Raw genomic sequence first — 42463 nt, 5'->3', positions numbered from 1 at the left:
AGGAGCACAAACCCGGCGCACAGCAATAGCCCGGCGGCAGCGTAAACATTCGGTTGTTTCAGATGAAGAAGCCGTGCTACGAGGAAGGACACCAGGGAGAGAACAAGCCCGGCGGCTGTGACAACGGTCAGGTCCGGGCCGGAGAACCGATGCCCCAGATACACCCCGGTCCCGGTCAGGAGCGCGAACACCAGCGCCGGGGCCCGCCCCCCGCCGGAACGCAGAGAATCTTTTTCGAGCCTGTCCGCGTACATGAGGCGCTCTCCTGCCGGAACACTATTTAAAGTCTTGCTTTAATTCGTATCTATATCTTCTCCACTTTCAAGCTCATACCTGTACTGCCAACCACTTTCGCCCGGATGATCTGTCCGCGCAGGGAGCTGTCCGCGCTCAGGTAGGCGCTGAAATGACGGCGGGTCCGTGCGAGCCAGGTGGCGCCGCCGCTCTTGGCCGGGCTCTGTACCAAAACCTCCAGCTCCCTGCCGCGCAGGGCGGTCAGGGCGGCCCGGGTGTGCTCGCGTTGGAGCTCGATCACCCGGTTGAGGCGGGCGGTCTTTTCCTCCAGGGGAACGCTGTCGGCCAGTGATGCGGCCCGGGTGCCGGGGCGCACCGAATACTGAAACGTGAACGCGTAGTCGAACCTCACCCGCTCCATAAGCGAGAGCGTGTCTTCGTAATCTGTCTCGCTCTCACCCGGGAACCCGACCAGGATATCCGTGGTCAGGGACAGCCCCGGGATACGCTCGCGCAGGCGCTCCACCCGCTCCAGGTAGTAGTCGCGGCCGTAGCCGCGGTTCATCGCGGCCAGGATACGGTCCGAGCCGGACTGCACGGGAAGGTGCAGGTGCTCTACCACTTTATCGCACTCGGCCATGGCCTCGATTATGCTGTCGCTCAGGTCGCGCGGATGGCTGGTCAGAAAGCGCAGCCAGGTGAGCCCCTCGACCGCGTCCAGACGGCGCAGCAGCCTGTCGAACCCGACCTCCCCCCAGCGGTAGGAGTTGACATTCTGGCCCAGCAGGACCACCTCTTTCGCTCCCGCCTCCACGGCCCGCCGCACCTGGCGCTCCACCACGGCGGGTTCCACCGAGCGCTCCCGCCCGCGCACGTAGGGCACGATACAGTAAGAGCAGAAATTGTCGCAGCCGCGGGTGACCGGCACCCAGGCGCTGGCCGGGTCGCTACGGGTGGGCAGAAGGTCGCTGTAGTTTTCGGACTTGTCGAACTCCGTGGAAACCACCGTGCCCCGGCCGTCGCTCACCCGTTCGAGCAGCTCGGGCAGGGCGCGGTAGCTGTCCGGCCCCAGGACCAGGTCGACCCAGGGGGCTTTCTCCAGCAGGGAGCCGCCCAGGCGCTGTGCCATGCAGCCACAGACCACCAGAAGGCTGTGCGGGTTGTGGCGGCGACGGTGCTTTAGCTTGCCCAGAAGGCCCAGCACCCGCTGCTCGGCATGCTCGCGCACCCCGCAGGTATTGATCAGAAGGATGTCCGCCGAAGCTCCATCCGCGGCCCGCGCAAGGCCCTGTTCAGCCAGAAGGGTCTCGATCAGCTCGGCGTCGCTGAAATTCATCTGACAGCCATATGTTTCTACATAATAAGTTTTAACATGATTCATCTAAAGTCATACCTCAATTGTTTGCTGTCCCGGTTTCACCCCAGAGGCCATCGCGCCAGAGACGGGTGATCCTTAATTCGAACTGTTCCTCCGGCACGGGCGGAGCGCAGTAGACCCGCACGTAGTTGTCGGCGCGGCAGGCGAGCGTTCCCTCGGCCAGTGTGGTCTCGGCCAGCACGGGCAGGTTCGACCCTAACATGGAATTCCGGAACGCGACGTTTTTCTCGCCTGAAAGCTGCCGCAGAGCGCGCACCCGCTCCCGGGCCAGAGCCGGACCCACCTGCCCCTCCAAGTCCGCTGCCACTGTGCTTGGGCGCGGCGAGAACGGGAAGGCGTGAAAATAGGTGAACGGCAGTTCTTTCACGAAAGCGTAGCCGGCCCGGAACTCTGTCTCGCTTTCGCCCGGAAACCCGGCAATGAGGTCGCTGCCCAGGCCCAACCGCGGCACTTTGGCGCACAGGGATTCCACCTGCGCGCGGAACTCGGCCGTATTGTACCAGCGTCCCATGCGCTCCAGCACGCTGTCGCAGCCGTGCTGAAGCGGCAGGTGCAGATGACGGCAAAGGCGGGGCTCCGAGGCCAGCAGATCGATCAGAGCGCTGTCCAGCTCGCCCAGTTCCACGCTGCTCAGGCGGATGCGCACCCGGCTCGTACCGGCCAGAAGAGTTTCCACCAGTCGAGTCAACCCGGACTTCTCGCCCGGCTCGGCGCCGTAGCGCCCGATATGAATTCCGGTCAGCACCAGCTCGCGGTGGCCCGAGGCCTCCAGGGCGCGCGCCTCGGCCAGCACCTCTTCCAGCGGACGGCTGCGCTCGGGGCCCCTGGTGCGCGGCACGATACAGTAGGTGCAGCGGTTGTTGCAACCGTCCTGGATTTTAAGAAAGGCCCTGGTCCGGGCCTGGGTGTCCGAGATAGTCGCACCGGCCGCCTGGCTGTAAGCCCGGCTTTCGCTTACCGAGCCGCTGTACTCCAGGGGTGAGTCCTGAGCAACCCCTTGCCCGGCCAGCCCGGCCAGCACCTCTCCCAGGCGGAATTTCTCCTCCGTGCCCAACAGAAGGCGCATGTTGGGCAGGTCGCGGAACCGCGCCGCGCTCACCTCCACCGAGCAGCCCAGCACCGCGATGGCCGCCTGCGGGCATTCGCGCCCGATCCGCCGCACCCACTGGCAGGCCTTGTCCTCGGCTCGTCGGGTCACGGCGCAGGTGCTCACCACCACCCAGTCAGCATCCGAGGGTTCAGTGACCACCTCGATCCCCTGCCCGGCCAGTGTCTGTTCGATCAGGGCCGTGTCATACTGGTTGGTCTTGCAGCCGAACGTGTTGAAACAGACTTTCATCTCCAGGCTCCCCAAAAGAGTCCGCACGGAAACAACGGCCCAAAGATAAGCCTTATGCCGGTCCAAGTCAAACCGGCAGTCGCCGCGGCTTGACCCTCCGCAGGACGGACTGTATCTTGGAGACTGACAGAAGGTTCGCTTATCAACGGACAAGGAGTGGGTGAATGGGAGCGGATGAGATTTTCGACCTGGTGGACGAGCAGGGCAAGGTGATCGGGCAGGCGCGTCGCGGCCAGGTGCACGGCGACCCGCGGCTGATCCACCAGGCCGCGCACGTGATAGTCGAGGACAGCCGGGGGCGGATATACCTTCAGAAACGCGCTCCGGACAAGGATATCCAGCCGGGCAAGTGGGACACCTCGGTGGGTGGGCACGTGGACACAGGCGAGAGCCCCGAGGCGGCCGCGCACCGCGAGATGGCCGAGGAGCTGGGCCGGGAGCCGGAGAGCCTGGAGTTCCTGTACCGCTACCTGTGGCGCAGCCCGGTGGAGACCGAGCTGGTGAGCACTTTCATGTGTCATCACGACGGTCCGTTCTGCCCGGACCCGGTGGAGATTTCCGAGGGACGGTTCTGGGGCCGTGACGAGATTCAGGCCGAGCTGGGCCGCGGGGTGTTCACCCCCAATTTCGAGGCTGAATTTGCCCGGTTCTGCGCCCTGAAACCGAAGAGTCAAGCCAGTTTCGATTCGGCAGAGTGAGGCCCCCCCCCGAAACGAACGTAGGGGAGGGTTTCAAACCCTCCCCTACCTATTTATTCCTCAACCGACCTCAACCGATTCTGCACTACAATCTAATTCACACTTCCCCTATTTGCTCAGCTCCGCAGCCACGGCGCGGCGCAGTTCTAGCAGCTTCCTCGAATCCAGGTGATGGAAACTGAGCGGCCAGGCCGTGGGATCATCCGCGAACGGGGTGAGGGCGCGGCGCAGCTTGAGGTAGCTCCAGCCCTTTTTCGTGGCCAGCAGGTTCAGGTACTCGATGTCCTGCTGCGCCCGGCGGATCGCCTTGAGCCGCATACCCGGCAGCGCGCCGTCGTAATTCTTCCCGCTGCGCGCGTAGTTCTTCCCGCTGTAGTAAACCGACAGGTCATTCGGATTGAACCAGTCGCCGCCGCCCATGACATCCCAGTAAGGCAGCGCGCCGGTGGCCCCGATGGCCCAGAGGGTGAGGAAATTCTCCTGCAGCTCGATCAGGCGTCCCGATACCTTCGGTGAGCCGCCGTAGCGCCAGTGGTTCTCACCCGGCAGACGGCGCATGCGGAACATGGCCGTGGAGGCGCAGCCCAGCAGGCCGGAGTTGTCCCACAGGTTGCACAGGCCGTCCCACAGGCCGCGGGCCAGCTCGGGCTGCGAGACATCCGTGCGGTAATGCAGCGCGATATCGTTCTTGCCCGAGGCCAGGTAGCCCTGGCGCACCAGGTCCATGTAAAAGCGGTTGGCCTCGTAGTCATCGTAGTCCACCGGCTCATCCAGCAGCCAGAACGAGCTGCCGTGGAGCTTGTAGGGCATGCGGAAAAACGGCACCTTGTAGTAGTACTTATTGTTGAAGTAAACCTGGAAAGCGGTGCCCTTGAAGCCTTGCTTGTCAAAGTGTTCGAAATACTGGCGCACCACAGAGGAGAAACCCTGGCAGTACTGCCTGTCACAGGCCTCGGCCGGAGAACGCGAGGTCTTGGCCCACTCGGCGAAATCCACGCGGCTGGCCAGCTCTTTGTAGTCGCTGTAATACTCCTTGAGCGACATCGGCCAGTCCTCGTTGAACGGCAGGTAGATGTGGGTCAGGGGCTGGCCCTGGCCCGGGCCGCGGTAGCCCATGGCCGGGGTGAACGCCTTGCCGCTCAGATAGGGACCGTAGCGGCTGTCCCACTTGCTCCAGTCGCTCACCTTGACCGCGGCGCCCTTGCCGGCCAGATCGGGTGCGGCCAGCATCTGCACGGTCCCGTCCTGCTCGTAGGGCAACACGTTCAGCGTGGAGCGGTGGGCATGCCCCACCTGGTAGAAACTGCGCTCCACATCCAGGAAACGCTTGGTCTCGGTCTGGATGTCCACTCCTGAAACACGGGTCATCCCGTAGGCGTAGCAGTTAAGATCGATGGGCCAGGTGGGCTGGGCCGGGATGGTGAACGGCAGCACCTTGAGCATCAGGATCAGGAACGCCGGCTGTTTCAGCTCATCCGCGGTGACTGTGATTTTCCCCTGGTACAGGCCCGGCTTGGTCCCGGCCGGGACGTACAGGTCGGTCCAGACCGACTGCCAGCGCTGGAAATCACCCATGTTGTCGCGGGTGGGCAGGTTGAACGACGGGTCGAACGGGGCCTCCAACGGCAGACAGGCATCGCCGTGCCAGGCGGCCTTGTGGTCCTTCTGTTCCACCAGTTCCCAGGGGCCGGTCAGTTCCTCCGGCCGGGGCTCGACATCCAGGTACCAGACCCGGAACAGGCTGACATTGCCCGGAGATTTTATCTCGCCCGGGTCGCCCGAGAGGTCGCTCAGGCTCACTTTCACGTTGGTCAGCTTCGTCTGGCCCAACCGTCCCAGCAACAACTGGAAAGCCGCCACCTCGCCGCGTCCGGCCTCCAGAAACACGGTGCGTTTCCCGCTCGACCAGGCCGGGTTCTCGCGCTGGAAAGCCTCGTCCTGTGCATAGTTTTCCTCATCCAGCAGCACACCACCGCCCACCGGGTCCACCTTGGCCAGGTCGGGGCAGGCCCACAGCTCGAGCTTGTCCTCGAATGCGACCGCTTTCCCGGCTCCAGCGCCGGACTCCAACGGCGCAGCGGCCAGGGCGGCGCTCTGCAATTCGGGCAGGGTCAGCTCGACCTGGGCGAGCGGCCCCAGGTTGCCCGCCTCATCCATAGCCCGCAGCGCCACGAAATAGTGGCCGGCTGGGATGTCGAATATCCTCATTTTCTGGAGCGTGCCGGGCGCCTCCGGCTTGGGGACCAGCCAGAGCGGAACCCGCGCGGCGCTGTCCCAGGCGCTCTGATCTATCTTCGAGGCGGCGTAGCGCACGTCGTAGCCCAGGGCGGCCCCCCTGGCGGCCCCGTCATCCCCGGCGGCCTTGAACGAGAGCGTGACCGAGGGGTCGTAGGGCTCCACCTCGGCCACGGCCAGGGCCTCGACCGCGCCCGGGGCGGTATGGTCGGCCGGGCCGCCCTCGACCTCCAGGTAGGGCCGCAGGGCCGGGTCCTGGATGTCGCCGGTGTACATGAACGTGTCGTGGGAGTCATCCGTGACATAGGGCACGGCATCGCCCTTGAGGGTGAGGCCCTCGGCCACCTGGCCCTTGTCATCGGTCAGGACCAGGCCGTAGGACAGCCCGCAGGCCAGGGATTCGACCAGCTTCGGGTCCACCGGGACGCGGATATGCACCGCGCGGCCGCTGTCCGCCTCGCTGCGCTCGATCATGCCGGGATCGACATGCCAGTAGCGGGCATCCGGATGGAACCAGCTCACGCTGTAGACTCCGCTGCCCGGCCAGCACCACAGGTCGCCGGGAGCGGGATGCGCCGGGTCGGACGGCTCGCTGGCCCAGTTCCAGCTCGCCCCGCCCCGGCCGGTGGCGCCGTTGACACCCCAGCCCTCTTTCCAGGGCGCCAGCACCGTGCACAGCCCCAGGCCGTAAAGGTCGCCACGGGCCAGGAACAGGTTCAGCCAGGCACGCTCCACGCTCCAGCCGCGGATCGCCTTGCTGTCGAAATCGCCCAGCCAGGCCTTGGTCTCGAACCCGCTCCAGTTCTGGTTCTGACGCAGCGGCACCGTGACCGAGGCCCCGCTGTTGTCATCGTAATGGCCGCGCGTGGAGGAAAGTCCGGTGTCCATTGTCACCGGCAGCGTGGCTTTCTCGGCCGGAAGAGCTTGCGGGACAAGCAGCAGAAGAATAAGTGCAAGACGTCGCAGGTCCATCTCGTTGTACCTCCCGGCTGGTGACTGTGAAGAACATCAGGATCGAGGTGAATGTATCGCTTGCCGTCGTTCTATCAACGAACCCAGCCCGCAGGTCCGGCCTCGCGGACAGGATCGAGCGCTCAAAATACAACGCCCCCCCTCTTAGTTCAAGGGCTTGAACAAACTCGGGGTCCGCTGCCCAGCTCAAGTGCTGACAGAGTTCCAGGCTTATTCCCACGGAAAGATTTTATTCTTGTTCAGCCGTGGGCGTGACGATAAATTAGGCCTCTGTTTCCTCCGACCACATTCGCCGACAACAACCGTTTTCAGCCTTAATAACCTGACCCCGGAGCTGCGGCATGGAACTGGGCACCATGAATTTCATTTTCATCGACTGGCTGGTGATAGTCATTTATTTCATCCTGATCCTGGGAATAGGACTCTACTTTTCGAAACGCGCCAGCAAGAGCATGGAGGATTTCTTCCTCAGCGGCCGCGCCCTGCCCTGGTGGGTGGCCGGCACCGCCATTGCGGCCACCGGGTTCGCCGCGGACACGCCATTCATGGTGACCGAGCTCGTGCGGCGCGATGGCATCTCCGGCAACTGGTTCCTCTGGTGTTTCGCTCTGACCAACCTGTGCGCCACGTTCGTGTTCTTCCGCTTCTGGCGCCGGGCCAGAATCCTCACTGAGCTCGAGATCATCGAGGAGCGCTACGAGGGCCGCTCGGCCAGTGTGCTGCGCGGGTTCCAGAGCATTTTCTACGGCATTGCCTACAGCTCGCTGAACATCGGTTTTATTATGCTCGCAATGCAGTCGTTCATAACCGTACTACTGGGGTGGAACGAGTATTTATCGCTGGCCGTCCTGCTGTTCGTGACCATGTTCTACGCACTGGCCGCCGGTTTGTGGGGCGTAGTGGCCAACGAGGTGGTGCAGTTCAGCATCGCGTTCCTGGGCTCGGTGTTCATGACCGTGATGGCGGTGAGCGCGATCGGCGGCCTGGGCGGGATCGAGACCAAGCTGGTCTCGGTGTTCGGTGGCGAGACCACGCAGAGCCTGCTCAGTTTCCTGCCCACCGCGGGCGCGCACAAGCCGTTCTCCAAGCCGGGCAGCGAGCTGACCTGGCCGCTGTTTTTCACCTACATTTTCTTCCTCTGGTGGTCGAGCGAGAAAGCCGACGGCAACGGGATGTTCATCCAGCGTATCATGGCCACCAAGAGCGACCGTCACGCGTTCCTGGCCGGCATCTGGTTCAACATCGTCTACTACGGCTTCCTGATGTGGCCCTGGATCCTGGTGGCCCTGATCTCGCTGGCCGACTTCCCCACCCTGACCGACCACAAGCTGGCCTACCCGCTGATGATCAAGAAATACCTGCCCGCCGGGATGCGGGGGATCATGTTCGCCGCGTTCCTGAGCGCGTTCATGTCCTCGGTCACCGGTCTGATCAACTGGGGCTCCAGCTACATGATCAACGATTTTTACAAGCGCTTCATCCGTCCGGACGCCTCGCAGAAACACTACATCTGGGTCGGACGGCTGGCGATGCTGGTGGTGCTGGCTTTCGGCATCCTGGTCTGGACCATGACCGATTCACTGGCGGATGCCTGGAAGTTCATGGCCGAGTTGTTCAGCGGGCTGGGCGCGGTCTGGATCATGCGCTGGTTCTGGTGGCGGATCAACGCCTGGAGCGAGATCACCGCCTATGTTCTGTCCATTGTGGGCTGCGTGGTGATCAACGTGCTCGAACTGAACGGGATCGCATTCTCCGAGGGCTACCGCTACATGTTCATCTGCCTGTTCAGCGTGACCGGCTGGATCAGCGTGACTCTTCTCACCAAGCCGGTGTCGGATGAGAAGCTCAAGAATTTCGTGCGGAAAGTCAACCCCGGCGGGCTGCTCTGGCGTCGCATCACCCGTCAGGTGCCCGAGCACGAGCTCCCGGCCGGGCCGCCCCTGGCGTTCAACATCATTTCGTTCGCCCTGGGCGCGGTGGCCTTGTTCTCCTTCATCTTCGGGACCGGCTCGATCCTGTTCGGCTCGTATTTCAAGGGCGCCGGGATGATGTGCCTGTCAGTGGTCCTGGGCGCGGTGATCTGGCGGCTGGAGATGTTCCGCCACGACACCGAGCAGACACACCTGGCCGCCCGGCAGTAGGGCCGGGAGAGCCTCACACGGGACAGCGCCCTCAGGCCACGCCGACCAGCTCCTCGGCGAACCGGCGGGCGCTGTCCTGCTGCATCGGGCCCAGGTCCAGGGGCGTGCGCAGGAAAGGCACCACCAGCTCGGCCGCCACGCTGGCCTTGCAGAACTCGGCCATGCGGCGGAACATCTCGCTTATAAGGTCGCTGTTGCCCTCGCCGGCGTGGTCGTAGGCCGTGACCAGAAGGCCCAGGCGCTTGCCCGCCAGATGTGAGCGGTGGGTCGCCGGGTCATCCGTGCCGCGCACCAGGCAGAGGTGACGGTCGATCAGGGGCTTGATCTGGGCCGTGAAATCCCACCAGTAGAGCGGCGTGGCGTAGATCACCGCATCCGCGGCGATCATCTTGCCGAACACCTCCAGCCCGCGGTCGTGACGGGAGCAGACCAAATCCTCCGCCGGGCTGTTCTGGCAAAGATGGCAGCCCGAGCAGCCCTCCAGGCCCAGCGCCGGAATATCCAGGCGCTCCACCGTGTGCCCCGCCTTCTGCAGGCTCTCCTCGACCCATTTGAGCACCCGCGCCGTATTCCCGTTTTTCCTGGGGCTGCCAAGCAGCGACACAACCCGCAGCGTCCGCATTTCGATCCCCTCTCTGCAGTCGGATAAATTTCAGCTTGCCATTGCTTAAGGAATCAGCACCGTCTCCACACCCAGCGGGGGCGGTCCGCCCGCCTCAGCGGCCGAGCATTTCCAGCAGCTTCGCCCGCGCCGTGTCGTAGTCATCCCCACGCTGCGACCAGGGCACTTTCGCGTTCATGTTCACCTCGCTCATCGCCTTGGGCACCACCGAGTGGATGATCTCCAGCACGGCGTCCCGCCCGGCTTTCTGCTCGGCCAGGCGCAGAAGCTCGAAATCCTGCTGGCCGCGGCGGATGTTTTTCAGCCGGATCGAGCCGAACAGATGGTCCACCCCGCGGTCCTGGTCGGTGAAGAACGGCTCGCGGCCCGGGTAGAACACGACCCCATCCCCGTTGCCGAACGTGGTCGGGTTGCCGATAAAAGTGACCGGGTCCACGAACACGTTCTGGGGTTGGCCTGCGCGCGGACCCGAGCCGTTGTGTATCCAGTGCGTGCCGTGCCAGAGGAACCAGGTGTTGATTCCGTACATGTACTTGATCCAGGCGTTTACCCGGAGGTCCACCGCCTCGTCCTCAAGGATATGAGAGCCGTAGCGCGGTCGGCTGCCGTTGTAGAACCAGTGGTCCTTGCCCTGGCTCTGCAAAGCGGCCAGTTTATCCAGCGGCACCCCGTCACCGCCGGCCCAGAGGTCGATATCCTTGTCCAGCTCGGCGGTGTAGGGGCGAGTGATGAAAATCGGCAAGCGTTTGCCCGGACCGGGATTGTAGTGTATCCAGCCGGCGCGCTGCTCGATCCAGCTGAACATGTCCTCGCCCGGCTCATCGATCAGGTACCAGAAATACCTGACCTGCGGGGCGTGGGCCTCGAACCAGTTCACCCAGAGGTCGGAGTTGCGGTAGGTTTCGCTCCAGGTGTCGCCCATCACACTCGAACCATACATCCCGATTGGGAAAAGCTTTTCCCCCTGTCCCTGGCCGGGCCCCTGATAGCCGGCGGCCACGGTGAACGCGCTACCGTCAAGATACGGCGCGTAGGCTTCCATCATAGTGCTGTCGAAAGCCGAGTAATGCACGCTAAACCCGCCCACCAGATCAATCCGGTGACGGTGGGCGGTGTATTTGAGCATTCGCTCGATCTCCTGGCTCGACATGTAATCGCTGTAATAGCGCTCCACGATGTCGTGGTAAAGCCAGACATTCGAATGGGTGGAATCGGGCAGGAAATGCGGCAGAAGGGTAATCTTGACCGGGAGCGTTTCCACCTCCCAGCCCTGGGTGCGCACCCGCACGGTGCTGTAGTAAACCCCGGCCGGGTGGGTGACACTGTCGCGTGGCAGGTAGAGGTCGAACCAGAACCCCTGGTTCTGACGGGGTTCGATGTCGAGGGGGAAACCGCCCAGGCCGGGCTTCGAGTCCGGGGTGATCAGGGCATCCGGGATCCAGCCGGTCATGTGCGCCGGGGCCGAGGCGGATGAGCCGTAGGACCAGTAGAGAACGGTAGGGTTCACCACGTGGAGGTAATGCTCGCTGAACACCTCCACGTAACCGCCGGGTCCGTACTCCGGCCCGCCCGCGCCCCCAATCACCGGCCCGCCCTCCATCCTCGCGGGTGGGTCCATCCGGATATCCACCTGCGAGGACCCGAGACTGTCGGACTCGCAGATCACCTGAAAAGCCAGCACCTCGTTGTACAGGCCGCTCAAGCGGATCGTGTCGCCGTCCCAGACCCCGTTGCCGTGGCTGGAGAGATGGTCCAGGTTCTCGCGGAACACCTTTTCGCCATCGCCCAGCGCCCAAACCCGTCGGAACGGGCTGGAGAACAGCAGCGTATCCGGCTTGACCGCGCCCGAGAGGACACGCAGCATGGCCAGCAGGTCGAACACCGTCACCTTGCCGTCGCCCGAGCGGTCCAGGTCGGCGATCCGCCTTATACGTGCATCCGCGGGACTGCCGCCGCCTACATAGCGCAGCAGGCCCAGAAGGTCGAAAATGTCCACCCGCTGGTTTTCATCCAGGTCGCCGCGCAGGACCGCCGCAGCGCCGCCTGCAACCTGAGTCTGTGGATAAGCGGCGATGGGCAGGAAAGCGAGCCACAGGCCCGTGAGCCAAAGCCAACCAATACGTCCGCGCATGGAGTCCATTGCCGGTTTTACTTTTCTGTGCTGGATTGTCCCGGAGCATAAAACGGCGAAACCGTGCTCACGCTTTTAGTTCAGATTTTCCTGAGAACCGCGGCGATAAGACGGGTCATCCCGGGTTCGGCCTTGCCAGCCGCGGCGATGATCTCGTCGATCCCTGTCGGTGTCAGGGCATCCGGCAGGCACAGGTCGGTGATGATCGACAGGCCCAGCACGCGCATGCCGGCGTGCACGGCCACGATCACCTCGGGCACGGTGCTCATGCCCACCACATCCGCCCCGATGCCGCGCAGGAAACGGTACTCGGCGCGGGTCTCCAGGTTGGGGCCCGGCACGGACACATATACGCCGCGGCGCACCGGGATGCGTTCCTCGATCGCGGTCTCCTCGGCCAGGCGGAGCAGTTTCTTGCAATAGGGTTGAGACATGTCGGGGAAGCGGGACCCCAGGCGGTCGTCATTCGGCCCGATCAGGGGGTTCGAGCCGAGAAGGTTGATATGGTCCTCGATCAGCATCAGCTCACCCTTGTTCCACTGCGGGTTCATCCCGCCGCAGGCGTTGGAGACCACCAGGGTTTTCACTCCCAGGGCGCGCATCACCCGCACCGGAAACGTGATCTGGCGCATCGAGTAGCCCTCGTAGAAATGGAAACGCCCCTGCATGGCCACCACGGCCTTGCCGCTAAGCCGGCCGAACAGCAGCTTGCCGGAGTGCGACTCCACCGTGCTGGAGACGAAATGCGGGATTTTGGGATAGGCGATCTCGTGCTCCACCTGTATCTCGGCGGCCAGTTGTCCCAGGCCAGTGCCCAGGATAATCGCCACCTCGGGCTGCATGCCGGTCTGACCGCGCACGGCCCCAACCGCCTCCTGAATCTCCTCGTAAAGTCTGTCCGCCACTGGATGCCCCTTGTCTTAACGGTTCTGTCTCTCTGTCCGCAGGAAACCCTATTTCTTGCGGCCGCCTTTTTTCCCGGTCTGTTCCGGCTCCTCCGGGGTGTCACCCCAGAACACGTCCGGCTTGCCGTCCTCGGCCGGCTCCCCGGTCCCGCCCCAGCTCAGGGTGGACCCGTTTTCCGGATTGTCCTCACCCGAGCCCGCAGTCACGGAGTCGAACCCCACCGCTGCCGGGGCCTCGCCACGCCCGGTTTCCCTGGCGCGCAGGAACTCGCCCAGCTTGCGCGACAGACTGGTCACCGAGTCCTCGCGCTCCTGCCCGGAGGCGCGCTCGAGCTCGGCCTCGAAACCCCTGGGCGCCTTTTCTTTCACCGGTGCGGCCTCAGCCGCTGCCGGAGGCGTGTCCACCGGGGGGGCTTCCTCCGCGGCGTCGCTCTCACTCTCCGGCTGCTCCTCGAAATACCCCTCCGAGAAATCGTTCTCCCGCCGGTACGGCTCCGGGGTGATCTGCCGCCGCACTGCGGCCGACGGCACGGCCGATTCCTCCTGCAGCAGTTTCCACTGGCTGGCCACCAGGGAGCGCATCTTGACCAGGAACGACTGCTTTTCCTCCTCCAGGTGCTCCAGCTCGAATTTCATCTCGCGCAGACGGGCCCGGGCGGAATCCAGAATGCGCTCGGACTCGACCTCGGCCTTGGCCACGATCAGCTCGCTCTCGCGCTGGGCCGCCTGGCGGGAGGCCTCACCGGCTTTCTGAGCCATAATGAGGGTCTCGTTGAGCGTACTCTCCATGTTCTGGTAGTTTTTCAGCCGCTCACCCAGCTCGGTCAGACGGTTTTTCAGCTCCAGGCTCTCGCGCAGCGACTCCTCCAGGCTGTCGGCGGCCGCGCTCAACAGCCCGCGCACCTCGTCCACGTCGTAGCCCTTGAACACCCGTTTCAGGTCCGGTTTCCGCAGGTCCAGTGGAGTGATCTTCAAAGTCACCTCCCCTTATTAGTTTGGTCAGTAGCGCGGCCCGAAAATGGCCGTGCCAACCCGAACCATGTTCGCTCCCTCGGCGATTGCGATCTCGTAGTCCGAACTCATGCCCATGGACAGGATGTCCATCCGCCAGGCAGAGCCGGCGTTGCTGCGGTAGCGTTCGAACATGGCGCGCAGTTGCCTGAACGAGGCGGCGATCCGCGCGACCGAATCGGTCAGCGGGCCGATGGTCATGAGGCCCCGCAGCTCCAGGTTCGGCCGCGTGGCGATGTATTCCAGAAGCCTGTCCGCGCCCTCCGGCTCCACCCCGGACTTGCTCTGCTCCGCCGAGGTGTTCACCTGCATCAGCACCGTCAGGCGCGCCCCGTTCTGCGCGGCGCACTCATCCAGGGCCAGGGCCAGGCGCTCGCTGTCCACCGACTGCACCAGGTCGAACAGCCCCGGCACGAATTTGGCCTTGTTACGCTGAAGGTGTCCGATCAGGTGACGGCGCACCGGGCGGACCAGGCGTGGAACCTTTTCCTGGGCCTCCTGGACCCGGTTCTCGCCGATATCGGTCACCCCGCAGGCCAGGGCCGCCTCTATCTCCTCCATGGAACGGGTCTTGGTCACCGCGACCAGGGTCACGCTGCCAGCGGCCGCTCCGGAGGCCTCCTCGGCCCGGGCGATACGCGCACGGACATCTTCGAGATTTTCACGTATTCTCTGGATCATATTCCTTCCGCGGACAATACTACGGGCCGCCGCCGCAAAAAGCAAGGTTGCACTCAGCCCGCAGCGGCCACGGCCTGACTGTCGATGAAAGAGATAAAATCCCGGCCGTAGCGGGCCAGGAAAAAAACAAAGGCCAGGGCGCGCTCCTGGGGCGCGCCGCCGGGCCAGAGGCCGGCCGCCGCTTTTTCCAGTTGTCCCAGAAGGATCTGGTCGTGCCCACGGGCGGCGGAGGAAATTCTTTTCTCCAGGCGCTCCAGGGATGAGCTGATCGCCCCGGCGGTGGAGACTAACGGCCCGGCCAGAGTCGGGTCAATCCCGGACAGAAGGGGCTTTATCGCCTCCAGGCCCTCGGCATTCTCGCGTCGCAGGCTGTCCAGACGGGCGAGGATTTCTCCCAGCGCCGGGTCGGAAGCCAGGATACGGTCGGCCGCGGCCCGGGCCCCGGCTTTGAGATCAGCGGGAGTAAGGGAATACTTGTCGAGGACTTTGCGCACCCGGGCCTCGAGCACGAACCCGGCCAGACGGGGATAGATCAGCGGACGCTCCAGAGCGTGCAGAGCGTACAGCGGACCCATCTGGCCGTAGTAGCTGATCTCGCCCGGCCCGGCCACGTAGGCCAGGCTGCCCAGGACCCGGCATTCCAAAAGCGGACGCAGCAACACCCCGGGGCTGAAAGACTCCGGACTTTCCGCCAGAAGGGTCTCCAGCTCTTTACGGCTCAGCCTCTCGCCCGAGGGTTTGAGGCTGAACGAGCCGTCCCTCTCCCCCAGGACCAGCTTTTCGCGGCTGCCCTCCCGCAGAAGGAACAGGTTGGTCTCGCCGGGCAACGGTGTCACCTGCTGCGGGTAGCCCTGGGCCTCCAGCGCCCGGCACTGGGCCTGGAACGAGTCGAACACGGCCCTGGAGTCGAAAGCCTCGCGCCCGAAAAGCTCCGCTCCGGCACGGCGCAGCTCCGGCGTGGAGGCCTCCAGCACGAACAGCCCGTGCTCTCCCAGCAGCGCGGCGACAAGTGCACCGAACCCCCGGCCCAGGCTGGCGGCCGGAGTGTAGCTCTCGTGAATGATGGCATCCAGCCAGGGGCGGAACTCGCTCTGCGGGGCCAGGCCCTCGAACGCGGCATAGACCGTCTGCATCTCCCCCCCCGGAACGAGCGCCCCGGCAGGGACCCGGTTTCCCGGACGCGGGGTCAGGCCCAGGCTCTCCAGGCCACCCGTTGCGGAGGGCAGGCCGAACGCGCGCATCTCCTCGAAATCGTGGTCCTCCTCCGCGTTCCAGAACACGGGCAGCACCGGCGCGTTAAGCAAGGCCTCGTAACGCGCGGCCAGGCGCACCGCGGTCAAGGCCTTGTACAGGATGTAGAGCGGTCCGCCGAACAGCACCGGCTGCTGGCCGCTGGTCACGACAAACCCGCCCTGACGCTCGAACCGCTCCAGACGTTCGGCCCCCTGGGCTGTCAGTCCGAATGTCGGCTGGCGGCGCAGGATCGCTGCCACGCGCGCGCGATCCAGGCGTTTGTCCACCTGTGCGGCCAGCGCCCGCACGCGCTCCATATCATCGTACCGGCCGCCGTAATGCGCACAAGCTCTCGGCTCGCCGGCCAGGTAGTCCCGCACCAGGCGGTTCGGCGCTGGCAGGGCGGCATGGAACAGCAATCCGGTTTCGCTCACTTTTTCCTTCCTATGAGGATAAGCCGCTTCGCGGCATCGTTGTAGCCCGAAAAGTCGTAATCGCCGAACACCTCCCCCACTTCCAGCCCGGCTGCCAAAAGCATGCCCTCCATCTCCGCCCGCGAGAACAGCCGCACCGATTCATCGTAGCGTTCGGTCACGCCGCCCGGCCCCTCGACCAGCACCTCTTTCTCCACCCGGAGGCTGTCCGGGCTGATCCAGCGCCGCTGGCTCACCCGCGCCCCGTCACGCTCGAAACTGTCATTCGGCCTGAGCGTGGCGATCACCTGCGGACGGTTCATGAAATCGATCAGGAACACGCCCACGGGCCGCAGGGCCCCGGCCAGCTCGGCCAGCACCGCCGCGTTCTGACGGTCGGCGTCGAAATAGCCGAAACTGGTGAACATGCTCAAGGCCAGGTCGAACGAGCCGGCAAACGGCACCGCTCGCATGTCCGCCCGGACGAACGCGGCTTGCCTGCCATTCCCCACCGCCCGGTTGAGCAGCTCGGCGGACAGGTCCAGGCCAGCCACCCAGTGGCCCTCGGCGGCCAGCAGACGGCTGTACCGCCCTGCCCCGCAGGCCAGGTCGAGCACCCGCAGCGGAGGTCCACCCAGCGGGGCTGCGGCGTGACGGATGAGCGCCAGCACGGAGCGCGCCTCGGACTCGTCCCGGTGGCTGTACAGGTCAAGATAACGGCTGCCGAATGTCTTTTCGTACCAGTTCATCTATATAACCCACTCTCTTTTTCGGGCAACTCCGGCTCCGGCCAGGGGTGCAGGCCGGGAAAGCGCGGCCACTGCGGCCGTTCCAGCCGGAAAAGGTGCGTGGCGCAGCGGCAGTCAGAGGCCCCGAACCGGGGCGCCGCCGATGTTGCACCGGGAAGCCCGGCCACGGACCGGGCCAGCTCGCACTCCAGGCGCGCTGCGGTTTCCACCACGGCGAAACACTTCCCGACCGCCAGCGCCGAAAGCCAGTCGATATGCCAGTGCGGACTGTCCACCGGGCCGAAACGCCGGTGACGGTCCAGGCGCGCGTTAAGACCTCCCAGGGCGCTGCCTGCATAAATGTAACAGCCCGGCCCGAACCCGAAAACCCCGAGCCGACCGATTCTCAGTGTATGGTCCCGCTCCAGCAGGAAACGGTAGAGGTACACCCCTTTTACCAAGGTTTCACTTATGGTAGGGCTCCCCCCGCAGGATACTGTCGGCGCGGTAGAGCTGCTCGATGAGGATCAGCCGGGCCAGCTCGTGGGGGAAAGTCATGCGCGAGAGCGAGAGCACCCAGCCGGCCTCTTTCACCAGAGAGCGCTCCAGGCCCAGCGCCCCACCGATCAGGAACGCCACCCGCGAACGCCCCTCCAGGCCCAGGCGCTCCAGGCGCGCGGCCAGTTCCTCAGAGCTCACGGCCTCGCCTGTCGGGTCCAGGGCCACGAGGAAAGCCCCCTTGGGGACATGCTCGCGCAGGCGCGCGCTCTCGCGCTCGATCACCCGCTGCGCCTCGGAAGCGCCCTGTTCCTGGCGCACCTCTTCCACAACCAGGCTCGTCCCGCCGCGGTTCAGCCGACGGGCGTACTCCTCGCACAGTGCTGCCACGGAGCGGTCGCGCAGCTTGCCCACGGCCAGAATATGATAATTCATGCAGTCCCCGTCGGTTGACCGGTTCAGCCGTCCCTGCCCCTGCCGTAAAAAGGGAACAAAGCCGCCCGCCGGATGTAGAACCGAATGAGCGGCCGGGAGGGGCGGGGTGTGCGGAAAGGTCCACAGGGCGAATTTAGCGCCTGCCGCAGCCGCAGTCAACGCCGGGATGGTTTGACTTGCGCGTTCGGGGAGCTATATTGTTAGGAACCTCAAGTAATTAGTCACTCTCTGGCCAATGTCCCGGAAGCGGAGCATGACCGATATTTCTTTCCCTGTCAGGCTTCGGTGTCTCATCCTCGCCGCCGTGACCGTGCTGTCGGTCTCCCCGGCTTTACGGGCCGAGGAACACGCCGGCTGGTTCAGCGACGACCAGGCCGAATGGCGGGTCTACAAGGCCGACTACGGCCGCAGCTCCGCGCTGGACCCGGATATCCGCCTGCCCCTCGAGGTGGTCTGGAAGAAGCGGGACGCCCGCTCGATTGGCAACACCCCCTGCGCGGCCGACAGTTTCGTCTTCGTCGCCACCCGCGACCGCCGTCTGCTCTGCTACAACCGCGACACCGGCCGCCAGGTGTTCCTGCGCACTTTCAAGGGCGCGGTCAGCGGCGCGGTCAATATCTCCAACCTCAAGTTCTATTTCACCACCGACCTGCCCGACGGCCGGGCCTACGTCACCGATATAAACACCAAGCACAAGTATCAGAACCGCAGCTACGGCCCCGCGGATGCCGCGCCGATCCTGGAGAAGGACCAGCTCTACCTGTTTGTCCAGACCGGCCGGGTGGTCTGTATCAACCCCGAAAACGGGGTGCGCCAGTGGCAGACCCAGCTCAAGGGCACCTTCGAGTACGCCCCCGTGTTCGAGGAGCCGAACCTTTTCATTCCGAGTATACAGGGAACGCTCTACAAGGTCGAGGTGGAGAAAGGCCGTCAGGTGGGCAAGCTCGACCTGGGCCACACCCTGTTGGGCGATCTGGCCTCGGATGGACGGAGGCTCTTCCTGTGCCTGAGCGACGGCCGGGTGGCCTGCGTGGACATGGAAAGCCTGGAGAAGGTTTGGGAGGTCAAGACCGGCCAGCATTTCTTCTGCGGCCCATCCTGGCAGGAGGGCAACCTGTTCCTGGCCTCGCGCGAGGGCAAGCTGATCCGCCTTTCGGCCGAGGACGGCGCGGAACAGTGGCGGACCAGCCTGGACGGGGTCTCGATCAGCACCCCCACCCTGGCCGGACGGTACGTGTTCACCGCCACCAAGAGCGGACAGATGGCGGCGTTCGACCGGGACAGCGGGGAGCGCCTCTGGCAGAACACGATCAAAGAGGGGTTCAGCGCCTCGCCGCTGGTTTACGGACAGTACGTATTCTATTGCTCGGATAGGGGATCGGTCTATGCTCTGCGCCCCAAAACGAATTGAGTCCAGGCCAGTGTTCGGGCTCTGTCTGGGTCTGTGCCTGTGCCTGGCCGCAGCGGCCGCTTCTCTGCGCGCCGAGGATGCTCCCGGGCGGCTGACCCTGGTGCCGGACAGCGGCGTGATCCTGCTGGATTACGATACCCTGGGCGTTTCCGGGACCACCACCATCGAGATCACGCCCGGCGAGCACCTGCTCAGTTTCTTCCCCTCTTTCAGCGACACGCGCTGGGCGCACCGCTACCTTGAATACCCGTTCTCACTGGGGCCCGCAGGCGAGCGCACGATAGACCTCACCGCCTGCCGGGTGTTCCGCTTGCGCACCGAGCCGCAGGACGCGCGGGTGGTGTACCGGGGACGGACCCTGGGCCGCACCCCAGGCGACTACCTTCTGCTCACCGGACAGGGGGACTCGCTCACTTTCAGCCTCCGGGGCTACCTGGCCCGCTCGTTCCGTCTGGACGACCTCGGCGCCAGCAATGACCTTGTCTACGCAGCCCTCGAACAGTCCAGCGAGGTGGAAATCGAAAGCCCGGAGCTCGAAACGGCCAATGTGCTATCGCCGCTCAAACAGCTCGCCCAGCCGCGGCTGCTGATTTCCCTGGGCACAGGGGTGGCCCTTCTGGCCACGGGCGTGGCCTACAACAAAAAAGCCGACGACAGCTACGAGCACTACCTGCACCTGGCCGGCTCGGCGGACCGGGAGAAAGCCTACCAGGACGCGCTGCACAACGACCGTCTGTCCAAGGCCGCTTTCATCGCCGGGAATGTCTCAATCGGCGCGTTCGGCTATTTCGTGATCCGCAAGCTCGTGATCCGTCGGCCCGGCAGCGCCGGCAGCCGGAGTCCGCTCTCCCTGGTCAACTCGGCCCGGGGATTGGAGCTTTCCTACGAATTCTGACGCCTTACGGCGCATGGAGATTTGAGGTGCCGGGACCGTTCCAAAATAAATACCCACTGCTCGCCGCGCTGGCCCTGTCCGCCTTGCTGGCCCTGGCCTGCTCGGACCGTCCACGCTCCAACCCGTTCGACCCGCGGAACCCCGACCACGAGCAGCGGCTGGCCGGTTTCAACGCCCTGGCCGGCAACAACGAGGTGCTGCTCTACTGGGACCCGCTGGATTACGAGGACGTGAAGGGCATGCAGGTGGAGCGCGTGACTGTGGGGAACACGGATACGACCGTCATCTCCGACAGTGTCCTGGCCCTGGACAACACCAGTTTCCGCGACCCCCAGGCCAAGAACGGCACCACCTACGAGTACCGTCTGCGCCTGTTGCTGAAAGACAGCGAGGAGCGCCCTGTGACCGAGAACGACCGGGCCACTCCCGGGCCGTCTTACCCCTGGGTCTCGAACCTGGACCGGACCGCGGTGACCCGTCTGACCCCCGATTTCAGGGATGAGCGCTACGATATGGAGTACAGCTTCAATTTCGTGCAGGACATCCAGGTCCGCCCGGACAACAGCGAAATCTGGGTCCTGGACGCGGTTACGGCCAAGATATACCGCTTCTATTTCGACGGCAGCTACGTGCCGGATCAGGGGAACCTCGGCCAGACCGCGGCGTTCCGTTTCAACACGTTCAACCACGCCCTCTGGATCGCGAGCTGGGCGCTCAACAGCACGGTTTTCCGGCTCAGCCGCGCCGGCGAGTTGGAGGTCAGTTACCGCACGGATGTGTTTCCGACCTGGATCGAGCTGGATTATAAGTACGATGGGGCCTGGGTGGCCACGGATGAGAACAGGATGCTTTACCTGGAGTCCAACGGAGCGATACGGGAGATCACCCATTCGGCTTTCATCAGCCCGGAGAAAGTGGTCTCCGGAATCAGCGCGAACAGCCGGGCCTGGGTGCTGGACTATGACGCCAAGGCGATATTCCACCTGACAATCGATGATGTGGACTGGAACCTGAAGATTTTCAGCAACCCTCAGGACATCGCCGCCAATGACGACGCCACTGTCTGCTGGGTCGCGGACATGGATGCGGACATAGTCTACGAGATCGACGACCTGAAAAACATACGCGCCCAGGTCCACAACCTCGGCCATCCCACCGATCTGTTCTGGGACAGGCTCGACCAGAGTCTGTATGTCACCGGCGGCGACGGCACCATAAGCTGCCTTCAGAGCGGTGGGACAGTGCTCTGGCAGACCCACCTGAACAATCACCCGGGCCAGATCGTGGTCCAGGATTTCAACTGATTAACGGTGGCTCAGCCGCGGCGGTTGAGCCAGGCGCAGACCAAGGGGTAGACCCGGTTGCGCGGCGCTCCAGTCCTGGCCGCGGCCAGGACCGTGAGTTGCTTTGCGCCCAGGTCCTCGGCCTGCGGTAAATCATCCAGCAGCGCGGCGATCTGCCCGGCCAGGTCCAGCGCCGGTTCGGCCGTCTCGGCCTTGCCCTGCCCCTCGATCAAGAGCACCACCTCACCCCGGACCGGAATCTCACCGCTGTCCATGGCTGCACACAGCCGGCTCAGACTGCCCCGCGCCACCTGCTCGTGGACTTTAGTCAGCTCGCGGCAGACCACGGCCCGGCGATCGCCCAGCACCTCGGAGGCGGCTTTCAGGGCGCTCCGGAGCCTGCGGGCCGGGCAATAGAACACCAGGGTCGCCCTGAGGGCGGCCAGCTCCTGAAGGGTGCTTTTGATTGCGGGAAGCTTGGGCGGCAGGAACCCGGCGAACATGAACCGGTCCGTGGGCAGGCCCGAGACGCTGACCGCGGCGGCCACGGCCGAGGGCCCCGGCACCGGGACCACGGTCAGGCCGCGTTCCACGGCCAGGCAGACCGCCCGGTAGCCGGGGTCGGAGATCCCCGGCGTGCCTGCATCGCTCACCAGGGCGACATCCAGTCCCGACTCCAGCAGCGAGACGATCTGGCGGGCGGCCGCGTCCTCGTTGTGCTCGTGGCAGCTTATCAGACGCGAGCCCACCCCGTAATGCTGCAGCAGCTTGCGGCTGTGGCGGGTGTCCTCGCAGGCCACCACCGCCACTGACCTCAGCACCTCCACGGCCCTGAACGTGAGGTCTTTCAGGTTCCCCAGGGGGGTGGCCACAAGATGCAGCTGCCCCGGCTTAACCGCCGGCTGCTGACACGGCGGCTCAGAAATTGGTGATGATCCGGCTCTGGCCACCCTCGCGGATACCCTCGGCAATGTACTCGTTGACCTTGTTCATCAGTTTGAGGTAGTTTTCTTGGCTCGAGATCAGGGCCTGGAAATTGGTCCGTCCCTGCAGGTCGGCCAGCACACTTTCGTACTCGGTCTTGTCCTGGTCCGGGACCGGCTGGCCGGAATGCACCAAATGGTTGATGCTCTCCTCGAGCTGTTGCAGTCTGGTCACCAGGTCACGCATCTCCTGGTCATCCCCCACGCTGCGGGAGGAGCTTTCGTAGTAGCGGTACTCCGGGGTCTGGGCGATCAGACGGCCCAATTGGCGGGCCTCGGTTTCGATATCCATCGGGTTGTCTCCAATCCTCGACTCGGTTGGCAATATTAAAGCATGAAAAACATTTCGATAAGATACCCATCCCGGCGGCGGAAGTCAACCGCGGCCCCGGCTCAGAAAGCGCCCACCCGCAGGTCGAAACGCGGCCCGTGATAGCTGTCGTTCAGGCTGTGCACGTAGAACAGCCGCACCCGCACCCGGCTGAGCGAGAACCCGCCCCCCAGTGCGACTGAGGATTCCAGGCAGTCCAGGCTGCGGCTGAACAGGTCCAGGGAGCTGTCTCCTGGGCGGGACAGGCGGGTGGAGCCGGTGTCGAAATCCAGCTCCAGGCCGGGGTCGGTCAGGTGGCGGGACACCAGGGGAAACCGGAACGGCAGCAGGCGCTCGCAGCCCAGGCTGAGCAGCCAGAGACGGTCGCCGCGGCGGTCGAACAGGTTGAAATCGGGCTCGAAGGTGTCGAGGCCCTTGACCTCGGCCCCCAGACTGAACAGACGGTGCGGCGGAAGCCGCCCCCCGGCGGTCATGCCGGTCAGCCTGGCAAAAGCGTAGTTGCTCTCGCTCAGCAAGTGCCGCGCCCAGAACAGGTCGGCTCGCCAGAGCGAGTAGTCGAAATCCCCACCCAGCAGCCGGGCCGCCTTGAGCACCCGGAAACCGGCCGACCAGCCCTGCGGGAAAAACGGCCCGCCCGCGGTGCGGTCGATTGAGGTTCTCAGTTCCAGGGAAAAATCTCCACCCCTGTCAACCGGTGGATTGTCTTTCAGCAGTTCGGACTTGGCCACGGTCCAGACCCCGCGCCTGACCAGCGAGCGCACCTCGCTGCACTCGGTGGCCAGCTCCAGGCTGAGGCCTCCGGGGTACTCACGGCCCAGGCTCAGCCGTCCCCCGCGGCGGTCGTAGTAGTACTGACGGTCCCGGCCGCCGGCGAAGTAATACAGGCCGCTCCAGGGCTGGGCCGAACGCCAGGAATCGCTGCTGGCCGTGGCGGAGAAAAGCTCCAGGCCCGCCTTGATCCGACGCCGCGAGGAGACAGTCTGGCTCAGACTGAACGTGCCGCCCACCGCATGACGGGCGCTGGGGACGAGCAGAGAGACGCCCAGGCTGGGGCGGGACTGGTCCTCCACCACCTGTTTCAACCCGGCGGCGGGAATGCTTATCTCCTCCTTGCCGGTCAGGGTCAGGCCCCAGCCCCCCAGAAGGCCATCCACCCGGGAGTACGACGCAGGATAGAACCCGCCCAGCCCCTTGAAATCGAAAGCCCAGAACTTGCGCCGGCTCAGCACGCTAAGCGAGTCAGTCTGCGCAGGAAGAGCTGAGGGCAGGCAGGCAAGAAATAGCACCACCGCGGCCAGCCGCGCCGCGCGCCACTGGGCCGATTTCCGCATCTCCTGGATATCCCGCCTGCAGATCTGTCTCACCAGGGAAGCTCCGTCCGGCTGTCCTCGCCCAACGAAAAATCATCCACCCAGAGCTGGCCCCCGAACGCCTGCACCCCGGCCATCAGCTCGCTGGTGCGTGCGGTGAGACGGGCCTTGAGCTCGTAGCAGCGCCATTGCGTGTCCAGCACCACCCGCTGCTGCCAGATCGCCTGGGAGGCCGGCCCGCCCGGAGTGGAGTCCTTGAGGTATACTGTCGCCTCGCGCTTGTCGCTGTCGGCGCGCAGCCAGACCTTGAGCGTCACATCCGAGGCCGGGTTCACCCGGAACGAGCCGCTCACCAGGCGCGCCCAGATCCCGCGCTGGTTCGGCTGGATCCGGAAACACCAGCTCCCGGAGTGCGGAGCGTCTTTCACCGCCCCGGCGAAGGCGGGTTTCTGCCAGGGATCGGTGTAGATCATGCGCCAGCCGACCGCCGGGTTGCCGTTCCAGCCCTCCTGCGCCGCATTCGACTTTTCGAACCCCGGGTCCGGTATCTCGAAACGGGTGACAATCTTCGGCCGCAGTTCCCCGGGACTGTAATCCAGCGCGGCCCGGCTCACCGGCCCGCAGCGTCCCCACTTGTTGCGGCTTTTCAGCTCCAGGCTGTTCGCGCCGGGCTTGAGTTCCCAGAGAAAGTGGCTCCCGCAGGCTTCCCACTGGCCGTTGTCCAGCCGCCGCAGATAGGTGTCGAACTCGGGCGTGTTGGTGCTGAGTGTCATCTCCAGCACGCCCTCGCGGGTCACCGGACGGCGCAGGTCCAGCTCCACCTCGTCCAGCGGGAAATTCCAGTCCCGCTCATCCCGCACCGTGGGGCAGACCAGCGGCGGCGGGTCGCCCGGCTGCCACCAGGCCACGTGCTCCAGGCCGGTCATCAGGGGGTCGTTTAGCTGGTTGTTGGGCTGAAGGTAGCTGCCCGGCGCTCCCGCGGGCTTTGGGGCGAGCGGGTTGGAGAGAAAATCGTTGCGCGGGATCATCCGCACGTAGCTGTAGCAGCCGCTCTCGGCAGGAACGCTGTCCTGGGTGCGCCCCGGCTGCGAGCGGTTGGGGTTGTTATTGATCTCCCAGACCCCGGAGCCTTTGAGATCGCCCGTGGCGCGGCTCAACCGGTGCAGCTCCAGCGCGCCCAACGGAACACCGTCCTTGCGGTAAAAGTTGGCGGTCCAGGCGTCCATCACGATCCAGCGGCCGTAATCGTTGGACCAGAACTCGTGCGAGTGGTGCCAGTTGCAGGGCACGATCCGGCTCACCAGGCCGATCGAGGCCAGGGCCTGCATGGTCACGAGCTGCTTGTAGGTGCACCAGTACTGCTCCCCCTGCCCGACCCGGTCCAGAAGGCCGAGGGCGTTCCAGACCGGATATTCCACCGGCGCGGTGTGCGCCCAGAGGTTGCAGACCTTGAGCGCGATCCGGCTGGCCGCCTCCAGGTCGTCCTTCGCCCCGGCCACCAGGCTGTCCACGCCCAGGCGGCGGTTCAGCTCGCCGAGTTGCGGGTCATCCCAACGCTGGTAGCGGAACTCGTACGGCGGGAGATGCGCCGAGCCGTTGATGAATTCCCGGAAATGGATCCCGTGCATGGCCGCGGAGTCGGTCTCGGAGTTCGGTATCCAGTACTCGTAACCCACTCTCCCACCTCCGACTGCGGCCTGTGCCAGCAGGAAACAGGGCGATACGCAGAGCAGGGTAAGCTCAAATGCGGTGGTCAGCCTCATCGCTTTCCTCATGTATTGTGGGTTGCAGCGGAAAAAAGGCGCGCAGGTCAGCACTCACTCAATATAAAGCCAAGGTTGGTTTTCGCCATACCCTAATCGCCGTTCTCACGGATTACTGACAGGTTGGCCCCCCATACGGCCAATTGTTTGACCCCAGGGCACCGCGGCCTTATATTTAACTGCCATTTTGTCATACTACTTTCAAATGGGGACAGGGATGGAACTGGACGATTACAGGATACTGGTGACAGAGGATGACCAGGAATCGGCCTCGCGCGTGATAGGCTGGCTGAGCGCGGCCGGGATGCGGGTCGAGAGCACGGGCCGTCTGCCCGGAATCAAGAAGCTTTCCGAGACGACCGAACAGGCGCTGATCGTGATAATCACCGGGGCCGTGCACGAACCGGCCCGTCAGGCTTTCCTCCAGTCGATCAAGACCGCTCCGCCCGCCCTGGGCGTGATCTGTCTGGTCGAGCCGACCGAGCCGGAGAGCCTGTCGTATTTCGACCATTTGCTGGTGGATGAGGTGTTCGAGAAGCCGGTCCAGGACAACGAGATAGTCCAGGCGGTGAGCCGCCTGATCGAGCGCAAGCGCCTGATCGGCAGCACGCGGATAATCGGCCGCACCCCGGCCATGCGCGAGGTGATAGAGCGGGTGGCCCAGTACAGCCAGGTCAACTCCACGGTGATGATCTCGGGCGAGAGCGGTACTGGAAAGGAACTGGTGGCCCAGGCTATCCACAGCCTGAGCTCCCGCCGCCTGAAACCCTTCATCGCGGTCAACTGCGGCGCTATCGCCGAGGGCGTGCTGGAAAGCGAGCTGTTCGGGCACGAGAAAGGCTCGTTCACCGGGGCCACGGCCCTGCGCAAGGGGCATTTCGAGTTCGCCCACGGCGGGACCATTTTCCTGGACGAGGTGGGCGAAATGCCCCTGACCGTGCAGGTCAAGCTGCTGCGGGTGCTGGAGGAGCGCGAGATCATGCGCGTGGGCGGCAGCCAGCGCATCCGGGTGGATGTGCGGGTGGTGACCGCCACCAACAAGAACTTGGAGCTGGAGGTGGAGCGTGGCGCTTTCCGGCGCGACCTCTACTACCGGCTGAAAGTTCTCTCCATCCATGTGCCGTCGCTCCGGGAGCGCCGCGACGATATCCCGCTGCTGTTCGACGGGTTCATTCAGCAGTTCTGCCGCGAGAACAACCGCACGTTCGCCGGGATCGACGAGGACGCGCAGGAGGTGCTTAAAAACTACGACTGGCCGGGCAACGTGCGCGAGCTGCGCAACCTGGCCGAGTCTATGGTCGTGCTGTCGCTGGGCAGCCGTATCCGCGCCCGGGACATCCCGGAGCAGATCTACCGCCGCGGACGCCCGGAGCGCCTTCTACCGGTGCCGTTCGGTCAGGACAGCGCCGACTCCGGCGGCCCCCACGCCGAGGGCGCCGAGCTGCGGCTCCTCTACAAGGCGGTGATGACCATGCAGCAGGAGCTGCACGAGATCCGGCAGCTCCTTCTGGGCCAACGCCGGACCGGGCGCCTGGAGGATTTCTACGGCCCGCCGCCCCCGCCCGCGGGATCGTCCCAGGGACTCGGCCATGCCAACGGAGATATTTCGGAGATCGGCAGCGTGCAGTTCGAGGAGCCGGAGGAGCACTCCTCCGCCTCGCGCCGCGCGGGCAGCATGCGCGAGATCGAGCGCCAGGCGATCCAGCGCACCCTGGACAGTGTGGACGGCAACCGCCGACGGGCGGCCAAGGTGCTGGGGATCGGCGAGCGCACGCTGTACCGCAAGATCAGGGAGTATGGGCTGTAGAGAGATAACGGGCGAACCTTGTGTTCGCCCGCTTTTTTTCCCTGTCTCCAATGTTACACCCCCACCCGCTGACGAGGGCATCCCTCAAGAGTGGCTTTATACAGAAATGTCCTATGCCCTCCCACGCTGCTTATAAGAAGGCGTTTTCGTTCCCCTCTAAAAAGAGTGGTGGCAGCGCAAGCCGACGGGGTGTGTGGCTTCTGAATCGCTTCCGCCGAACCCTGTCAAGCCGCACCGCACAGCAGGCCGCTGGTTCCCCCCTTAGCAAGGGGGAGGTAAAAACAAACGGCCCGGCGCGCCGTGACCTCAATAGCAAAAAGGGCCGCCCCGCGCGTCCGGGACGGCCCTTCTGTTATCTCTTCATCCAACCGGCTCAGGCGATGGGGGCGTCGCTCAGACGGCCCAGCTCGGGGAGCTTGCCCACCAGAGGAAGGGCGTAGTCCACGAACTTCTGGCTGATCCCGTTGTCGCCCACTAGGTATTCCTTGGCCAGCGCGGTGGTGTGACGGGCCACTTTCTCCAGCGGCACCACATCATAGCTCACCTTGTAGGGGTTGCTGCTCACGCGGCGGATCGCCACGCTGCCGTCGCCCACGCCGCTCACCGCGGCCCGCACGGCCTCCACCCCCACCTGGCGCGCCTCGAGCTGGTCCACCTCGGAGACGATGCCGGGGAAACAGCGCTGCAGGTAACCGAACGTATCGGAGCGCACACGCTTGATATTCAGCCTCTCCTTGATCAGGTCGCTCAGGGCGTCGCCCAGCGCGCCGCTGCCCGAAAGCTGCACGTTGCCGTGGCTGTCGGTCTCGACCTTGCCGCGCACCACCTGGATGATCGGACTGCCGGACTCATCGTGCACGCCCTCGCTCACCGCGATGATGCAGCGGCCGTATTTCTTGTACACGGCGTCCACATCCGCCAGGAACTTGTCCACCACGAACGTGGTCTCGGGCACGTACACCAGGTGCGGCCCGTCGTCCTCATATTTCTTGCCCAGGACCGAGGCCGCGGTGAGGAACCCGGCATGACGGCCCATCACCACGCCGATGTAGACACCCGGCAGGCTGCGGTTGTCCAGGTTCGCGCCCTGGAACGCCAGGGCCACGAACCGCGCCGCCGAGCCGAAACCCGGGCAATGGTCGGTCTCGCGCAGGTCGTTGTCGATGGTCTTGGGGATATGGACCGCATTGAACTCGTAGTTGGCTTTCTTGGCCGCCTCGTTGATGATGTAGGCGGTCTCGGCGCTGTCGTTGCCGCCGATGTAGAAGAAATACCGCACCCCGTGCTTCTGGAAGACCTGGAAAATCTTTTCGCATTCCTCGGCCGTGGGCTTTTTGCGCACGCTGCGCAGGGCGCTGGATGGAGTGCGGGCCACCAGTTCCAGGTTCTCCTGGCTCTCGGCGCGCAGGTTGATGAAACGCTCCTTCAGGATACCGTCCACCCCGTTGAGCGCACCGTAGAGGTTGGTGATCAGGTCAGGATGCTTGTTGGCTTCGAGGATAGCACCGATCAGGCTCTGGTTGATCACATTTGTCGGTCCGCCGCTCTGGCCGATTACCGCCGCTCCACTCAACTGGCTTGCCATTTTATCTCTCCTGTTGCGCGTTTGAGAAAATAGTCTTTGAAATTGATTTCGTCCCCTGTTTTGGTTTCTTCCCCAGTCTGGAAAAGTAAAAATAATGTTAAAAATAAAAGCCGGCTTGCAGAATGTCAAGGCGGACAGCCAGTTGGCTCAATAGAACATTTTTTATCGATTGGGTTTGAAATAGAAAGAGATACGTCTGTCAAGACTGGACAAGGCGGCCGGGCAACGCAGAATTAATTGCAGCCTGCATCGATCAGCCGGAGCCGGCCAGAAGGTGCAGCAGGGCGAGCAGGTCGAAAATGTCGATCCGCCCGTTGCGGTCCAGGTCGAGGGCGTATTTCTGCTCCGGCGAGGGTGTGTCGCTGTGGCCCAGGACCCGCAGAAGGGTGAGCAGGTCGAAAATGCTCAGCTTGCCGTCCAGGTCGCCATCCCCCGGCGAGGGCGGCGTGAACCGGAACGACAGGTAGAGCGCGGGGGCCTGCGGCGGGTCGAACGAGACATTGCCGCCCAGGTCCTGCGCCAGGATGAAATAGCGCACCGTGGTCCCCCGCTCCAGGCCGGTCAGCTCGCCGCGGAACGTATCGCTCTGGCCGAGCCGTTTCAGGGCGAGGCTGTCGTTGAAAAGCGAGTCCCCCACGGCGCAGACCGCCAGCACGCGGGCCAGGTTGTCGTCCTTGACCGTGGCCTGCAGCCAGTAGCGCTGGGCTCCGGCCGTGGTGTCGGCGCTGGCCGAGGCCAGGGAAATCTCGGGCGGGTGGCTGTCGGACACGGTGAAAGAGAACACCTGCGACGGCGCTCCCGCGGGCAGAAAACCCTGGTTGCCCATGGCGTCCACCGCGCGAAGATAGTATTCCACAGTTGTCCCGGCGACCATCCCCGGTATGCCGGCCGCGCGCAGGCCGGCGCTGTCAGTCTGTCCGAAGGAGGACTTGAAGAATGTCGCACCGCCGGCCACCCGCCACAACACCACCGCCTGCTCTATATCCGAGCCGTCCTCGATCCTCGCCCGCACGGTATGTGTTTCGAGCCCGGCAGTGGGGTCCGGTGGCACGAGCGAGCTTATCACCGGCGGGGCCAGGTCGATCCCTTTCTGCGCCGCCACCTGGGCGTAGCGCACTCTGGCCGCGGCGGCCCGCGTGCGCAGCTCCTCCAGGCTCGCCCCCCCGATCACGGCCCAGGCCACGGGCACAGTACGCCCCGGCTTGAGGAACAGCGGCCCGGCCGAAAGCAGCTCGCTCCAGTCACCCTTGGGTCCGGACAGGCTGTCCCGCTCGCCGCCCGTGGTCATGGAGGCGAACTTTTCCGCCGTGCTGAACCCGTCCTGGATGTCCCGCGCGAAATTCAGGGCGCGGTAGCCAGCCACGGCCTGGGTCAGAAGGGCGTGGCCGACCCAGGCGCCGGAAGTGCTGTCGTACATGTAGGCCAGGGACGCGGCGCGGTCGAACCCGGCCAGGTCGTTGTCCCCGCTGCCGCCCACGTCCCAGTCCATGTGCTGGGCCACGTACAGGCCGTCCACCCCGCTGCCTTTAGTCTGGGTGAGGTTGTACTCCACGATCACGTAATCCCTGTCCGCGGCGTCGCTCCAGGCGTAGCTGTACTGGGAGACCTCGATCCGCAGAGGAACGGCGGCCAGGCTGTCGTTGTACACCCCGCTTATCTCCTGGTCGGCGTACTGTCCGGGCTGCGCCTTGACCAGGTTGCCGCCCGGAACCACGCTGAAATCGTGGTTGAACTTCACGCTGTTAGCGCCCATGCTGTTTTCGTTGTACGAGGCATCCGAGATAGTGGTCGGCCCGGTGGCCAGCATCAGCGCGCCCTGGAAAAGCTGGTCCCTGGACTGGCTTGTCCCGTCAGGATAGACAAACCCGCCGCCCTTGTCACCGTCCGTGCCGATCACGCCGTAGTTGGTGATCGACAGCCCGGCCCGGTTGAGGTTGTGGGCCAGGAAAGAATTCAGCGGCGGCTCCGGCTCGCCGCCCACGGCCAGGGCGAAACTCACCGTGTCGCGCACGGCCCCGGCGGTCAGGACCAGCTTGAAGGTGCGCAGCACCCCGCGCGGGATATGCACGCCGAAAGCGAGACCGAACGGCTGAGACTGGTTATCGCGGCTCTGGCCGGTGGTCATGGCGCCGAAAGAGGCCGTGGCGCTGGTAAAACTCACATCCGGGCTGGAGGAGAGCAGGCTGGCCGAGACACTCGAAGCCGCGGCGCCGTTGTTTATGACAGTGAGCCAGAGGCTGGCCTGCTCGCCGGGGTCGATCCGGGAGTCTCCGCCCGCGCTCACATTGAGCGCCAGGATGGCAAACGAGGGTTTGAGCGGGACAGTCAGCTTGCCCAGGGCGGCCGGGGCGTTGACGATCCCGTAGCCGTAGTAGTTGTCCGGCCCGGCGGTGTGGGTGTCGTCATCGGCGCTGTTACGGATCGCCGCGGTGACCTCGCCCGGGGTGAGCTCGGGGTTGTACTGACGGAGCAGCGCACCCAGCCCGGCCACCAGCGGCGAGGCGAACGAGGAGCCGTTCATCGTGGTGTAGCCGCCCCCTCCCACCGAGCCGCGGGTGGTCAGCACCTGGTGGCCGGGCGCCATCACGTCCGGCTTGATAGTTTTACCGTCGCAGAGCGAGGGCCCGATCAGGGCGTAATAGGGGCGCTGGTCCAGGCTGTCGATGGGACCGATCGCGAAGAACTCGGGGTTACTGCCCGGCGAGCCGACACGCGCGCCCACGTTGCCTGTGGCGATGAACACGGTCACTCCCAGGGCGGTCAGGTTGCGGATCGGCTCCCACATCCACTGCTCGCAGCCGTGGGTGTCGTCATCCGCGAAAGAGAGGTTGAGGATATCCGGGACATCGTCGATAGTGGCCGGGTCGCTGTCCGGGTCGGCCATCCACTGGAACGAGGAGAGGATTCTTTCGTTGGTCGGGCTGCCGTTGCTGTCGAAAGCCTTGGCCGCGATCCACTGGGCGTCCGGGGCCATGCCCAGCGTATCGGCCCCGTCCTGGCCCAGGATACAGCCCATCACCCCGGTGCCGTGGGTGATGCCGAGGTCGTCGATGGGGAAAGTGCTGCCGGTGACCGGGTCGTACCAACTCTCGACCGAGGTGGCCCCGTTGGCCCCGCGCCACTTGTTCTTGAGCGCCGGGTGGTTGCCGTCCACTCCCGAGTCGATTATCCCGACCAGCATTCCCCGTCCCGTTATCCCGCGTTTCCACAGCTCGCGCACCTTAAGGCGGGTCAGGGCCCAGTTGAAAGACTTGGCTGCGGACAGAGACACCGCGGAGGAGGCGGCCAGGCTGGCATCCGCCTGCACTGTGGTAGAGACTTCCTTTTTCTTTTCCTCGAGGGAGACTTTACGGCTGGCCAGCACCTGGCCCACATCCGCACGCGAGGCCAACTGGCGCACACCCTCGGGCGTGGCGTGCACCACCACCAGGTTGGTGATCCAGAAAGATTGGTATTCGCGGATTGGTCCGGCTTTACGCTTGGTCTGGGACAGGTGCCCAAGCAGCGTGGCCTGGGAGGCCTCGCTTTTCTGCTTGAGGGCGCGCAGCATACGTCCGTGACGCTCGGCGCGGGAGGCCCGGCCGGCGCGGAGCTGGTTTTCCAGGCCTAGGACATCCACCGCCAGGGACGGTCGCACCAGCACCGTGAGCTCGGAGTCGGGTGGGGCGGTCTGCAACACCGCCTCCAACTCGTCTTCAATTTTCTGCGCCCGGGCGGTCGAAACAGCCGGGACCAGAGCGGCGAGCAGGCAAAGCAGACAGAGACGCTGGAAACGGTTCATCGTTCTCCTGAGTGTTGGGGCGGGTTATCGGTTCGACTGCCAGCCGATATGTTTGCAAATCCCGTGCCTCAGGGGCGGCTGTCGCGCAGGGCCTTGATTTTTTCTATGATATTGGTGGTGGAATAGCCCGGCCGGAACGGAAGGGACAAAACCTGGCCGCCGCAGGAGAACACGAAATCCGAGCCGACTATCTTGTCCACGCTCCAGTCGCCGCCCTTGACCAGCACCTCGGGCCGCACCGCCCGGATCAGCTCGATCGGGGTGTCGTCCTCGAAGAACGTCACGCAGTCCACGCTGGCCAGCCCGGCCAGCATCAGGGCGCGGTCGGTCTGGGGGTTGATCGGCCGCTCCTCGCCCTTGAGACGCCGGACCGAGGCATCCGAGTTGAGGCCCACCACGAGGCAGTCGCCGCAGGCGCGGGCATCCTCTAAGTAGCCGATATGGCCGGGGTGCATGATATCGAAACAACCGTTGGTGAACACCACCCGCTGGCCGGAGGCGCGACGGCACGCCAGGTTTTCCAGCAGCGCCGGCAAAGACATGACCTTGTCCGCGGCCCGCACCGAGCCGGCGGCATCTTTCTCTCTATCCATCCAACTCTCCCCTAAAACCGTATTCAGCGTGTAATACTGTCACCTGCGGGGTGACAGTTACTCCGGCAGTCTCATTTGAGGATTATCCCCTCTTTGAGCACTACCCGGAAATAGTCGAAAGCGTCGTTGGGCCCGCCGGTGTCGAACCCGGCGATCTTGCCGGAGACCAGCGCCGGGCTGCCGCGGCTGAGGTCCTCCAGCATCTTCATGTTGTTGGGCAGATCGAGCACCTGCAGGGTGACATAGCTGCGGGATTCCGGGCCTTCCATCACCAGGTCCAGACGGTGCTGGCCGCTCTCGTCGCTGACCGCCTTGACCAGGCCGCTCCAGATCACCCGCTCGCCGAGGTATTTCTTGCGGATCGACTCGCGGCTGAACTCCGTGACCGCCGGGTCGAGGAAAGCCCGTTTGAGCTCCAGATAGGGCACCCCCTGCACCGCGGCGCCGGCGGTCACCTGCTGGGCCGCGGCCGCCATGTCGGCCGGGCCGCCGCGGCGTTGAGAGCGCCCGGTGATCAGCCAGGTGAACACCAGGAAAGCCGACAGGACACAGACCACCAGTAAAACGATCATCAGCGGCGAGAAAGTGATGTCGCCCGAGATGTCGAACACGGCCCGCAGCCCGCGCCCCTCGCGGGCCGGGTCCTGGAGCGAGAACCCGCAGGCCGGGCAGTAGAGCGCACCCAGGCGCGTCTCGGTCCCGCAGGCCGGGCAGGCTCGCAACGGCTTGCGTTTCTGAAGCGCCGTGCCGCCCACGGTTGCAGGCAACTGCGTCACTGGAGCCGGGGATGTCTCGATGAGCGAAAGCCCGCCAGATTGAATCTGCACGGGCTCAACGGCGAGGCTCGGTTCAGCATCGGCAACCGGCGCAGTCGCGGACTGGCGGCCGAAACTCCAGCCGCAGCCCTCGTACGGACAGCGCGCCGGCCCCTGGCCAGGGTCGAAATCGAACTCCCGGCGGCAACTGGGGCAGCGGATTTTCATGCTCAGTAATCGTACCCGAAAAAGAAGTTAGTGTAGTACCGGCTTCTGAACAGAGCGGGGTCGCCGTGCTTGAGCCAGTTTATCCGGCGCGCCCGGTCCAGGCGGATCACCAGCGCCCCGCCCAGACTCATACGGAAACCGAACCCGGCGCTGCCCAGCAGCCCTGGGTAGTCCTCGCTGTTTTCCCAGGCGTTGCCCGCATCCACGAACAGGGCCCCCTGGATGCCGGGGAACGGTATCCGCCCGATGGGGGTGTAGAAATCCACCTGGTGGAACAGCGGGAACCGCAGTTCCTGATTCAGCAGCACGCTCCGCGAGCCGATGATCGACCAGCGCGGGTAGCCGCGCAGGGTCCAGCTTCCGCCCATCACGTAGCGGTAGGGTATCTTTCCCCCGCTGAATCGTCCCTGCACCCTGACGGCATAAGATGAGAACGTACTCAATCTAAAATATTTCCTCAAGTCCAGCAACAGTGAAATATTGTCCGTGCGTCCCTTGGACAGATCGGTGGTCAGGGCCATCCCCAGATGCCAGCGCTCCCCGTCCACCGGCCCGTACTGGGTGAACAGCGAGGTGTCCTTGATCAGGGACACCGAGTTGGTCACCAAGTAAGAGTCGCGGATGAAATCCAGGAAATAGTCATCCCGGTAGCTCTTGAGGAACCCCATGCTGGTCTCGACCCGGTAGAACTTGGACACCGGATAGCTGATCAGCCCGAACACGCCGTGGTCGCGCTCGTAGAAAAAGTCATCCGTGCGAAAATCGATGAAACGCCCGGCGAAGCGGTAGGCCCCGTAGCCGTAGTTCACCCGCGAGCTGCGGTTGTAGTAGACCACGCTGCCGCTGAAACTGTCCCAGAAATCATCGGTCGAGGTGGCGCTGTTGCCCGCGCCGATCAGGATCAGCTCATCGCCCATCAGGTCCGAGAACATCAGCAGGCCCGAGCCGAACGTGCCGCCGTAATATGGAGTGGGGTCGTAGCCCACCGAGGCGAAAGCGAAATCGAGGGTGAAATCGCGCTTGTAGGGTTTCTGCTCGGATTTCTCGCTCTTGGGGTGGTCCTTGTAGTCACGCCACTCCCACTGCTGGGCCACGGTCTTGCGGTCCAGGCTCAGGCTGTCCACCGTGGAATCGGGCAGCGGCAGGAAATAGATGCCGTAGGTCTGCCTGTCCAGGGCGGAATAGCAGAACCCCGAGTCGGCGGGGGCCCAGTCGAATCCCAGCATGCCGTTGAAAAACTTGGTCATCTGGCCGCCCTGGCCCTGAAGGTCGACCGCGAAGATGTTGGGCAGGCCGTTACGGTCGGAGACGAAGGCCACCCGGTCGCCGCGGGCCGAGAAACGCGGCTGGGTGTCGTTCCAGTGGCCGCGGGTCAGGTAGTCGATGCTGCCGCTTTCCATGTCGTAGAGGAACAGGTTCTGGAAGCCGGCCTCGCCGAAAGCCGTGCGGTCGGAGCAGAAAACGATTTTCTTGCCGTCCGGAGAGAAATCGGGGTACTCATCGGAGTAGCGGTCGTTGGTCAGGCGGGTCAGGCGGCCGCTTTCGAGGTTGAACAGGTAGAGGTCGGAAAACCCCGACACGTTCAGCCCGCTGAACACGATGTTCTCGTCATCCGGGGCCCAGGCCGGCGCGCTGATCCCCACTAGGCCCTTGAACCGGTAGCGCCCCACCTTGCGGTTACGGTCCAGGTCGAACAGGAACAGGGCATCCTTCTCCTGGTACTTGCTCGAAAAGACCAGGATGGCCTTGTCGTTGACATCCATGCGAGTGCGCAGGGGGTGGAACGACTCGTACTCGGCGCTGCGCCCGCCCCGCACGTGCTTTTTGAGGTCTTTCTCCCCTTTTTCCAGACGCACGCTGTAGATATCCAGGTAGCCGGTGCGCGCGCTGACAAAGGCCACGCGCGGGCGGCCCGAGCGCGGGTCCAGGTAGGCCGCGGGGTGGATGTTGGCGAAACTCTTGGTGGCGACCTTGGTGATCCCGGAGATCAGCATCTCGTCGTTGTTGATCAGGTCGGGATAGTATTTCTTTTTCAGCTCGTTCTGCCAGATCAGGTTGAACTGCTCCGTGCTCACCCCGTAGACATATTCGAACAACTGGTCGAAATCGCTGAACTGCCAGAGGTTTTCGTACATACGCACGATCATCTCATCGCCGTAGCGCTGGCCCAGAAGGTAGAAGACCGACTCGCCCAGCTTGTAGATGATGCCGCCGCCCAGCATGTCGATATTCTCCATCGGAGGGACGCGGTCGCTCAGCACCATGTCGCGCATGTACATGTCGGCCTCTGAGTTCCAGCGCGTGCTGAAATACTCGGCCAGGCCCTCGGTCCACCACAGCGGAAGATGGGCCTTGTTCTTGTGCGGGTGGGTCCGGTAGGCCTCGTTGGCCTTGCTGATCTCGAACACGTGCACCATCTCGTGGCGCAGCACGTGGCGGAAATCATCGAACGAGCCGTTGAACGGCAGCACCACGCGGCCTTTCATGAACTCGGTGAAACCGCCGACACCCTCGGAGATGAAACCCTCGACCGTGTTGGTCTGCTCGAAATACTGGTGGGCGCTGAAAATGATCAGCGGAACGCGGCGGAAAACGTGGTGGTCGAACTTGAAACTCAGCTCCTGGTACACCGCCTCGGCCTCTTTGAGGGCGAGGTAGGCGATCTCCTCCTCCTCCGGGTAGTAGTAGAGGTCGATATGCTCGCCGGCCAGGATATGCCAGTCGAAGGAGCTGTACTGCACCTTGTTTTTGCCGAAACCCTCGAACTGGGCGAGCGCGGCGCCCGCCCCGAACAGCAGCAGCGCAGCTGTCACCGCCGGGACGAGCCGCGCGAGTGTCCGCGAGCGGGACAATGAAACCACCGGCATCCGGGACCTCCGGGATACAGTCTGGAAAATTCCTTGAATGTTCATTCCAGTTCAGCGTTCCACGAAAGCGCCGGCCATCGCCTCAACCTCGGTCCCCTCCCGCTCTGCGACAACTCCTCCCCTGTCCCGCCCCTCCCGGGTTCGGCGCACGCTATGCGGACAAGCATCATTTAATACTGACCAGCCTCCGGTTTGTTCCGCAAGAGCGTATGCGAATCCGACTTTCGGGGATTGACCGCTGTTGCAGCCGGGCGGTTGTCATGGCTCTCCGACTTCAGATTCCGGCCCGGGCCAGGGCGTCGCGCAATGCGCCATTATCCTGGAACAGCGCCTGATCCAGCCTGCCCTGTACGCAAAGCTCCAGCGCCAGGGGGGCGTACCACGGCAGGGCCAGGCCGGCCGCGGCCAGGAGCATGACATTCGCGGCCGAGGGCTCCAGGCTTTCCAACTCGGTGAGTTTTCCCTCCCGCAGCAGGAAAGCTTTCTCGCCCGGGGCCAGGTGCAGGATATCCTCAGCCGCCCGGCTGGTAAAGAGCAAGGCCGGCCCCGCGCCGCTGCGGGCCAGGGCGAAAAGCCTGTCTCTCAGGGATGGCTCCAGACGCCGCGGGGAGAAGTCCAGGACAATGAGCCGCGGGGCCTGGGCGAACAGGGCCGCGGCCAGAAGGCCCAACTGCTCATCCGCCTCCAGCTCGGCCACCGGAGTGTCGAGGCAGTTGTCGAACCCCAGGCGGGATGCCACCTCAGCCACCCGCGCCCACCGCTGCTCCAGCCGTGCGCCGCAGTGCAGCAGCCCGATGGAAAGCTCCTCGCCCACCTCGAAAGTCTGCAACTGGTACTCCGGCTCCTCGAACACCAGCGAGGCCTGCGGGCGCTCCCAGTCCCCCACCGGCGTGGCGGTAACCGGGGGCCAGTCCAGCCCACCGGAGGACGGAGAGTCCAGCCCGGCCAGCACCCGGGCCAGGGTGGTCTTGCCCGCGGCGTTGGGGCCAAGGATAAGGCTCACCCCGGCCAGCGGCAGACAGGCGGAAAGGCCGCTCAGCACCGGGGGCAGCACAGGGCCGTAGGCAAAGGAAAGATTGTCCAGAACAAGGCCGTTTTCAGACACATCCGCTCCCATAAAAATTTCAATGTCATCCGCACAGCTTTGTATCTCACTTAGGGGCACGCTGCAGCGTGCCCGAGCCTCGGACCTATATAAGAAGCGATCAGCCCGCTGCAGGGGCGACCGGCCGGTTGCCCCTACGGTAAACTCCTGATTCTCGCTGACACTCGGCCCTGCGTCCCAGGCTCCGACCGGCTCGTCCGCCAAGGCAACAAAAAACCGGACGGCCTCCAGTTCAGCCGTCCGGTCAAAGATAACAGCCGCGGTGCGCGGGGGGAACCTCTTTCCATCCCAGCGTATCAACCGTAGGAGTGCAGGCCACCTAGCACCGAGTTGCCCACGAAAGTGAGCACCGCGAACAGGAAACCAAGGATCGCCGCCACGGCGCTCTGGTTGCCGCTCCAGCGCCGCACGTAGCGTGCGTGCAGGTAGACCAGGAACACCAGCCAGACAATCAGGCTGCCCATCTCCTTGGGGTCGTTGGACCACCACTTGCCCCAGGCGTAGTGCGCCCAGACCGCCCCGGCGATCAGCGCGCCGAAAGTGAAAATCGGAAAGCCCAGGCTCACCGTGCGGTATGACATGGAATCCAGGGTCTCGAGCGACGGCACCCGCGGGCGCAGCCGCCCGGACAGATACGCGAACAGCACGTAGAACGGCAGAGCCAGCAGCAGCATGTAGCCGATAAACGCCGCCTCGCGTCCGCTCTCCAGCGGCAGGAGGCTCTCCTGGAACAGGGAGTTATACTGCTGGATTATTTGATTACGGCGGGTCTGCAGGGCGACCAGGCTCAGCGGCAGGCCCGCCTCGCGGATGAAATTGTCCTGCTCGTGCAGGGCTTGCTGAAGCCCGCGGCGCTCCTCGCGTATCTCGCCCAGGGTCAGGGGGAACTGGGTCTCGCCGGCCTGCGGGTGCGCGGCCAGCACCTCGGCGGCATCCTCCCGGCTCAGGGTGTGCTTGGTCCGGGCGTGAAGGGCCTCCAGGGCGAGGAACAGGTCCAGCCGCTCCTGCCGGGTCTGACGGACAGTGGACCAGAGCGCCTCATCCAGGCTTTCCACGCCCGCGGGCAGGGATGCGCTCAGCTCATCCACCGCCTGGATACGCGCGGCCAGGGATTGCATCTTTTCCGTGGAGCGGTTGACCAGCGAGCCGAGGGTCATGCCGCTGGCCAGAAGGGCCAGCACGCTCAGGGCGAACAGCAGGCCGCCGTAATTGCCCGGACCGCCCCCGACCAGGCGGCGCCAGAGAAGGATATAAATCGGCACGGCCAGCAGGAACGCCCCGCCCATGAGGCTGATAAACAACTGGACTCCACCCAGTCCGGTCAGGGTGATCCCGGCAGCGCGCAGGCCCAGGCAGACCAGCATCCCGGCGCTGAGGGACACTGCCAGCAGCAACAGGCTGCGGGTCTTGGCCTCGCGGCTCACTTTCTCGGGCTGGGCGTTCTTGATCAGGTAGAGCACGCTGGTGACAAAAGCCACGGCAAAGGCGGCCTCGCCGATGATGGTCATCGAGACATGTATCTTGAGCCAGTAGGACTGCAACGCCGGCACCAGGGTCATCTCCAGACGCTGCGGATACATCCCGGCGAACACAACAGCCAGGAAAATCCCCGGCGAGACGCAGGCCCCCACGAAAGCCGAACGCGCCTTGAACATCACGATGAAATAGAACAGGGCCACGAACCAGGCCAAAAAGCTCAGGTACTCGTAGGAGCTTGAAATGGGCACCCGCCCCTGGGCCAGCCAGCGCCCGGCGATTGTCACGGTCAGGCTGGCCCAGCCCAGGCCGATCAGCAGCAGGGCCAGGCGTCCCACCCAGCGCGCGGATGCGGAACCCTCTTTCGGCAGCAGGCCGATGAAATGCAGCAGCATCCCGGCGAAAAAAGTCCAGAGCGTCACCTCGTAAAGGACAGGCTCCATTTTCACCCCTTTCCTTCCGGGCTCGTCCCGGCGGGCTTGTCAGCCGCGCCCGCCCTGTCGCCCGGCGCTGAGAGAATCGTCCCGGCGAGGCGGTCGAACTCGGCCCCGAATGGCTGTTTCCACTTGTAGGACAGTCCGGCGACCGAGACATGCGCGCCGCTGTCTCCCTCCGGCCGCACCAGGACCCAGAACTCGCGGTGGTTGACGTAGAACGACAGGGTCACCCCCAGGGCCATCAGCAGGAAACCCAGCCAGATCACGTTCTGCGAGCGGTGGGTGCGGATGGTCAGCCCGGTGAGGTAGCCTTTCCCGTAGTCTTTCAGCACCACGGCCCAGGGCAGGCCCGGACGGTGGCTGAAATTGGGGAAATTCTTGAACACCCAGACCCGCATCAGTTCCTGTCCATCGCGAATGACCTGGACCTCGGCGGCCGGGTTGCGGTCCTCGCCGCCGGAGGCCGCCACCTGGCCCTGAGCGTTCATCTGGAACGTGCCCACGAACCGTGCCACCCGCACCGAATCGCCGCTTTCGCCCAGGGGCAAGGCCTCGCCGCCGGGCTTCAGGCGCAGGCTGTGTGTTTCGTGGCTTGCCGCTGCGCTGTCGGTGGACTCGAACGTAAGCTCCACCCAGTCGGCCCCCTCGCCGCCCGGCGCGTAGGAGCTTTGGTAGAAATACACGCCGCGCTGGATCAGCGGGTCGTTAACCTTGATGATGTGCGAAAAAAGCGGTTTCCGGTCGGCCCCCTCGCCCTCCAGCACCGTGACCGTGGACAGGTAGGCCAGGGGCTTGCCCTGCGGGGTGAACTGGGCCTCGAAACGGTCGAGCTGCACGCTGAACAGTGCCCCGGCGGCAAGTGCCGGGTCCAGCTCGCGCCAGTCACTGTCGCGCACCCGGCTGTCCAGTTCCAGCAGTGATGAGGGAGCGGAAGGCAAGCCGAAAGCTTTGCGCAGACGGCCACGGACCAGCTCGAACTGGTAGGCCGGAGTGGCCAGGTAGCTCATGTCCGGCACCCGGACCGTGTCGCCCGGGGCCATCCACTGGAAATGCTCGAAGCTCAGGAGGTAGCTTATCGCCGCGCCCAGGATCACGAGCACCATGGCGATATGGGTGAAAAAGGGCCCCAGCGGGCTGAACCGTCCCCGCCGGCCGTAGAGCAGACGCACTCCCGCCGCCTCGCCCGCGCTCTCGAACACCCGGTAGCCGTCCTTGCGCAGCAGCACCGAGGCACGGGCAGCCGCCGCCTGCGGGTCGAGATCCAGCCTGGCCGCGCGGTGGTTCGCCTGGTCGCGGTAGCTCTTTTCCTCTTTCAGGAAATGCACACGACGGACAAGGCGGAGTATACCGCCCAGACGGTTGAACGAGCAGACCAGGATGTTGAAGCAGAGCAGGGCCAGAAGGAGATAGTACCACCAGACCGTAAAAAGACGATCCAGGCCCAGGAAAATGAAAAGCCCGCCCAACACCCGGCCGAACTTGTCGAGGTAGAGCATCTCGAGCGAGCCGGCAAAGCCGTCCGGCGGGTACTGCGGCAGCAGCACGCCGATCACGCTGACCGTGGTCATAATAATCAGCAGCGCCACGGCGAACTTCATCGAATCCATCAGCTCCCAGAACAGGCCGGCCAATGTCCGGCGGGGCTTCTCCCTGTTCGCCAAAGCCATTCTCCCCTTTCGGTTGATCCGCGGATTGGGCCGGCCCCACCGCCGGCCCCGCTTTTCACCCTGTGTTGAATCGAGCCGGGCGGGATTTGTTACAGCCGATGGACCGCTATCTCACTCCCATTCGATTGTTGCGGGCGGCTTGCTGCTGATATCGTAGACCACCCGGTTCACCCCGTTCACCTCGTTGATGACGCGGTTGGAGACCCGGCCCATCACCTCGGGCGGCATGCGGTACCAGTCGGCGGTCATGCCGTCCCGGCTGGTCACCGCGCGCAGGGCGATCACGTTGTCATAGGTGCGCTCATCGCCCATCACCCCCACGGTCTGAACGGGAAGCAGCACGGCGAACGCCTGCCAGATCTCATCGTAAATCCCCGCGGCGCGTATCTCGGAGATGTAGATGTCATCCGCCTCACGAAGGATATCCAATCGCTTGCGGGTAATCTCGCCCAGCACGCGCACGGCCAGCCCCGGGCCGGGGAACGGGTGACGGCCGGTCAGCTCGTGCGACAGCCCCAGCTCGCGTCCCACC

At 64.5% G+C, this 42463-nt stretch carries 32 protein-coding genes; 6 read left to right on the top strand and 26 right to left on the bottom strand.

The window, feature by feature from the left end; all coding sequences use genetic code 11:
- The 3 genes from LLH00_15755 to mtaB form a co-directional block, all read right to left on the bottom strand.
- A partial coding sequence (locus LLH00_15755) for a hypothetical protein (GenBank protein MCE5272736.1) occupies positions 1-254 on the bottom strand: 254 nt, incomplete at its 3' end.
- Positions 255-304: 50 nt separating this feature from the next.
- Positions 305-1615, bottom strand: coding sequence for a tRNA (N6-isopentenyl adenosine(37)-C2)-methylthiotransferase MiaB (gene miaB / locus LLH00_15750; protein MCE5272735.1), 1311 nt, complete (start codon positions 1613-1615; stop codon positions 305-307).
- Between the two features lie 13 nt (positions 1616-1628).
- Positions 1629-2951, bottom strand: coding sequence for a tRNA (N(6)-L-threonylcarbamoyladenosine(37)-C(2))-methylthiotransferase MtaB (gene mtaB / locus LLH00_15745; protein ID MCE5272734.1), 1323 nt, complete (start codon positions 2949-2951; stop codon positions 1629-1631).
- 164 nt (positions 2952-3115) lie between these two features.
- On the opposite strand from mtaB, the gene LLH00_15740 reads away from it, so the two are divergent.
- Complete coding sequence (locus LLH00_15740) at positions 3116-3649, top strand: NUDIX domain-containing protein (protein MCE5272733.1); 534 nt, start codon at positions 3116-3118, stop codon at positions 3647-3649.
- A 108-nt stretch (positions 3650-3757) separates the two neighbouring features.
- On the opposite strand, the gene LLH00_15735 is transcribed toward LLH00_15740, so the two are convergent.
- Positions 3758-6856, bottom strand: a complete 3099-nt coding sequence (locus LLH00_15735; GenBank protein ID MCE5272732.1) for a DUF4091 domain-containing protein — start codon at positions 6854-6856, stop codon at positions 3758-3760.
- A 341-nt stretch (positions 6857-7197) separates the two neighbouring features.
- On the opposite strand from LLH00_15735, the gene LLH00_15730 reads away from it, so the two are divergent.
- Positions 7198-8997, top strand: a complete 1800-nt coding sequence (locus LLH00_15730; GenBank protein MCE5272731.1) for a Na+:solute symporter — start codon at positions 7198-7200, stop codon at positions 8995-8997.
- A 31-nt stretch (positions 8998-9028) separates the two neighbouring features.
- Here LLH00_15730 and LLH00_15725 read toward each other — a convergent pair whose 3' ends face one another.
- From LLH00_15725 to LLH00_15685, 9 genes are all read right to left on the bottom strand, one after another.
- Positions 9029-9619, bottom strand: a complete 591-nt coding sequence (locus LLH00_15725) for a flavodoxin family protein (GenBank protein ID MCE5272730.1) — start codon at positions 9617-9619, stop codon at positions 9029-9031.
- Positions 9620-9713: 94 nt separating this feature from the next.
- The gene (locus LLH00_15720) at positions 9714-11750 is read right to left on the bottom strand and encodes a DUF4091 domain-containing protein (GenBank protein MCE5272729.1); all 2037 of its coding nucleotides are present in this window, start codon (positions 11748-11750) and stop codon (positions 9714-9716) included.
- 80 nt (positions 11751-11830) lie between these two features.
- A complete protein-coding gene (locus tag LLH00_15715; protein ID MCE5272728.1) occupies positions 11831-12655 on the bottom strand; it encodes a purine-nucleoside phosphorylase in 825 nt (274 codons plus the stop codon).
- A gap of 48 nt (positions 12656-12703) precedes the next feature.
- A complete protein-coding gene (locus LLH00_15710) occupies positions 12704-13630 on the bottom strand; it encodes a DivIVA domain-containing protein (protein MCE5272727.1) in 927 nt (308 codons plus the stop codon).
- A 24-nt stretch (positions 13631-13654) separates the two neighbouring features.
- Positions 13655-14347 carry a YggS family pyridoxal phosphate-dependent enzyme gene (locus LLH00_15705; protein ID MCE5272726.1) on the bottom strand — a complete coding sequence of 231 codons (693 nt, stop codon included), beginning with the start codon at positions 14345-14347 and terminating at the stop codon, positions 13655-13657.
- Between the two features lie 53 nt (positions 14348-14400).
- Positions 14401-16014: a bacillithiol biosynthesis cysteine-adding enzyme BshC gene (gene bshC / locus LLH00_15700; GenBank protein ID MCE5272725.1), complete on the bottom strand. Its 1614-nt coding sequence runs from the start codon at positions 16012-16014 to the stop codon at positions 14401-14403.
- Positions 16011-16742: a methyltransferase domain-containing protein gene (locus LLH00_15695; GenBank protein MCE5272724.1), complete on the bottom strand. Its 732-nt coding sequence runs from the start codon at positions 16740-16742 to the stop codon at positions 16011-16013. Before LLH00_15695 ends, bshC begins: the two co-directional genes overlap by 4 nt.
- Positions 16739-17182 (bottom strand): GIY-YIG nuclease family protein, encoded by a 444-nt coding sequence (locus LLH00_15690; GenBank protein MCE5272723.1) that lies wholly within the window; start codon positions 17180-17182, stop codon positions 16739-16741. Before LLH00_15690 ends, LLH00_15695 begins: the two co-directional genes overlap by 4 nt.
- A gap of 4 nt (positions 17183-17186) precedes the next feature.
- On the bottom strand, positions 17187-17654 hold the full coding sequence (locus tag LLH00_15685) for a 23S rRNA (pseudouridine(1915)-N(3))-methyltransferase RlmH (GenBank protein MCE5272722.1): 468 nt from the start codon (positions 17652-17654) through the stop codon (positions 17187-17189).
- Positions 17655-17907: 253 nt separating this feature from the next.
- Between LLH00_15685 and LLH00_15680 the strand changes: the two genes are divergently transcribed.
- From LLH00_15680 to LLH00_15670, 3 genes are read left to right on the top strand one after another with little or no spacing between them, the layout of a single operon-like run.
- Positions 17908-19065, top strand: a complete 1158-nt coding sequence (locus LLH00_15680; protein MCE5272721.1) for a PQQ-like beta-propeller repeat protein — start codon at positions 17908-17910, stop codon at positions 19063-19065.
- 10 nt (positions 19066-19075) lie between these two features.
- Positions 19076-19960, top strand: a complete 885-nt coding sequence (locus LLH00_15675) for a hypothetical protein (protein MCE5272720.1) — start codon at positions 19076-19078, stop codon at positions 19958-19960.
- 26 nt (positions 19961-19986) lie between these two features.
- Positions 19987-21264: a hypothetical protein gene (locus LLH00_15670; protein ID MCE5272719.1), complete on the top strand. Its 1278-nt coding sequence runs from the start codon at positions 19987-19989 to the stop codon at positions 21262-21264.
- An 11-nt stretch (positions 21265-21275) separates the two neighbouring features.
- Here LLH00_15670 and rsmI read toward each other — a convergent pair whose 3' ends face one another.
- The 4 genes from rsmI to LLH00_15650 form a co-directional block, all read right to left on the bottom strand.
- Complete coding sequence (gene rsmI, locus LLH00_15665) at positions 21276-22115, bottom strand: 16S rRNA (cytidine(1402)-2'-O)-methyltransferase (protein ID MCE5272718.1); 840 nt, start codon at positions 22113-22115, stop codon at positions 21276-21278.
- A 46-nt stretch (positions 22116-22161) separates the two neighbouring features.
- The gene (locus LLH00_15660; GenBank protein ID MCE5272717.1) at positions 22162-22518 is read right to left on the bottom strand and encodes a YlbF family regulator; all 357 of its coding nucleotides are present in this window, start codon (positions 22516-22518) and stop codon (positions 22162-22164) included.
- Between the two features lie 101 nt (positions 22519-22619).
- Positions 22620-23921, bottom strand: a complete 1302-nt coding sequence (locus tag LLH00_15655) for a hypothetical protein (protein MCE5272716.1) — start codon at positions 23919-23921, stop codon at positions 22620-22622.
- Positions 23918-25630 carry a transglutaminase-like domain-containing protein gene (locus LLH00_15650; GenBank protein ID MCE5272715.1) on the bottom strand — a complete coding sequence of 571 codons (1713 nt, stop codon included), beginning with the start codon at positions 25628-25630 and terminating at the stop codon, positions 23918-23920. The genes LLH00_15655 and LLH00_15650 overlap by 4 nt, the downstream gene beginning before the upstream one ends.
- A 217-nt stretch (positions 25631-25847) precedes the next feature.
- Here LLH00_15650 and LLH00_15645 point away from each other — a divergent pair, with 217 nt between their 5' ends.
- Positions 25848-27437: a sigma 54-interacting transcriptional regulator gene (locus tag LLH00_15645; protein ID MCE5272714.1), complete on the top strand. Its 1590-nt coding sequence runs from the start codon at positions 25848-25850 to the stop codon at positions 27435-27437.
- 373 nt (positions 27438-27810) lie between these two features.
- On the opposite strand, the gene LLH00_15640 is transcribed toward LLH00_15645, so the two are convergent.
- The 9 genes from LLH00_15640 to LLH00_15600 all read right to left on the bottom strand — a co-directional run.
- Positions 27811-29022 (bottom strand): 6-phosphofructokinase, encoded by a 1212-nt coding sequence (locus tag LLH00_15640; protein MCE5272713.1) that lies wholly within the window; start codon positions 29020-29022, stop codon positions 27811-27813.
- A gap of 253 nt (positions 29023-29275) precedes the next feature.
- A complete protein-coding gene (locus LLH00_15635; GenBank protein MCE5272712.1) occupies positions 29276-32803 on the bottom strand; it encodes a S8 family serine peptidase in 3528 nt (1175 codons plus the stop codon).
- Positions 32804-32871: 68 nt separating this feature from the next.
- Positions 32872-33396, bottom strand: a complete 525-nt coding sequence (gene rfaE2 / locus LLH00_15630) for a D-glycero-beta-D-manno-heptose 1-phosphate adenylyltransferase (protein ID MCE5272711.1) — start codon at positions 33394-33396, stop codon at positions 32872-32874.
- Positions 33397-33467: 71 nt separating this feature from the next.
- Positions 33468-34379, bottom strand: a complete 912-nt coding sequence (locus tag LLH00_15625) for a hypothetical protein (GenBank protein MCE5272710.1) — start codon at positions 34377-34379, stop codon at positions 33468-33470.
- A 2-nt stretch (positions 34380-34381) separates the two neighbouring features.
- The gene (locus tag LLH00_15620; protein ID MCE5272709.1) at positions 34382-37246 is read right to left on the bottom strand and encodes a hypothetical protein; all 2865 of its coding nucleotides are present in this window, start codon (positions 37244-37246) and stop codon (positions 34382-34384) included.
- 274 nt (positions 37247-37520) lie between these two features.
- Positions 37521-38351 (bottom strand): ATP-binding cassette domain-containing protein, encoded by an 831-nt coding sequence (locus tag LLH00_15615; GenBank protein MCE5272708.1) that lies wholly within the window; start codon positions 38349-38351, stop codon positions 37521-37523.
- Between the two features lie 296 nt (positions 38352-38647).
- Positions 38648-40270: a cytochrome c biogenesis protein CcsA gene (ccsA, locus tag LLH00_15610; GenBank protein ID MCE5272707.1), complete on the bottom strand. Its 1623-nt coding sequence runs from the start codon at positions 40268-40270 to the stop codon at positions 38648-38650.
- A 2-nt stretch (positions 40271-40272) separates the two neighbouring features.
- Entirely contained in the window at positions 40273-41925 is a 1653-nt protein-coding gene (locus tag LLH00_15605; GenBank protein MCE5272706.1) for a cytochrome c biogenesis protein ResB, read from the bottom strand.
- A 117-nt stretch (positions 41926-42042) separates the two neighbouring features.
- The coding region (locus LLH00_15600; protein ID MCE5272705.1) for a GMP synthase (glutamine-hydrolyzing) at positions 42043-42463 on the bottom strand (421 nt) is incomplete at its 5' end.

This window comes from bacterium (genome assembly GCA_021372515.1).
In the GTDB taxonomy this organism is placed as follows: Bacteria; Gemmatimonadota; Glassbacteria; order GWA2-58-10; family GWA2-58-10; genus JAJFUG01.
Note: the sequence above shows the minus strand (reverse complement) of the source record. Positions and strands in the feature narration are given on the sequence as shown.

Bases quoted from the DNA above. Each gene is read 5' to 3' on its own strand.
- LLH00_15735 (MCE5272732.1), bottom strand. From the start codon at position 6,856: ATGGACCTGCGACGTCTTGCACTTATTCTTCTGCTGCTTGTCCCGCAA.
- ccsA (MCE5272707.1), bottom strand. From the start codon at position 40,270: ATGGAGCCTGTCCTTTACGAGGTGACGCTCTGGACTTTTTTCGCCGGG.
- mtaB (MCE5272734.1), bottom strand. From the start codon at position 2,951: ATGAAAGTCTGTTTCAACACGTTCGGCTGCAAGACCAACCAGTATGAC.
- rfaE2 (MCE5272711.1), bottom strand. From the start codon at position 33,396: ATGGATAGAGAGAAAGATGCCGCCGGCTCGGTGCGGGCCGCGGACAAG.
- LLH00_15725 (MCE5272730.1), bottom strand. From the start codon at position 9,619: ATGCGGACGCTGCGGGTTGTGTCGCTGCTTGGCAGCCCCAGGAAAAAC.
- LLH00_15720 (MCE5272729.1), bottom strand. From the start codon at position 11,750: ATGCGCGGACGTATTGGTTGGCTTTGGCTCACGGGCCTGTGGCTCGCT.
- LLH00_15620 (MCE5272709.1), bottom strand. From the start codon at position 37,246: ATGCCGGTGGTTTCATTGTCCCGCTCGCGGACACTCGCGCGGCTCGTC.
- LLH00_15650 (MCE5272715.1), bottom strand. From the start codon at position 25,630: ATGAGGCTGACCACCGCATTTGAGCTTACCCTGCTCTGCGTATCGCCC.
- miaB (MCE5272735.1), bottom strand. From the start codon at position 1,615: ATGAATCATGTTAAAACTTATTATGTAGAAACATATGGCTGTCAGATG.
- LLH00_15740 (MCE5272733.1), top strand. From the start codon at position 3,116: ATGGGAGCGGATGAGATTTTCGACCTGGTGGACGAGCAGGGCAAGGTG.
- LLH00_15680 (MCE5272721.1), top strand. From the start codon at position 17,908: ATGACCGATATTTCTTTCCCTGTCAGGCTTCGGTGTCTCATCCTCGCC.
- LLH00_15625 (MCE5272710.1), bottom strand. From the start codon at position 34,379: ATGAAAATCCGCTGCCCCAGTTGCCGCCGGGAGTTCGATTTCGACCCT.
- LLH00_15730 (MCE5272731.1), top strand. From the start codon at position 7,198: ATGGAACTGGGCACCATGAATTTCATTTTCATCGACTGGCTGGTGATA.
- LLH00_15635 (MCE5272712.1), bottom strand. From the start codon at position 32,803: ATGAACCGTTTCCAGCGTCTCTGTCTGCTTTGCCTGCTCGCCGCTCTG.
- LLH00_15645 (MCE5272714.1), top strand. From the start codon at position 25,848: ATGGAACTGGACGATTACAGGATACTGGTGACAGAGGATGACCAGGAA.
- LLH00_15705 (MCE5272726.1), bottom strand. From the start codon at position 14,347: ATGATCCAGAGAATACGTGAAAATCTCGAAGATGTCCGTGCGCGTATC.
- LLH00_15640 (MCE5272713.1), bottom strand. From the start codon at position 29,022: ATGGCAAGCCAGTTGAGTGGAGCGGCGGTAATCGGCCAGAGCGGCGGA.
- LLH00_15660 (MCE5272717.1), bottom strand. From the start codon at position 22,518: ATGGATATCGAAACCGAGGCCCGCCAATTGGGCCGTCTGATCGCCCAG.
- LLH00_15695 (MCE5272724.1), bottom strand. From the start codon at position 16,742: ATGAACTGGTACGAAAAGACATTCGGCAGCCGTTATCTTGACCTGTAC.
- LLH00_15685 (MCE5272722.1), bottom strand. From the start codon at position 17,654: ATGAATTATCATATTCTGGCCGTGGGCAAGCTGCGCGACCGCTCCGTG.